General features: G+C 64.0%; 52 protein-coding genes (1 of these 52 running past the window's edge). 36 read left to right on the top strand and 16 right to left on the bottom strand.

The window, feature by feature from the left end:
* Both AQ12_RS02015 and AQ12_RS02010 read left to right on the top strand, forming a co-directional pair.
* Positions 1-1,147, top strand: partial view of an HlyD family type I secretion periplasmic adaptor subunit gene (locus tag AQ12_RS02015; RefSeq protein ID WP_048438188.1) — the 3' portion only. 242 nt of this gene lie to the left of the window's left edge; the window shows 1,147 of its 1,389 coding nt (coding positions 243-1,389); its start codon lies off the left edge, out of view; it ends in the stop codon at positions 1,145-1,147.
* Entirely contained in the window at positions 1,147-2,604 is a 1,458-nt protein-coding gene (locus AQ12_RS02010; RefSeq protein ID WP_161798971.1) for a TolC family outer membrane protein, read from the top strand. Before AQ12_RS02015 ends, AQ12_RS02010 begins: the two co-directional genes overlap by 1 nt.
* Before the next feature lie 190 nt (positions 2,605-2,794).
* Here AQ12_RS02010 and AQ12_RS02005 read toward each other — a convergent pair whose 3' ends face one another.
* From AQ12_RS02005 to rfbB, 5 genes are read right to left on the bottom strand one after another with little or no spacing between them, the layout of a single operon-like run.
* Positions 2,795-4,432 (bottom strand): M10 family metallopeptidase C-terminal domain-containing protein, encoded by a 1,638-nt coding sequence (locus tag AQ12_RS02005; RefSeq protein WP_238587624.1) that lies wholly within the window; start codon positions 4,430-4,432, stop codon positions 2,795-2,797.
* Entirely contained in the window at positions 4,425-4,982 is a 558-nt protein-coding gene (gene rfbC, locus AQ12_RS02000) for a dTDP-4-dehydrorhamnose 3,5-epimerase (protein WP_048438186.1), read from the bottom strand. The genes AQ12_RS02005 and rfbC overlap by 8 nt, the downstream gene beginning before the upstream one ends.
* Positions 4,983-4,990: 8 nt before the next feature.
* The gene (gene rfbA, locus AQ12_RS01995) at positions 4,991-5,887 is read right to left on the bottom strand and encodes a glucose-1-phosphate thymidylyltransferase RfbA (protein WP_048438185.1); all 897 of its coding nucleotides are present in this window, start codon (positions 5,885-5,887) and stop codon (positions 4,991-4,993) included.
* Positions 5,888-5,926: 39 nt separating this feature from the next.
* On the bottom strand, positions 5,927-6,835 hold the full coding sequence (gene rfbD / locus AQ12_RS01990; RefSeq protein ID WP_048438184.1) for a dTDP-4-dehydrorhamnose reductase: 909 nt from the start codon (positions 6,833-6,835) through the stop codon (positions 5,927-5,929).
* On the bottom strand, positions 6,832-7,905 hold the full coding sequence (gene rfbB, locus AQ12_RS01985; RefSeq protein WP_048438183.1) for a dTDP-glucose 4,6-dehydratase: 1,074 nt from the start codon (positions 7,903-7,905) through the stop codon (positions 6,832-6,834). The genes rfbD and rfbB overlap by 4 nt, the downstream gene beginning before the upstream one ends.
* Before the next feature lie 103 nt (positions 7,906-8,008).
* Here rfbB and AQ12_RS01980 point away from each other — a divergent pair, with 103 nt between their 5' ends.
* From AQ12_RS01980 to AQ12_RS01960, 5 genes are all read left to right on the top strand, one after another.
* Positions 8,009-8,716, top strand: a complete 708-nt coding sequence (locus AQ12_RS01980) for a glycosyl transferase (RefSeq protein ID WP_152682636.1) — start codon at positions 8,009-8,011, stop codon at positions 8,714-8,716.
* An 88-nt stretch (positions 8,717-8,804) separates the two neighbouring features.
* Positions 8,805-9,908: a glycosyltransferase family 4 protein gene (locus tag AQ12_RS01975; RefSeq protein WP_048438182.1), complete on the top strand. Its 1,104-nt coding sequence runs from the start codon at positions 8,805-8,807 to the stop codon at positions 9,906-9,908.
* 34 nt (positions 9,909-9,942) lie between these two features.
* Positions 9,943-10,833 carry an acetylglutamate kinase gene (gene argB / locus AQ12_RS01970; RefSeq protein ID WP_048438181.1) on the top strand — a complete coding sequence of 297 codons (891 nt, stop codon included), beginning with the start codon at positions 9,943-9,945 and terminating at the stop codon, positions 10,831-10,833.
* 21 nt (positions 10,834-10,854) lie between these two features.
* Entirely contained in the window at positions 10,855-12,177 is a 1,323-nt protein-coding gene (locus AQ12_RS01965; protein WP_048438180.1) for a UDP-glucose/GDP-mannose dehydrogenase family protein, read from the top strand.
* 13 nt (positions 12,178-12,190) lie between these two features.
* Positions 12,191-13,177 (top strand): NAD-dependent epimerase, encoded by a 987-nt coding sequence (locus tag AQ12_RS01960; protein ID WP_048438179.1) that lies wholly within the window; start codon positions 12,191-12,193, stop codon positions 13,175-13,177.
* A 2-nt stretch (positions 13,178-13,179) separates the two neighbouring features.
* Here AQ12_RS01960 and AQ12_RS01955 read toward each other — a convergent pair whose 3' ends face one another.
* Positions 13,180-14,226: a glycosyltransferase family 2 protein gene (locus AQ12_RS01955; protein WP_082151371.1), complete on the bottom strand. Its 1,047-nt coding sequence runs from the start codon at positions 14,224-14,226 to the stop codon at positions 13,180-13,182.
* A gap of 91 nt (positions 14,227-14,317) precedes the next feature.
* Between AQ12_RS01955 and AQ12_RS01950 the strand changes: the two genes are divergently transcribed.
* The 6 genes from AQ12_RS01950 (at position 14,318) to AQ12_RS01925 (ending at position 18,596) form a co-directional block, all read left to right on the top strand.
* Complete coding sequence (locus tag AQ12_RS01950; protein WP_048438251.1) at positions 14,318-15,022, top strand: response regulator transcription factor; 705 nt, start codon at positions 14,318-14,320, stop codon at positions 15,020-15,022.
* Between the two features lie 71 nt (positions 15,023-15,093).
* On the top strand, positions 15,094-16,467 hold the full coding sequence (locus AQ12_RS01945; protein ID WP_048438250.1) for a sensor histidine kinase: 1,374 nt from the start codon (positions 15,094-15,096) through the stop codon (positions 16,465-16,467).
* 122 nt (positions 16,468-16,589) lie between these two features.
* A complete protein-coding gene (gene slmA / locus AQ12_RS01940; protein ID WP_048438249.1) occupies positions 16,590-17,219 on the top strand; it encodes a nucleoid occlusion factor SlmA in 630 nt (209 codons plus the stop codon).
* A gap of 8 nt (positions 17,220-17,227) precedes the next feature.
* Positions 17,228-17,914 carry a ligase-associated DNA damage response endonuclease PdeM gene (gene pdeM / locus AQ12_RS01935; protein ID WP_048438177.1) on the top strand — a complete coding sequence of 229 codons (687 nt, stop codon included), beginning with the start codon at positions 17,228-17,230 and terminating at the stop codon, positions 17,912-17,914.
* 77 nt (positions 17,915-17,991) lie between these two features.
* Positions 17,992-18,216, top strand: coding sequence for a type II toxin-antitoxin system VapB family antitoxin (locus AQ12_RS01930; RefSeq protein WP_048438176.1), 225 nt, complete (start codon positions 17,992-17,994; stop codon positions 18,214-18,216).
* The gene (locus tag AQ12_RS01925) at positions 18,213-18,596 is read left to right on the top strand and encodes a type II toxin-antitoxin system VapC family toxin (protein WP_048438175.1); all 384 of its coding nucleotides are present in this window, start codon (positions 18,213-18,215) and stop codon (positions 18,594-18,596) included. The genes AQ12_RS01930 and AQ12_RS01925 overlap by 4 nt, the downstream gene beginning before the upstream one ends.
* On the opposite strand, the gene AQ12_RS01920 is transcribed toward AQ12_RS01925, so the two are convergent.
* Genes AQ12_RS01920 through AQ12_RS01895 form a run of 6 tightly spaced genes read right to left on the bottom strand, consistent with a single transcriptional unit; the run spans position 18,593 to position 24,941 of the window.
* Positions 18,593-19,663: a malate/lactate/ureidoglycolate dehydrogenase gene (locus AQ12_RS01920; RefSeq protein WP_048438248.1), complete on the bottom strand. Its 1,071-nt coding sequence runs from the start codon at positions 19,661-19,663 to the stop codon at positions 18,593-18,595. The two genes, AQ12_RS01925 and AQ12_RS01920, sit on opposite strands and share 4 nt — an antisense overlap.
* Positions 19,664-19,674: 11 nt before the next feature.
* Positions 19,675-21,189, bottom strand: coding sequence for a UxaA family hydrolase (locus AQ12_RS01915; RefSeq protein WP_048438174.1), 1,515 nt, complete (start codon positions 21,187-21,189; stop codon positions 19,675-19,677).
* The gene (locus AQ12_RS01910) at positions 21,186-22,583 is read right to left on the bottom strand and encodes a TRAP transporter large permease (protein ID WP_048438173.1); all 1,398 of its coding nucleotides are present in this window, start codon (positions 22,581-22,583) and stop codon (positions 21,186-21,188) included. The genes AQ12_RS01915 and AQ12_RS01910 overlap by 4 nt, the downstream gene beginning before the upstream one ends.
* Before the next feature lie 29 nt (positions 22,584-22,612).
* A complete protein-coding gene (locus tag AQ12_RS01905) occupies positions 22,613-23,164 on the bottom strand; it encodes a TRAP transporter small permease (protein ID WP_048438172.1) in 552 nt (183 codons plus the stop codon).
* Between the two features lie 30 nt (positions 23,165-23,194).
* A complete protein-coding gene (locus AQ12_RS01900) occupies positions 23,195-24,175 on the bottom strand; it encodes a sialic acid TRAP transporter substrate-binding protein SiaP (RefSeq protein ID WP_048438171.1) in 981 nt (326 codons plus the stop codon).
* Positions 24,176-24,224: 49 nt separating this feature from the next.
* Positions 24,225-24,941, bottom strand: a complete 717-nt coding sequence (locus AQ12_RS01895) for a FadR/GntR family transcriptional regulator (RefSeq protein ID WP_048438170.1) — start codon at positions 24,939-24,941, stop codon at positions 24,225-24,227.
* 270 nt (positions 24,942-25,211) lie between these two features.
* Here AQ12_RS01895 and AQ12_RS01890 point away from each other — a divergent pair, with 270 nt between their 5' ends.
* The 16 genes from AQ12_RS01890 to AQ12_RS01815 all read left to right on the top strand — a co-directional run bounded on the left by AQ12_RS01890 (position 25,212) and on the right by AQ12_RS01815 (position 41,536).
* Entirely contained in the window at positions 25,212-25,991 is a 780-nt protein-coding gene (locus tag AQ12_RS01890) for an SDR family oxidoreductase (protein ID WP_048438169.1), read from the top strand.
* Positions 25,992-26,006: 15 nt separating this feature from the next.
* Complete coding sequence (locus tag AQ12_RS01885; protein ID WP_048438168.1) at positions 26,007-26,753, top strand: SDR family NAD(P)-dependent oxidoreductase; 747 nt, start codon at positions 26,007-26,009, stop codon at positions 26,751-26,753.
* 48 nt (positions 26,754-26,801) lie between these two features.
* Positions 26,802-27,650, top strand: a complete 849-nt coding sequence (locus tag AQ12_RS01880; protein WP_048438167.1) for a fumarylacetoacetate hydrolase family protein — start codon at positions 26,802-26,804, stop codon at positions 27,648-27,650.
* Positions 27,651-27,834: 184 nt separating this feature from the next.
* Complete coding sequence (locus AQ12_RS01875) at positions 27,835-28,692, top strand: sterol desaturase family protein (protein WP_048438166.1); 858 nt, start codon at positions 27,835-27,837, stop codon at positions 28,690-28,692.
* Between the two features lie 139 nt (positions 28,693-28,831).
* Positions 28,832-29,530 (top strand): TetR/AcrR family transcriptional regulator, encoded by a 699-nt coding sequence (locus AQ12_RS01870; RefSeq protein ID WP_048438165.1) that lies wholly within the window; start codon positions 28,832-28,834, stop codon positions 29,528-29,530.
* 6 nt (positions 29,531-29,536) lie between these two features.
* Positions 29,537-31,333, top strand: coding sequence for an acyl-CoA dehydrogenase C-terminal domain-containing protein (locus tag AQ12_RS01865; protein WP_048438164.1), 1,797 nt, complete (start codon positions 29,537-29,539; stop codon positions 31,331-31,333).
* A gap of 161 nt (positions 31,334-31,494) precedes the next feature.
* On the top strand, positions 31,495-31,935 hold the full coding sequence (locus AQ12_RS01860) for a DUF2147 domain-containing protein (RefSeq protein WP_048438163.1): 441 nt from the start codon (positions 31,495-31,497) through the stop codon (positions 31,933-31,935).
* Between the two features lie 187 nt (positions 31,936-32,122).
* Positions 32,123-34,522, top strand: coding sequence for a 3-hydroxyacyl-CoA dehydrogenase/enoyl-CoA hydratase family protein (locus AQ12_RS01855; RefSeq protein ID WP_048438162.1), 2,400 nt, complete (start codon positions 32,123-32,125; stop codon positions 34,520-34,522).
* Between the two features lie 149 nt (positions 34,523-34,671).
* The gene (locus tag AQ12_RS01850) at positions 34,672-35,037 is read left to right on the top strand and encodes an endonuclease domain-containing protein (RefSeq protein ID WP_238587623.1); all 366 of its coding nucleotides are present in this window, start codon (positions 34,672-34,674) and stop codon (positions 35,035-35,037) included.
* Positions 35,034-36,239, top strand: coding sequence for an acetyl-CoA C-acyltransferase (locus AQ12_RS01845; protein ID WP_048438161.1), 1,206 nt, complete (start codon positions 35,034-35,036; stop codon positions 36,237-36,239). The genes AQ12_RS01850 and AQ12_RS01845 overlap by 4 nt, the downstream gene beginning before the upstream one ends.
* Before the next feature lie 96 nt (positions 36,240-36,335).
* Complete coding sequence (locus AQ12_RS01840) at positions 36,336-37,145, top strand: acyl-CoA thioesterase II (RefSeq protein WP_048438160.1); 810 nt, start codon at positions 36,336-36,338, stop codon at positions 37,143-37,145.
* Positions 37,146-37,147: 2 nt separating this feature from the next.
* Complete coding sequence (locus AQ12_RS01835) at positions 37,148-37,897, top strand: SDR family oxidoreductase (RefSeq protein WP_048438159.1); 750 nt, start codon at positions 37,148-37,150, stop codon at positions 37,895-37,897.
* Positions 37,897-38,505: a 2-hydroxychromene-2-carboxylate isomerase gene (locus AQ12_RS01830; protein WP_048438158.1), complete on the top strand. Its 609-nt coding sequence runs from the start codon at positions 37,897-37,899 to the stop codon at positions 38,503-38,505. Before AQ12_RS01835 ends, AQ12_RS01830 begins: the two co-directional genes overlap by 1 nt.
* Positions 38,502-39,266, top strand: coding sequence for an enoyl-CoA hydratase (locus AQ12_RS01825; RefSeq protein WP_048438157.1), 765 nt, complete (start codon positions 38,502-38,504; stop codon positions 39,264-39,266). The genes AQ12_RS01830 and AQ12_RS01825 overlap by 4 nt, the downstream gene beginning before the upstream one ends.
* Positions 39,267-39,403: 137 nt before the next feature.
* Positions 39,404-41,275, top strand: coding sequence for a patatin-like phospholipase family protein (locus AQ12_RS01820; RefSeq protein ID WP_048438156.1), 1,872 nt, complete (start codon positions 39,404-39,406; stop codon positions 41,273-41,275).
* 39 nt (positions 41,276-41,314) lie between these two features.
* Positions 41,315-41,536: a hypothetical protein gene (locus AQ12_RS01815; protein ID WP_048438155.1), complete on the top strand. Its 222-nt coding sequence runs from the start codon at positions 41,315-41,317 to the stop codon at positions 41,534-41,536.
* A 63-nt stretch (positions 41,537-41,599) separates the two neighbouring features.
* Here the strand turns inward: AQ12_RS01815 and AQ12_RS01810 are convergent, their stop codons facing one another.
* The 4 genes from AQ12_RS01810 to AQ12_RS01795 all read right to left on the bottom strand — a co-directional run bounded on the left by AQ12_RS01810 (position 41,600) and on the right by AQ12_RS01795 (position 49,072).
* The gene (locus AQ12_RS01810; RefSeq protein ID WP_053076511.1) at positions 41,600-44,332 is read right to left on the bottom strand and encodes a penicillin-binding protein 1A; all 2,733 of its coding nucleotides are present in this window, start codon (positions 44,330-44,332) and stop codon (positions 41,600-41,602) included.
* Positions 44,333-44,573: 241 nt separating this feature from the next.
* On the bottom strand, positions 44,574-46,013 hold the full coding sequence (locus AQ12_RS01805) for an NAD-dependent succinate-semialdehyde dehydrogenase (protein WP_048438154.1): 1,440 nt from the start codon (positions 46,011-46,013) through the stop codon (positions 44,574-44,576).
* A 225-nt stretch (positions 46,014-46,238) separates the two neighbouring features.
* Entirely contained in the window at positions 46,239-48,473 is a 2,235-nt protein-coding gene (locus AQ12_RS01800) for an ATP-binding protein (RefSeq protein ID WP_053076510.1), read from the bottom strand.
* Positions 48,470-49,072, bottom strand: coding sequence for a YfiR family protein (locus AQ12_RS01795; protein ID WP_161798970.1), 603 nt, complete (start codon positions 49,070-49,072; stop codon positions 48,470-48,472). Before AQ12_RS01795 ends, AQ12_RS01800 begins: the two co-directional genes overlap by 4 nt.
* Before the next feature lie 101 nt (positions 49,073-49,173).
* Between AQ12_RS01795 and AQ12_RS01790 the strand changes: the two genes are divergently transcribed.
* The 7 genes from AQ12_RS01790 to AQ12_RS01760 all read left to right on the top strand — a co-directional run bounded on the left by AQ12_RS01790 (position 49,174) and on the right by AQ12_RS01760 (position 57,237).
* On the top strand, positions 49,174-49,830 hold the full coding sequence (locus tag AQ12_RS01790) for a TetR/AcrR family transcriptional regulator (RefSeq protein ID WP_048438152.1): 657 nt from the start codon (positions 49,174-49,176) through the stop codon (positions 49,828-49,830).
* Positions 49,827-50,717 carry an SDR family oxidoreductase gene (locus AQ12_RS01785; RefSeq protein WP_048438151.1) on the top strand — a complete coding sequence of 297 codons (891 nt, stop codon included), beginning with the start codon at positions 49,827-49,829 and terminating at the stop codon, positions 50,715-50,717. Before AQ12_RS01790 ends, AQ12_RS01785 begins: the two co-directional genes overlap by 4 nt.
* A gap of 26 nt (positions 50,718-50,743) precedes the next feature.
* Positions 50,744-52,372, top strand: a complete 1,629-nt coding sequence (locus AQ12_RS01780) for a carboxyl transferase domain-containing protein (protein WP_193387947.1) — start codon at positions 50,744-50,746, stop codon at positions 52,370-52,372.
* Positions 52,373-52,542: 170 nt separating this feature from the next.
* Positions 52,543-53,724: an acyl-CoA dehydrogenase family protein gene (locus AQ12_RS01775; RefSeq protein WP_048438149.1), complete on the top strand. Its 1,182-nt coding sequence runs from the start codon at positions 52,543-52,545 to the stop codon at positions 53,722-53,724.
* Entirely contained in the window at positions 53,721-55,601 is a 1,881-nt protein-coding gene (locus AQ12_RS01770; RefSeq protein ID WP_048438148.1) for a biotin carboxylase N-terminal domain-containing protein, read from the top strand. Before AQ12_RS01775 ends, AQ12_RS01770 begins: the two co-directional genes overlap by 4 nt.
* Positions 55,598-56,752, top strand: a complete 1,155-nt coding sequence (locus AQ12_RS01765) for an acyl-CoA dehydrogenase family protein (RefSeq protein WP_048438147.1) — start codon at positions 55,598-55,600, stop codon at positions 56,750-56,752. Before AQ12_RS01770 ends, AQ12_RS01765 begins: the two co-directional genes overlap by 4 nt.
* Positions 56,749-57,237, top strand: coding sequence for a thioesterase family protein (locus AQ12_RS01760; RefSeq protein ID WP_048438146.1), 489 nt, complete (start codon positions 56,749-56,751; stop codon positions 57,235-57,237). The genes AQ12_RS01765 and AQ12_RS01760 overlap by 4 nt, the downstream gene beginning before the upstream one ends.
* The last annotated feature ends 434 nt before the right edge of the window (positions 57,238-57,671 follow it).

Raw genomic sequence — 57,671 nt, 5'->3', positions numbered from 1 at the left:
GCGCAAGGCGGTGCAGCATCCCAGTGGTGGCATCGTGACGCAGGTGCTGGTGGGCGAAGGCTCCCGGGTGAAAGAAGGCCAGTTGCTGATGAAGCTCGACGAAGCGGCGACCAAAGCCAACTACGAGTCGGTTCGCCAGCACTACCTGTCGTTTCGCGCGTCGCAGGGCCGGCTGATCGCCGAGCAGACCGGCGCCCCGAAGATCGTGTTCCACCCGGACCTGCAGGCAGCATCCACCGATCCGCTGATCCAGTCGCAGATCGTCACGCAGCAGCAGCTGTTCGAATCGCGCAAGGCGGGCCTCAAGGCCGAGCTGCAGGCGGTGCAGGAAAGCATTCAGGGGCAGGAAGCGCTGATTGGCTCTTACAAGGGCGTGCTCGAAAGCCGTCGCCAGTCGCTCAAGCTGGTCAACGAAGAGCTGACCCAGACACGCGAGCTGGTCAAGGAAGGCTACACGCCGCGCAATCGCCAGCTCGAACTCGAGCGCATGGTGTCGGAAGCCAACGGAGCGATCGCCGAACTGCTGGGCAGCATCACCCGCGCGCAGCGATCCATCCTGGAACTCAAGCAGAAGATGATTGCGCGCCAGCAGGAGTACCGCAAGGAAGTCGAAAGCCAGCTGACCGACGTGACGCAGCAGGTGCAGTCCGATGAGCACAAGTTCCGTGCGCTCGGCGACGACCTGGCGCGGGTGGAGATCAAGTCGCCGGCGGCCGGGCAGGTGGTCGGCCTGGCCGTGCAGACCGTGGGCGGTGTGGTCCAGGCCGGCCAGAAGATCATGGACATCGTGCCCGACAACGAAACGCTGTTGATCGAGACCCGTGTTGCGCCCAACCTCATCGACAAGGTGCATGCCGGCTTGCCGGTTGATATCCGGTTCAACTCGTTTGCCAATTCGCCCACGCTGGTGGTCGAGGGCAAGGTTGTTTCAATTTCGGGTGACCTGTTGACCGATCCGGCCAATGGCGTCCAGTACTATCTTTCGCGCGTCTCCGTGACGCCCGATGGTTTCAAGAAACTCGGCAAGCGCCAGCTCCAGCCCGGTATGCCGGTGGAGGTGGTGCTGAAAACCGGTGAGCGCTCGCTGCTTGCCTACATGCTGCACCCGCTGACCAAGCGCCTGGCAGCTGCCATGAAGGAAGAATGATGAATCGATTTCAATCGCACGCGGTTTTGCGCGCGGACCTGTCGCGCGTCGCTGCAGCCTGCATGCTGGCCGCGTCGCCGCTGTGGGGCGCATCGGTGGCAATGGCGCAATCCCAGGTGTCACCGGCAGTGCAGGCTCCAGCCACGGCTGCGATCCCCGTTGCTGCATCCACACAACCCGTCGGCACACCGCTGACCCTGGCGCAGGCCTACCGCCTGGCCATCGAACAGGATTCCGTGATCCGCGTGGCGCGCGCCGCCGCCGATGGTCGCCGTGAGCGTTTGCCCCAGGCGCGCGCGGCACTGCTGCCCAACATTTCCGCCCAGGCCACGCGCAACAAGAACGACCTCACGAGAACGGAGCCCGGCCCCACGGGTGCGCCGGTCACCAACAACATCGAATACGCGAGCAGCAGCCGTTCGCTCGTGCTGCGCCAGTCGATCTTCCGGCCGTTCCAGATAGCCGAATACCGCCAGGCCCAGGCGCAAGTCGCAGATGCGAACGCGATCCTCGATAAAGAGACGATGAACCTGGCCGTTCGCGTGACCAGTGCGTACCTGGAAGCCCTGTATGCGCAGGACCAGGTCAATCTCGTCGCCGCACAGAAAGCGGCCTACACCACGCAGCTCGACGCGGCACGCAAGCGCTTCGCCGGTGGCGCGGGGGTGCGCACCGACATCGACGAAGCGCAGGCCCGGCTCGACATGTCATTGGCAAAAGAACTGGAAGCGCGCCAGCATGTGCAGTACACGCGCCGCCAGTTGCAGGTGATCATCAATGTCCCGGTCACGAGCCTCGCGTCGGTTGACGATGCGAAGCTGCGGCAGGCGCCAGCGCCGGGCACGCTGCAGGACTGGGTCGAGCGCGCCGAGCTGATGAGCCCGGAGCTGCGGTCGCTGCAGGCGCAGCGCGATGCAGCGCGCCACGAATACGCCAAGGCCCGCTCGGGCCACTTGCCGACGCTGGACGCGATCGCGCAGTGGAGCGTGAGTGACAGCGACAACCCGACGCGGATCAGCTCGAAATTCAACAACAAGTCCATCGGCTTGCAGCTGAACGTGCCGATCTTTGCGGGTGGCCTGGTCAACTCGCAAAGCCGCCAGGCGCTGGCTGAAATCGAGCGCACCGAGCAGGCGCTCGAAGCCACGCGCCGCGACCTCGCGTTGCGGGTGGAGAAAGAATATCGCGGCATCACCGAAGGCGTGCTGAGCATCCGTGCGCTGGAGCAGGCCGTGCGGTCGGCCGACGTGATGGTGACGTCGAACCGCCGATCGTTCGAAGGCGGCTCACGTACGCTGGTGGACATCCTGAACGCGGAAGAATCGCGCGTGCAGGCACTGCGCGACCTGTCGAACGCCCGCTACGTGTTCATGATTTCGCACATCCGGCTGAAGGCCCTGGCTGGAATCGCCGACGAGCAGGCGATCGAGCAGGCCAATGGGTGGTTGAAGCCCTGAAGCGAGGGGCTGACACGCGCCTGATCGCAGATGGATTGCGGGTCAAGCCCGCAATGACAGTCAAGGAGGCTGTCATGCCGGACTCGATCCGGCATCCACCGCGCAGCGGCGACGGTGCCTGATCACAGATGGGTTGCGGGTCAAGCCTGCAATGACAGCCTCGTTAACCGTCAGCAGGGCTGGCGACTTCTCACGCCGAACCCGATCCGCCGTCCATGACCCGGTCGTACGCGAGCCCCGTTACCGATTGCCCCGCGAAGTCGATGATCCAGTCGGCGAAAACCGTGTTGGATGCCTCGACGGCGAACTGCGCTTCGGTGTATTCACCACGCGTGATGAAGCCGCTGTAGTAATCGAGCGCCTGCGGCGTGGGCGCCGCGCCTGCGAGGTTGGTGTAGATCGTGGACACCAGTTGCGTCACGGTGTGATTGACACCGAAGTGGAAGTCGATCGCGCCGTCCATCAGTTGTTCATAGGCCAGGCCATTGTCCAGATACGACAGCAGCACGCTGGCATATGCAGGGTTGGGGTTGTCCCCCTGGCCGAAGATCGTGCCGAGAATGCGCGCAGCCTCGCCGGCGTTTCCGGTGAAGTCGAATGCGAGGTTGATGTCGGCAAATGCAAGCCGCTCGACGTTGGTGAAGCTGTCGTTGGTTGCGCTGCCGGTGACCGAAACGGTGACACCTGAAGCGCTGGCCTGATACGCGCCGCGCGCCGATGTGAACACCACGGTATCCAGGCCGCCGCTGCCATTGCCGCTGACGGGCGTATTGCCGACGATGAATGTGTCTGCCTGGCTGGTGCCGATGAAGTTTTCGATGGAGGTGTCGAAGTCGATCGACAGGTTGTCCACTGCGGGATTGCCCCGGAAGTCCAGACCCACCGAACTGAACGTGCCGGGGCGCATGTCGAGCTTTGCACCCGTCGTCACCGCCGACAGGTCAATCGTGTCGACACCCGAGGTGTCATCGATCACCTTGAGGATGTCGCCATCGGCGTTCGTGAATGCGTGGGTCGTGTTGCCTGCATTCCACGAGCCCCGGCCATACAGGGCTTTCAATGCGAGCAGGTCATAGATGCCGTACCAGTCGCGTTCCTGAAAGGCGGCGACGGACTCATACGACATCACGGTGTACGCGTAGTTGTCTTCGGCCGTGCCCAGGTAGTTGCCGGGTTCCTGGCTGGTCGGGTCGCCTGCGTTGTAGTTGCCGGGATGCTTCAGGCCTAGCGCATGCCCGATCTCGTGAAGCAGCGTTGAATATCCGATATTCCCAGGCGCTGGGGACAAATTCGTCAAGAAGGTGAAATCCAGCCAGACGTCGCCAGACTTTTCGCCGTCGTGATTAGGCAGCCACGCATAACCGGCGGTCTGGATCCAGCTCTGGTTGCTGTTGCCTAGCCGGATCTGCCCATAGTCATAGGCCGAATCGCTGGTCTCGATCAGCGTGATGCCAAGCTCCGAACTCAACCGGGCCATGATCTCGCGCGTCGCTGTCTTTTGTGCCTCGCTGAACGGCTGGAAGCCAAAGCCACCGATGTCTTCATTGCCCCCATACACAGGCACATCGCTCATGAAGCTGTAGGAGACCGTGACCTTCGAGCCCATGTCCTGCTGGTAGTTCCAGCGGCGGTCGGCTATCGGTCCGGCGTAAGGATCGTTGTCGTCAAGCAGGACATCGATCCGGTAGTTACCTGTGTATGAAAAGGCGATGACCGTGGGGTAAGTTGTCCCCCACGGACCGCCAGCTGCATACGGCGCATCTGCAACTGGGCTGCTCTCACCCTCGAATGATTCGAAACTGTCGTACTGCATGAAGGTTTCAATCAAAGAATTCGGCTTGTGACCACCGCGGCGCGGCGGCGTCCTTTCCCGAGAGAATCGGTTCGCCGGCGAGCGTGGCTAGCGGCCAGTCGATCGCCACGTCGGGGTCGTTCCACGCGAGCGCGCGCTCGTGCTCGGGCGCGTAGTACTCGGTGGTCTTGTACAGAAAATCAGCATGGTCCGATAGCACCACAAATCCATGCGCGAAACCGGCGGGAACCCAGAGCTGCTTTTTGTTCTCCGCGCTCAACTCGACGCCGGCCCAGCGACCCAGGTTGGGCGAACTCCTGCGCATGTCCACTGCCACATCGAACACACGGCCGCTGGTGACACGAACCAGCTTGCCCTGCGGATTGCGGATCTGGTAGTGCAGGCCGCGCAACACACCCTGCGCAGAGCGCGAATGGTTGTCCTGCACGAAACGCACCTGCGTGCCGGTGGCCTGGTGGAACGCAGCTTCATTCCAGCTTTCCATGAAGAACCCGCGATCGTCACCGAACACGCGCGGTTCGAGCACCAGCACCTCGGGCAGTGCGGTTGGCGTGGCCTTGAGCATGGGCCGGCCTAAAGCGTACCCAACGCGATGTCGCGCAGGTAGGTGCCGTAGGTGCTTTTGACCAGCGGCTCGGCCAGCGCGAGCAGCTGGTCGCGGTCGATCCAGCCATTGCGCCACGCAATTTCTTCCGGGCAGGCGACTTTCAGGCCCTGCCGGCTTTCAAGCGTATGAATGAATTGCGAAGCTTCCAGCATGCTTTCGTGTGTTCCGGTGTCCAGCCAGGCCAGGCCACGGCCCATGGTCTGGACGCTGAGTTGGCCGCGGTCCAGGTAGGCTTGGTTCACCGTGGTGATCTCAAGTTCCCCCCTTGCAGACGGTTTCACTGAAGCGGCAATTTCGCACACCTGCTCGTCGTAGAAGTAGAGACCGGTCACCGCGAAGTGGCTGCGCGGCGACACCGGCTTTTCTTCGATGGATGTGGCCTTGCCCTGGTCGTCGAACGCCACCACGCCATAGCGCTCGGGGTCCTTGACGTGATAGGCGAAGACGGTCGCGCCCGACTGCTGCGCATCGGCTTCCTGCAGGAGCTTGACCAGGTCGTGGCCGTAGAAGATATTGTCGCCCAGCACCAGGGCACTCGGCGCGCCATCCAGGAACTCGCGCCCGATGATGAATGCCTGCGCGAGGCCTTCGGGCCTGGGCTGCACCGCGTACTCGAACTGCATGCCCCAGGCCTTGCCGTCGCCCAGCAACTGCTCGAAGCGCGGGGTGTCCTGCGGCGTGCTGATGACGAGCACTTCCCGGATTCCGGCGAGCATCAATGCTGCCAGCGGGTAATAGATCATGGGCTTGTCGTAGACCGGCAGCAGCTGCTTGGAAATTGCGAGGGTTGCCGGGTGCAGACGCGTGCCGGCGCCTCCGGCGAGGATGATTCCCTTGCGGGGTTTGTTCTGTGCTGCGGCCATCTGTTGGTTCCCTGTCAGTCTCTTCCAGCTGTGTTTGTTCTAGCTGCCTGCCGCTGCAAGCTCTGCCACGACTTGCCGTACGCCGTCCTGCCAGGGCGCAAGCGCCAGAGCGAATGTTGCCCGAAGCCGCGTCGTGTCGAGCCGCGAATTGCTGGGGCGGGGCGCCGCCACAGGATACTGCGCCGCAAGGATGGGCAGCACCGTCGCCGGGGTCGCCTTCAGCGGCATGCCGCACGCCAGCGCGTGCGCAATGGCAAAACTCGCGTATTCGTGCCAGTTTGTCTCGCCTGTGGGGGCGAGGTGATACAGGCCCGCCGGGCCATTCGAAGGTGAAGTCTGGAGCCGGGCAACGATATGCGCCGTGACGTCCGCGATCAGGCCCGCGCGGGTCGGCGCACCCCATTGGTCGCAAACGATGTTCAGGCTGTCCTTGTGCGCAGCGGCGCGCAGGATGGACTTCAGGAAATTCTGGCCCCAGGTGTCGAACACCCAGCTGCAACGAAGCACGATGTGGCGTTCGGTGCCCGTCACGACGGCCTGCTCGCCTGCCAGCTTGCTCGCGCCATAGGTGTTGATCGGCGCGGTTGCGTCGGTCTCTCGCCAGGGCGTGGTGCCGCTGCCGTCAAAAACGTAGTCGGTGGAGTAGTGCACCAGCCATGCGCCGCACGCGCGAGCCTCGCCGGCCAGCACCTCGCACGCGTGGGCATTGATGGCGAAGGCAGCCTCGCGTTCGGTCTCGGCGCGATCGACCGCCGTGTAGGCTGCGGCGTTGACGATCACGTCGGGGCGCACCGCCCGGACTGCATCCACCAGTGTCTGGGGGCGCAACAGATCGATCGCCATGCCGGGGCTCTCGCGGTGCAGCGCAACAACCTCGCCCACGACCGAGAGGCTGCGCCGCAACTGCCAGCCGACCTGGCCCTGCGCGCCGAGCAGCAAAATCTTCATGCAGCGCGCGCCAGGCTCTCGTATTGCCGCTCAACCCACTGACGGTAGCTGCCGCTTGTCACCGACCGGACCCATTCCTGGTTGGAGAGATACCACTCGACGGTGGACCGGATGCCGTGCTGGAATTCGATTTCCGGTTGCCAGCCAAGTTGATGCGCGATCTTGGAGTCGTCGATGGCATAGCGGCGATCGTGGCCGGGCCTGTCCCTGACATGGGTCACCAGGTCAGCGTACCTTGCACCGTCTGTGTTGGGCCTGAGCGTATCGAGCGCCTTGCAGATCGCATCGACCACCGCCAGGTTGGTGCGCTCGGAGCGGCCGCCGATGTTGTAGCACTCGCCGGGCTTGCCCTTGGCCAGAACCGCGCGCAGTGCGGCGCAGTGATCGTCCACATGCAGCCAGTCGCGCACCTGCATGCCATCGCCATACACCGGCAAGGGTTTGCCACCCAGCGCATTGAGGATCATCAGCGGGATGAGCTTTTCCGGGAACTGCCGTGGGCCATAGTTATTGGAGCAGTTCGTGGTGAGCGTGGGCAGGCCGAAGGTGTGGTGCCACGCCCTGACGAAATGGTCCGACGCAGCCTTGGACGCCGAATAGGGGCTGTTGGGCTCATAACGGTGCGTTTCCGTGAATGCCGCCGCATTGGCGTCCAGCGAGCCGAACACTTCGTCGGTCGATACATGCAGGAACCGGAATTCAGCGGCCACACCCGGCGGCAGGGTCCGCCACCAGGCGTGCGTGGTTTCCAGCAGGAGCAAGGTTCCCACCACGTTGGTTTGCGCAAACGCCAGCGGGCCGTCAATCGACCGGTCCACATGGCTCTCGGCTGCGAAATTGATAATGGCGCGCGGCTTGTGCTCTTCCAGGAGCCTGGCGACCAGCGCGGAGTCGGCGATATCGCCCTTTACAAAAATATGCCGCGGATCGCCGGAGAGGGCCTGGAGGTTGCCCGGATGCCCTGCGTAGGTGAGAAGGTCCAGGTTCACAACCGGCTCATCCGTGTTGCGAAACCAACTCAGCAGGAAAGCGGAACCAATGAAGCCGCACCCGCCAGTCACTAGAATCATGGTTTGTCCCGAATTTAGCCGAAGCCTTGAATTGACCGCCTCCATTGTAAGTGCCCCAAATTCAGTACACGCCTCATCAAGAGGCCGTGTCGCTGTGTCGATCGTGAGCCATCGCCACACCGACATGGTGCAGGGCCTGCTCGCGGAGTTGTGCGACGGGCACGGCGGCTGGATCGAGCACGTGATCGTGACGCACAACGTGGGTGAGCCTCCGCTGCAGGCTCCGCCCGGCGGCTGGCCCTTTCGTTTCACCGAGCTTTACAACGATCGCCCTGCCGGCTTTGGGGCCAACCACAACCGCGCCTTCGCCCATTGCTATTCAGAGTTCTTCTGCGTGCTCAATCCCGACGTCGAACTGCCCGGCCCCGAGCTGTGGCGCTCGCTGGTGGCGCAGGCCTGTGAAGCCGGGGCGGGTCTGGCCTATCCGGTGCTGCTCAATCCCGACGGCAGCCTGCAGGACAACGAGCGAGAGGCCGTGACGCCCACCGCATTGCTGCGCCGCCGGTTGCTCAAGCAGCCGCAGCGCGACGTCGACTGGGTCAGCGCGGCATTCTGGCTGGTGCCCGCGTCGATCTACCGCCGTCTCGGCGGCTTCGACGAACGCTTTTTCATGTACTGCGAAGACACCGACTTTTGCCTTCGCCTGCGGCTGGCAGGGCTTACGCTGCGTCGGGTCGAGGTGCCTGTGGTGCACCAGGCCATGCGCGGAAGCGGCCGCGAAGTCAGGCACCTGGTCTGGCATCTTCAGAGCCTGTGGAGGCTGTGGACGGGCCCGGTGTTGCGCCGCTACCTCGCCGCAATCGCGACTTAGTGCCACTTCGTGCGACTTAGTACCGCCCGGGGTCGTCAGCCCTCGTTAGGGCCTCGCCATGCGTAACAAAACGCGACAATAGCGCCGCATGCTTTTTTTGCTGATTCTTTGCGGTGCTGCCGCCTTCCTGACCACGGCCGTCCTGTTGCGATTTGCGAAGGGCAGGCCCCAGACCTACGGCGCCGAAATGGTGCAGCGGTTTCACGCCGGCCACGTTCCGCGCGTCGGCGGCCTGGGCATGCTGGCCGCCTGCACGGTTGGCTGGGGCTGGATGGTCATCTCCGGCAAGCTGAACATTCCCAACAACATCCGGATCGACCTTGTCACCGCCGTTTACCTCTGGCTGGTCGCGGTGCTCACCGTCGCCGCAGGCGCGGTCGAAGACCTCACGCAGCGGCTATCGGCGTTCTACCGGCTGCTGCTCACGGTGTCCGCCGCAATACTTGCCGTCGGCCTGCTCGACCTGTCGGTGCCTCGGCTGGGGCTGCCTGTCATCGATACGGTGATGCTGCACTATCCGTGGCTGGGGGTTGGCCTTGCAGTTTTCGCGATCAGCGGCCTGCCGCACGCATTCAACCTCATCGACGGCTACAACGGACTGGCGGGAACCGTGGCCCTGGTGGTTTGCTGCGCGCTGGCCTACGTCGCGCTCCAGGCCGGCGACCGCCAGCTGGCGGGCATCGTGCTTGCGCTGGCCGGGGGCACCGCGGGCTTTCTGGTCTGGAACTACCCGCGAGGGCTGATCTTTGCGGGGGACTGTGGCGCCTACCTCTGGGGCATCGTCATTGCCATCGCGTGCGTCATGCTGGTCAAACGCCACCCCGAGGTTTCGCCCTGGTTTCCGCTGCTGCTGCTGATCTATCCGGTCTGGGAGACGATGTTCTCGATCTGGCGCAAGGCCATGCGGGGACAGTCGCCCGGTGTGGCTGACGCCTTGCACTTTCACCAGCTCATCTACCGGCGCATCGTGCGTCGTGTGTTCGATGATGACGAGGCGCGCCGCATGCTGATGCGCAACAACCGCACCTCGCCTTATCTGTGGGGGTTCACCATCCTCACGGTGCTGCCCGCCGTGCTGTTCTGGCACAACACGCCCGTGCTGATGCTTTTTTCGGCGCTGTTCGCGATCTCCTATATCTGGGCCTACACATCGATCATCCGGTTCAAGGTGCCCCGCTGGATACGCAGATGACGCGCGCTGCTGCAGCGATGGCACAATTTGCGCAATGACCGACCTCCTCAACATCGCTCCCCGTGACAAGGCCGAAATTCTGGCGCAGGCACTGCCCTACATCAGGCGATTCCACGGCAAGACCCTCGTGATCAAGTACGGCGGCAACGCCATGACAGACCCCGAGCTGCAGGCCGACTTTGCCGAAGACGTGGTGCTGCTCAAACTGGTTGGCATGAACCCGGTGGTGGTGCATGGCGGCGGTCCGCAGATCGAGTCGGCGCTCAGCCGCCTGGGCAAGAAGGGTGAATTCATCCAGGGCATGCGTGTGACCGACGATGAAACGATGGAAGTCGTGGAGTGGGTGCTGGCAGGCCAGGTGCAGCAGGACATCGTGGGCCTGATCAACCAGGCCGGCGGCAAGGCGGTGGGCCTCACAGGGCGCGACGGCGGCCTGATCCGTGCACAGAAACTCAAGATGCTCGACAGCGCCGATCCGTCCAAGGAACACGACGTGGGCCAGGTCGGCGACATCGTGTCCATCGACCCGAGCGTGGTGAAGGCGTTGCAGGACGACCAGTTCATTCCCGTGATTTCGCCGATCGGTTTTGGCGCCAACAACGAGAGCTACAACATCAATGCCGACGTTGTCGCCAGCAAGCTCGCCACCGTGCTCAAGGCCGAAAAGCTCATGCTGCTGACGAACACTTCCGGTGTGCTCGACAAGTCCGGCAAGCTGCTGACCAACCTGTCTGCGCGCGAGATCGACGAGCTGTTCGCCGACGGCACCATCTCCGGCGGCATGCTGCCCAAGATCGCTGGCGCACTCGACGCGGCCAAGAGCGGTGTGAATTCGGTACACATCATCGATGGACGCGTGCCCCACGCCATGCTGCTTGAAATCCTCACCGATCAGGCCTACGGCACCATGATTCGTTCGCACTAGCCTCGGCCCCGAAAACACCCCATGAAAATCACGGTCATCGGCACAGGCTACGTCGGCCTGGTCAGCGGCGCCTGCCTGGCCGATGTGGGCAACGATGTGTTGTGCTTCGATACCGACGAGCGCAAGGTCGCCATGCTGCGCAGCGGCCAGATCCACATCTTCGAGCCGGGGCTCGAAGCGATCGTGCAGCGCAATGTGAAGGCCGGTCGCCTGTCGTTCACCACCGATGCAAAGGAAGCGGCTGATTTCGGCCTGCTGCAGTTCATCGCCGTGGGCACCCCGCCGGGCGAAGACGGCTCGGCCGACCTGCAATATGTCCTGGCAGCGGCGCGCTCGATCGGGCGCCACATGAGCGACTACCGCGTGGTGGTCAACAAGAGCACCGTACCCGTGGGCACGGCCGACAAGGTTCGGGCTGCCATTGCCGATGAACTCGGGCATCGCGGCGCGCCGATTGCATTCAGCGTCGTCTCCAATCCGGAATTCCTTAAGGAAGGCGCGGCCGTTGAGGATTTCATGCGGCCCGACCGCATCATCGTGGGCTCAGACGACGACCATGCGATCAGCGTCATGCGCGAGCTGTATGCCCCCTTCCAGCGCAACCACGACCGGTTTGTGTTGATGGATGCACGCAGCGCCGAACTGACCAAGTACGCGGCCAATGCCATGCTCGCGACCCGCATCAGTTTCATGAACGAGCTGGCCAACCTGGCCGAGCGGATGGGCGCCGACATCGAGTCGGTGCGCAAGGGCATCGGCTCCGATCCACGCATCGGCTATGACTTTCTCTATGCCGGTTGCGGCTACGGCGGCTCATGCTTTCCCAAGGATGTGCAGGCGCTCTTGCGCACCGCGCGTGACGACGCAGACATGGACCTGAAGGTGCTGGCTGCCGTCGAGATGGCGAATCACCACCAAAAGCGCGTGCTGCCGGCCAAGATTCGCGCGCGCTTCGGTGACCGCCTCACCGGGCGCCGATTTGCGGTGTGGGGCCTCGCATTCAAGGCCAATACCGACGACATGCGCGAGGCGCCCAGCGCCGCCATCATCGAGTCGCTGCTGGGAGCTGGCGCGCAGGTCAGGGCGTACGATCCCGCCGCGATGGAGTCGGCGCAGCGGGCCTTCGGTCCCTTGCACGGCCTGGGCTACACCAGCGATGCCATGTCCGCCGTGCAGGATGCGGATGCGCTGGTGATCGTGACCGAGTGGAAGGAATTTCGCAGTCCCGACTTCGACGCGATTGCCGCCGCGCTGCGCACGCCCGTCATATTCGACGGGCGCAACCTCTACGACCCGGTGATGCTGCGCGCCCGCGGCTTCGAATACCACGCCATCGGGCGCTGAAGGCGCAAGGGCCATGCGCGTACTCGTCACAGGCGCGGCCGGCTTCATCGGCATGCACACCTGCGCGGCCCTGCTGGCGCGCGGCGACCAGGTGACGGGACTGGACAACCTCAACGACTACTACGACCCGACGCTCAAGCAGGCGCGTATCGAAATACTCGCCGGTCACGCCAGGCACGCCAACTTCCATTTCGAAGCCGCCGACATCGTGGACCGCGAACCCATGCGCGCGCTGTTCGCAAGCGGCCGCTTCGACCGGGTCGTGCATCTGGCGGCCCAGGCCGGCGTGCGGTATTCGCTGGTCAATCCGCAGGCCTACATCGACAGCAACATCGTGGGCTTCGCCAACATCCTGGAAGGTTGCAGGCAGGCGCGCATCGAGCACCTGGTGTACGCCAGCAGTTCCAGCGTCTATGGCGGCAACACCAAGCTGCCCTTTTCAGAATCCGATCCGGTCGATCACCCGGTGAGCCTTTACGCTGCGACCAAGAAGTCCAACGAACTGATGGCGCACACGTACAGCCATCTCTATGCGTTGCCGACGACGGGTTTGCGCTTTTTCACGGTCTACGGTCCCTGGGGCCGCCCCGACATGGCAACCCAGCTATTCGCGCAGGCCATCGTCGAAGGCCGCGCCATCGACGTGTACAACCACGGCGCCATGTCGCGCGACTTCACCTACATCGACGATGTCGTGGAGGGGGTGCTGCGGGTGCTCGACAAGCCGCCGGTTGCGGCAGGTGAAGCACCCGCGCCAGCGCGCATCTTCAATATCGGCAACCACGCGCCAGTGCCCTTGCTCGAATTCATCGCCACGCTGGAAGATGCGCTAGGGGGCACGGCGCAAAAGCGCCTGTTGCCCATGCAGCCGGGTGATGTGGTTGCGACCTATGCCGACACCAGCGCGTTGCAGGCCTGGGTCGGGTTCAGCCCGTCAACGCCGCTGAAGGACGGGCTCGCGCAATTTGCCCGCTGGTTCAGGTCTTACTACCGGAAATAGGGTCAGGCGCCGGTGTCCGCGCCAGCGTTGGCATCGGCGTCGCGCTTGGACCGCCACTCGGCGTCGTCGATAGCGCCCAATAGCGGGCCCACCGGCACGCGTGGCACGTTCGATACATCGAACTGCACGAAGGTCAGCAGCATCTGGATGCCCAGGATCAACGGCAGTGCGGCCAGCATGACGGTGCCGGCCGACGCAATCGTGCCAACCGAGGTCAGGTGAGCCCACTTGAGACTGCCAAACACCAGGCCGAACGTCGTCAGGCCCAGGCCCAGCGGCAACAGCACCGAGCCCAGCGAAAAGTCGCGCAGGTAGTACATGTAAACGATGCGCTTGAAGAAGTTGCGGATGTTGCCCACCAGGAACGGTCCGATCACGCGCTTGATCGACAGCGACGAGTCCTCGTGCGGATACTCGGCCTTCATCGGCACGTCCAGCACCACGGCACGCAACGTGCCCAACCGGAACAGCAGGTCCGACTCGAAGAAATAGCGGTTGGCGATCTTGTCCATGCGAAGCCGCGCCACCAGTCGCGCATCAATCGCGGTGAAGCCGTTGGTCGGATCGACGACATGCCAGTAGCCGCTGGAAATCTTGGTCAGGAACGACAGCATCAGGTTGCCGAACAAGCGCAGACCCGGCATTTCCGCGAGGCTTTCGGGATCGAAGAAACGGTTGCCCTTGGTGTAGTCGGCCAGTCCCTGCTGGATGGGTGTCACGAACTGGACGATGCGCGACGGCGGCATCTGGCCGTCGCCATCGATCTTGACCATGATGCCCGCGCCGGCTCCGAGCGCAGCGCGGTAGCCGGCCATCACCGCAGCGCCCACACCGCCGTTTTTTGCCTGACGCACGATCTTGACGCGCGGGTCGCGGCAGTGCGCCTCGACGTGATCGGCCGTGCCCTCGGGGCAAGCGTCGTCGACAACCCAGATCTGGGCGACGGTAGGCGGGATGAGTTCGATCACGCCCAGGATGTGGCGCTTGACCTTGTAGCAGGGGATGACGACTGCAATGGGCCGGTCGGTCGATGGGTAGGGCGAGGACATGGACCGCGAATTGTAGGGTGGGCCACGCATGCCCCGTGCCGATCGGGCGCGCCCTCAAGCAAAATACGCCCTGGAAACGGGAGACAAGCCCATGCGGCTGTTATTGGTGGAAGACGACGTCATGGTCGCCAGCGGCATCAAGCTGGGCCTGACCGACGCGGGATACGCGGTGGATTGGGTCGGCAACGGCGAGCGGGCCGAGGACGTGCTGCGCGCTGAAGTATTCGACGCCGCGATCATCGACATCGGACTGCCGCAGATGGACGGGCTTGAACTCACGCGCCGCCTGCGCCGCCCCGAAATGGCCAACCCTGCCATGCCGGTGCTGATCCTGACCGCCCGCGACGCGTTGCACGACCGCGTGCAGGGCCTGGACCTGGGCGCCGACGACTACATGATCAAGCCCTACGAACTGCCGGAACTGCTGGCGCGCCTGCGTGCCTTGCTGCGCCGTTCGCAGGCGGCCACGACGGCTGTCCTGAGCTTCGGCCCGATCGAGCTGGACACAGCCAACCGCCGCGCCGTCGCGCGGCCCGCGCTCGGGGTGCCTGTGCCGATCGAGCTCGGCCCGCGTGAGTGGACGGTGCTGGAATACCTGCTGATCAATGCCCCCAAGCCCGCCAGCAAGGAAAAGCTGCTGCAGGCGCTCACCGGCTGGGACAAGGAAATTACACCGAACGCGGTCGAGGTGTACATCTCGCGGTTGCGCGGCAAGCTGGAGCCGCATGGGGTGGCGCTGCGCTCGATACGCGGCTTTGGTTACCGGCTTGAAATGGCGGCACCGGGCACGCCGTGAAGCCCGGGCCCTCGGGAATCCGGCGCGCGTGGCAGCGCGTCCTTGGCCCCGGCGCAGGTGCTGCCCTGGGCATGGCGTCGGGCCTGCGCAGGCGCCTGCTGGTGATGTTGATCGCGCCGCTGGTCCTGCTGGCCCTGCTCAATTCATGGCTGGATTACCGCTCTGCCGACAACGTCGCCATCCAGCAGGACCAGCGGCTGCTCAGCCTGGTTCCGTTGCTGGCCGATTCGATCATCACCCGAGGCGACAGCAAGACCGACAAGCCGGTGCTGCTGCTCGCCCCTGCGGTACAGGAATTCCTGGAGAACCCGCAAACGGCCGCCTACGCCATCGTCGATCCCGACGGCACGGTGCTGGCCGGCGAAACCTGGCTGGGCGCATTGCCGCCCACCACGGCCGAGCCCGAGATCCACAGTGAAGAAAATGGCGGCGTCACCTGGCGCATCGTCCGCCAGCGCCAGCAATCGGTGCTGGGCGAGGTGATCGTCACCCTGGCGGACGGCTCCGATCCGCGCCAGCAATGGGCGCGCTCCATCCTGCTCAAGGTGTTGCTTCCCAATCTGCTGCTGGTGGCGCTGGCCGCGTTCGCAGTGGGATGGGCCGTGGAGCGGGCCCTGCGCCCCCTGACCGAATTGCGCGATGCGGTGGAGCGGCGCTCGCCCAAGGACCTCACGGCGATCGACGAGGCGGCTTCGCCCGAAGAAGTGCGGCCGTTGGTCAACTCGCTCAATCGCCTGTTCGGCCTGGTCAATGCGCAGGCCGAGAGCCAGCGCCGTTTCATTGCCGACGCGGCGCACCAGTTGCGCACGCCACTGGCCGGATTGCAGGCGCAGGTGGAAGCGTGGGCGCAGGCAGCGAAAGCCGACCCTTCGCAGGCAACCGTGCAGCTTCGGGCCGACCAGGTTATGAAGCTGCAGGGCGCGACGCGGCGCACCTCGCAGTTGGCCAACCAGTTGCTGGCCCTGTCCCGTGCCGACGTTCACACGCTGCAGTCACAGCCGATGGAACGGGTCGATCTGAAGCAGGTGTGCGAAGCCATGCTCGAGTCGCATCTGGATGCGGCGACCGCCAGGCAGATCGACCTGGGCCTGGACGCGCAACCGGTGCATGTACTGGCGCACGAATGGCTGCTGCGCGAGCTGCTCGGCAATCTGGTGGACAACGCGGTGAAGTACACCCACGACGGCGGCACCGTGACGATCCGATGCGGCCATCGGGCGGGAAATGCATTTCTTGAAGTCGAGGACGACGGCCCCGGCATTGCGCCGGCCGAACGCAATCGCGTGCTTGAACGGTTCTACCGGGTGCGCGGAACGCAAGGCGAAGGCAATGGCCTGGGACTGGCGATCGCCGATGAAATCGCGCATGTGCATCACGGCCACCTGGAGCTCAACCCAGGCGCGCAAGATCAAGGCCTCAGGGTAACAATGACCTTCGCGGGGTAAGTACGCACTTGGCTTGCAGGCCGCTAGAAACGTAACGCCAGTGGCGAAAACCCCTAGGATGAGCTGTGCGAGAATTTGTCGACACACACAATTGAACACCCATGGCCGAAGCGCAAATCAGTATGCCAGACGAAGCCCCCGGCTCAGCCGCTGAACAGCCGCAGGCCCCTGCCCGCAAGCGCCCCAAGCCCGGTGAGCGCCGCGTGCAGATCCTGCAGGCGCTCGCCGCCATGTTGGAGCAACCCGGCGCAGAGCGCATCACCACTGCGGCACTCGCTGCAAAGCTCGACGTGAGCGAAGCCGCGCTGTACCGCCACTTCGCCAGCAAGGCGCAGATGTTCGAGGGCCTGATCGAGTTCATCGAGCAGACCGTCTTCACCCTGGTCAACCAGATCGCCGAGCGCGAACAGGCCGGCACGGCGCAGGCCGCACGGACGGTCGGCATGCTGCTGCAGTTCGCAGAAAAAAATCCCGGCATGACGCGCGTCATGGTCGGCGATGCGCTGGTGTTCGAAAACGAACGCCTGCAGCAACGCATGAACCAGTTCTTCGACAAGATCGAATCGTCGCTCAAGCAAAGCCTGCGCACTGCCGCCGACGGCGATGGCTCGGCCACGCCCAGCCTCGATGCGCAGGTCCGCGCTTCCATGCTCACCGCATTCGTTGTCGGACGGCTGCAGCGGTTTGCGCGCTCGGGTTTTCGCCGCGCGCCATCGGAACACCTCGAAGCCAGCCTCGCACGGATGCTTTAGGGGCCCGGTTGCTACGAGTCAAGGTTGCCGGCACCGACCTGGTCCTTCATCCCAGCGGCGCGGCTTACATCCCTTCGGAACACACCTTGCTGATTGCCGATGCGCACTTCGGCAAGGCGGTGAGTTTTCGCAAGCTGGGCGTGCCGGTGCCCAGCGGCACGACGACGGCGAACCTCGAAGTGCTGTCGCGCGCGATTGCGGATACCGGGGCGACCCGCGTGGTGTTCCTGGGCGACTTCCTGCACTCGGTGCGGTCGCATGCCAGGGGCACGCTGGATGTGATTGCCGGTTGGCGAGCCAACAACGCAGCACTCGAACTCACCCTGGTGCGCGGCAACCACGATGACCGCGCGGGCGACCCGCCGTCATCGCTTGCGATCCATGTGGTTGATGAGCCGCTTCGGCTCGGGCCCTATGCCTTGTGCCATCACCCGCGACCGGTTGAAGGCGCCTATGTGCTGTGCGGCCACTGGCATCCGTGCATCAGCGTGAAGGGCCGCGCTTTCGAGCGCCTGCGCCTGCCGTGCTTCTGGTTCGGCGACGACAGCGGAACGCTGAACGAGAACGCAGTCGGTGTGCTGCCCGCGTTTGGCAGTTTCACCGGCATGCACCGCATCGAGCCGAGGGCGGGGGACAGGATATTTCCGGTGACAGGGGATGTGGTGCGGGCGCTTGCGGCCTTGCCGCTGGGTTGAGTTCGCAGCAATCGGATGCTATATCTGATGCGATATATGATGACATAGTGCATCAAAAATTGACTCAGGAGTACCCCTTGCGAACCACCGTCACCATCGAAGACTCGCTCTATGCGAAGGCCATCGAACTGGCCGATCCAAACATGGACAAGGCGGACCTCTTTCGCGAAGCCATCCAGACGTTTGTCAGGGTTCAGGCGGCCAAGCGGCTCGCCGCACTCGGCGGGCGGGCGCCCGCAATGAAAGACGTGCCTCGCCGGCGCGAAGGGCGTGCAGCCCGTGGTGCCTCCAGCGCGCAATGAGCGTGCTCGTTGACACCTCGGTGTGGGTCGACCACTTTCGGCGCCGCAACGAAAATCTGATGAATTTGATGAGCCTCGACATGGCCTTGATTCACCCCATGGTCCTGCTCGAACTGGCGTGTGGCACCCCACCTGAACCCCGGGCGCAGACCTTGGGAGACCTGGCGCTGCTCAAGACTGCGGAACAGGCAACGCTTGAGGAGGTCACGCAGTTCGCGGAGCGCGAGAAGCTCTACGGCCTGGGATGCGGCCTCGTCGATCTGGCGCTCCTCGCCTCGACACTCGTGACGCCCGGAGCAAGCTTGTGGTCATTCGATCGAAGGCTTGTCGAAGTTGCGCAGCGCTTCGGCGTGGCACACCGGCCGGATCTGAAACACTAAGCCGGCACCAGGTGCCCCACCTTGCGCCCCGCCTCCACGATCTCGCCCCAGGTCGTGCCGTCGATCTCGATGCCTGCCGCCTCGCGCCGTGCACGCGCTTCACGCTCGGGCTCACCCGCAATGCGCACCTTGTCGGCGCCGGGTGCTGGCGGACTCTGACGCAGCCAATCGACAAACGCCAGCGCCTCCGATTCGAATGACGCGCGCGTCCCCAGCTTCGATGGGTCGATCAGGATCGTCAGCATTCCGTTGATGACCGAACGCGCGGAATCGGCAGGCCGGTGCCATGTGCCACTGCCCGTCAGGGCGCCACCCAGCAACTCGCACGCGACCGCCATGCCGTAACCCTTGTGCTCGCCAAAGGCCATCAGCGCGCCGAACAAACCATTGGCCTGCGGAACAACGACAACGCCCGGGTCGGTTGTCGGGCGGCCCTGTTCGTCGATGAGATAACCCGCTTCGACCTGCCGTCCCTCGTTGTGCGCGACGCGCATCTTGCCCTGCGCAACACGGCTGGTTGCAAAGTCGAGCACGAACGGATCGCGGCCTGCCAGCGGCACGCCGATGCAGCACGGATTGGTCCCGTAGCGCCCGTCGCCTCCTGCGAATGGAGCCACCACCGGACGCGACTGCACATTGACGAAGTGAATCGACACCAGCCCGCGCGCAACCGCCATCTCGGCAAAGTGACCAATGCGCCCCAGGTGATGCGCGTTGGCCAGCGCGAGGATGCAGCTGCCGGTGTCCTTGGCGCGGTCCATGCCCAGCTGCATCGCTTCCTCGCCGACGATCTGGCCGTAGCCGCGCTGGCCGTCCAGCGAGATCATGCTGCCTGCGTCGAGCAATACCTTGGCGCTGGCATTCGGGTTGAGGCCGCCTTCCAGCACGGCGTCGATGTAGCGCGGCACCATGCCCACGCCATGCGAATCGTGGCCGCTCAAATTTGCGTACACGAGGTTGTCGGCGACGCGCACGGCTTCGGTGGCGGTGCTGCCAGCCGCTGTCAGCAGCGCGGCTACCTTGGCGCGCAGGTCTGCCGCCTGCAGGGTCTTCGAGGGCTTGGTCATCGGTTGTTCGCTCACATCGTTGCGCCGACTTGCCACGGCACGAATTCGTTCTGGCCGTAGCCATGCTTCTCGCTCTTGGTCGCATCACCCGATGCCGTGGCCAGCACCAGCTCAAAGATGCGCTGACCCATTTCCTGCACCGACATCTTGCCGTCGATGACCTCGCCGCAATTGATGTCCATGTCTTCTTCCTGCCGCTGCCACAGCGCCGAATTGGTCGCGAGCTTGAGCGATGGCGTCGGCGCGCAGCCGTAGGCAGAACCACGGCCGGTGGTAAAGCAGATCACGTTCGCTCCGCCTGCGACTTGCCCCGTTGCGCTCACCGGGTCGTAGCCGGGCGTGTCCATGTACACAAAGCCGTGTTCGGTGACGGGCTCTGCGTATTCGTACACGGCCTGCAGGTTGGTCGTTCCGCCCTTGGCGACTGCACCCAATGACTTTTCAAGGATGGTTGTCAGGCCGCCCGCCTTGTTGCCCGGCGACGGATTGTTGTTCATCTCGCCTTCATTGATCTCGGTGTAGTGCTCCCACCACTTCACCCGGCTCACGAGTTTTTCGCCGACTTCGCGCTTGACGGCGCGGCGCGTGAGCAGATGCTCCGCACCATAAATCTCTGGCGTCTCAGACAGGATGGCCGTGCCGCCGTGCGCCACGAGCAGGTCCACTGCAGCACCCAGCGCAGGGTTCGCGCTGATGCCCGAATAGCCGTCGGAGCCGCCGCACTGCAAACCGATGGTGATGTGCGATGCGCTGCAGGGTTCGCGCTTCACATCGTTGGCCTTGGGCAGCATTTCCTTGACCAGCGCAATGCCGCGCTCCACCGTCTTGCGTGTGCCGCCCGTGTCCTGGATGTTGAACACCTTGAGCGTCTCGCCTTCGCGCAGGCTGGAATGCGCGAGCCAGGCATTGATCTGGTTCGACTCGCACCCCAGGCCCACGACAACGACGCCCCAGAAATTGGCGTGCGTTGCATAGCCCGCGAGCGTTCGCTCCAGGATCTGCATGCCCAGGCCCACGGTGTCCATGCCGCAACCGGTGCCGTGCGTGAGGGCCACGACACCGTCGATTTTCGGAAATGCCGCGAGCACCTCCGGATGGTTCTGCCGCGAGAAGTGATCGGCAATCGCGCGCGCCGCTGTTGCCGAGCAATTCACGCTCGACAGGATGCCGATGTAGTTGCGCGTGGCGACGCGTCCATCGGCGCGCTTGATGCCCATGAAGCTCGCTTCACGCCGCGGCGCATCGGGCTTCACGTCTGCCCCGAAAGCGTAGTCGCGCTCGAAGTTGCCCATCTCCAGGTTGTGCGTGTGCACATGCTCACCGGCAGCAATCGGCTTGCTTGCGAACCCGATGATCTGGTTGTAGCGCCGCACCGGTTCGCCAGCGGCGATGGCGCGCGTCGCGACCTTGTGGCCGGGCGGAATCAATCCCTTGACGACGACGCCCTCTGCGGTTGCGCCGCCCACGAGTTGTGAGCGCGCGATGAGAACGTCGTCGGCGGGATGCAGTCGGATGAAAGGTGTCATGTCATGAAGGTCCGTGGCAGCCACAGAACCAGCCGTGGAAAGTACGTGATGATGATGAGCGATCCGAGCAGCGGCACCAGCCACGGCAGGATGGCGATGGTCGTTCGTTCGACAGATAGTTTGGCGACCCGCGCCAGCACGAACAGCACCAGCCCCATCGGCGGATGCAAGAGGCCGATCATCAGGTTGAGCACCATCACCAGTCCGAAGTGAACCAGGTCAATGCCCAGCTGCTGGCAGATCGGCACGAGGATGGGAACCAGGATGGTGATGGCGGCGGTGGGCTCCAGGAAGCAACCGACAAACAGCATCAGCAGGTTCGCCAGGATCAGGAACACCCAGGCCTCCTTGGTGAAGCCGAGCACCCACGAAGAGATGGCGGCTGTCACGCCAGTCGCCGTGAGCATCCAGCCGAAGATGCTGGCGGCCGCGACGATGAAGAGCACGGTGGCGGTCGTCTCGACGGTGTCCAGGCACACCTTGACGAACATCTTCCAGTTCAGGGTCTTGTACCAGACGAAGCCCAGGATGATGGCCCACAGGCATGCAGCAATTGCGCCTTCGGTCGGCGTGAAGATGCCTGTGGTCATGCCACCAATCAGCAGCACCGGCGTCATGATCGGCAGCACCGCCTGGAACTTGAAGATGCGGTCGGCCACGAACAGGGACGCAATGCCCAGCAGCACCGTGGTGCGCGGGGGAAACTGCAGCTTGGTGATGAGCAGCCACAACACGACAGGCCACCCGATGACGACGGCGGTCTCGAAGATCGCCTTGATGACGCGCGGCCACTCGAACTTCACATCGCCGCCCCAGCCGTTCTTGTGCGCGAAGTACCCGACGGTGAGCATCATCAATCCGGCCATCAGCACGCCCGGCAGGATGCCTGCAAGAAACAGCGCGCCCACGCTCACGTTGGCCATCATCCCGTAGATCACGAACGGCAGGCTAGGCGGAATGATCGGGCCCAGCGTGGCGGATGCTGCGGTTACTCCGACCGCAAATTCCTTGTCGTAACCGTGATCGGTCATCGCCTTGATTTCAATCGTGCCCAGGCCGGCCGCATCGGCAATCGCGGTGCCGCTCATGCCCGCAAACACAACCGAGCCGACGACGTTGACGTGACCCAGACCACCCTTCATCCAGCCCACCAGCGCGAGCGCGTAGTTGTAGATGCGGTTGGTGATGCCGGCGTTGTTCATCAGGTTGCCGGCCAGGATGAAAAAGGGCACGGCCAGCAGCGGAAAGCTGTCGATGCCGCTCACCATGCGGTGGATCACGACAAAGGGCGGCAGGTTGCCCGTGAACAGGATGTAGATGAGCGACGACCCGGCCATGGCAATCGCCACGGGGATGCCGCCGCTCATCAGGAGCAGGAAGATGATCTTGAGCATGCGTATGGACTGGTGTCGTTGACGGGACCTTATCGGTCTTCCATCGTTGTTTCGGGACGCTCCAGCACGCTGTAGCCGCGCCGGTAATGGGTGATGGCGACTTGCACCGAGCGAAACGCCATCGCTGCAAAGCCGAGCAGGCAAACGCCGTACACCCAGTTCATCGGCAGGTCCACCATCGTCATGCGCGAGTTGCTGCCCAGCTTGAGCATCATCATCACGGTGAGCACAGTGGCTGCGACGAAGAACGCGATGCGCATCCCATCGATCAGCGTGGACATGGCACGCGACATGGCCTTGGGCATGAAGCGATAGAAGAAATCCACCTGGATGTGGTTGTTCTTGATGACACCGATGGTCGCGCCGGTGAACACCACGGCGATCAGCAGGTAGCGCGCGATCTCTTCGGTCCACGCGGCGGAATCGTTCATCACATAGCGCGTGAAGAACTGGTAGAAGACCGTCGCGCCCAGGAGCCAGAAGAAGCCGAGCGCGACCCAGGCTTCAAGGGGCGTGCCGGAAAGATCCACCGCTTCATCCTGCGCGTGGAACTCCCCGTCCGCCCCCATCACCTGGGGCATGTCGTCGATAGACGTCGTCACGTGCCGCGCTTATTTGATGGAGATGATGCGGTCCCAGTCCTTCTTGTCCAGTTTCATGGATTCGAAGGTGATGGCCTTGAGCACGCGTTGCTGGAAGTCGGCGCGGTCCACGGTGACCACATTCACGCCCTTCTTCTTGAACTCATCGACCAGCTCGCCTTCGCGCTTGCGGATGTCGTTGGTGGCGTTGACCGCGGCTTCCTGTGTGACGTCCGACAGGATCTTCTGCTCGGCAGGCGTCATCTTGGCCAGCGTGGTCGGCGAGATCACGGTGAGCAGTGCATCGGAGATGTGACCCGTCAGGATGATGTTCTTCTGCACTTCATAGAACTTCTTGGCTTCGATGGTGGGCAGCGGATTTTCCTGCGCATCGACGGTGCCGTTTTGCAGCGCGAGGTACACCTCGGCAAACGCGATCGGCGTCGGGTTGGCACCGCAGGCGCGCGGCAAGGCGGTGTAGGCCGGCGAATCAGGCACCCGCATCTTGATGCCCTTCATCTGGTCGCAGTTGGTGAACAGCTTGTTGCTGGTGGCGTGACGCGCGCCGTAGTAGGTGAGCGCCGTGACGGTGTTGCCGGTGGCCTTCTTGTAGCCTTCGGTCAGTTCCTTGAACACATCGCTCTTGCCGTACTTGATCACGTGATCCGCATCGCGGAAGGTGAACGGGTAGTAGCTCACGGCCAGGCGCGGATACGAGTTGGAGGCAAACGATGCGCCGGTCAGGATGATGTCCACCGTGCCCAGCTGCAGGCCCTGGTTGATGTCGCTTTCCTTGCCCAGGCTGGAGGCCGGGAACACCTGGATTTCGAACTTGCCGTTGGTGCGCTTCTTGAACTCTTCACCGGCCCATACCGACCACTTGTGGTAGGGCTCCGAGGTCTCATAGACGTGCGCCCATTTGAGCTTGGTCTGCGCCTGCGCGAGGCCGAACGGCGCAAGTGCTGCTGCGGCGAATGCGCAGGCTGTGAGCGTGAGTTTGAAAGTCTTCATGTCGTCTCCTGGTTGAATGGTTGTGGCTGGTGGGTGGGGGCTGTGGAAATCAGGAACTGTTGGCGCGTCGCCAGCTGGCGTTGAAGCGGCCGTGGGATTTGTCCATGTGCTGCTGCATCGCGGCGCGGGCGCCGTCGGCGTCGTGCGCCCGGATGGATTCGAGAACGGATTCATGTTCGGTGATGGCCTTGCGCCATGACGGCACCGATTCGAAGTAATCGCCCAGGCGTTCGAACAGCGGGCCGTTGCGCGCATCCCAGAAGGTCTGCACGGTTTCCAGCAACACGACGTTGCCGCAGGCCTGCGCGATGGCGGTGTGGAACGCGCGGTCACCGGCCAGCGGCGCGACACCCTGGTCGGCGTCTTCGGTCATCTGGTCGATGGCGGCGCGAATCGCCTGCACGTCCTTGCGTTTGGCCTGCTGCGCCGCGAGCGAAGCGATCTCGCCTTCGACCACGCGCCGCGCGCGAATCAGCTCCAGCGGCCCCCATTCGGATGCGGGAATTTTTCGGTCGCTTGCATGGGTGCGTCCGCTGCGCTTGAGCACATAGACGCCGGACCCGGTTCGAACCTCGACCCAGCCTTCGACTTCAAGCGCAATCAGCGCCTCGCGCACCGACGGACGACTCACGCCCAGTTGTTTGGCCAGGTCCCTTTCCGCAGGCAAGCGCGAGCCCGGCTCGAACTCGCCGGACTTCATCAGCGCACGCAGCTGCTCGGCGATCTGCCGGTAGAGGCGCTGCGGTTCGACGGTTTGCAGGGGCATGACTGAAATCAGGATCAGGGTCAGGTGTCAGGTGTCAGGTATTTGGCTGTCATTGCGGACTCGATCCGCAATCCATCTTCGATCAGGCGCAGTCGCCGCTTCGCGGTGGATGCCGGATCGAGTCCGGCATGACAGCCCCGGTGGAGAAACTAGGGTTTCCAGTAATTGGTTAAGTGGTCAGACCAATTAATATGCGGTCTGGCCCGGTTCGCCGCATCCGGCAAAACCCCATCCCCACTCCGTCCTTCATTCATCCCCTCCCGCCCGCTCATGACATCTTCCCCCGCACCGCAAGAATTCCAGCCTCCCACCGGCACGCGCCTGCAGGGCAAGACCGTGCTTGTGACCGCCGCCGGGCAGGGCATCGGCCGCGCGTGTGCGCTGGCCATGGCTGCGCAGGGCGCGCAGGTGTGGGCTACCGATGTCAATGAATCGCTGCTCGGTGCCTATCAAGGCGTGGTCGGCGTGAAGGCGCTGCGCCTGGACGTGCTCGACAAGGCCGCCATCACCGCGCTGGTCGCGCAGATGCCGGCCGTCAACGCGGTCTTCAACTGCGCGGGCTACGTGCACAGCGGCACCATCCTGCAGGCCACCGATGACGACTGGAACTTCGCGCTCAACCTCAATGCGCGCTCGCAGTTCTGGACCATACAGGCGGTCTTGCCCCGCATGATCGCAGCGGGCGGCGGCAGCATCATCAACATGGCAAGCGTCTGCAGCAGCATCCGGGGCCTGCCCAACCGCTTCATCTACGGCATGTCCAAGGCGGCTGTGATCGGCCTGACCAAGAGTGTGGCCGCGGACTTCATCGGCCAGGGCATACGGTGCAACGCGATCGCACCGGGCACGGTCGATACGCCATCGCTGCACGACCGCATCAACGCCAACCCCGACCCGGTTGCAGCGCGCGCAGCTTTTGTCGCACGCCAGCCGATGGGCCGTCTTGCGCAGGCGCACGAGATGGCGCCGCTTGTCGTCTTTCTTGCCAGCGATGAATCGGTTTTCGTGACCGGGCAGACCTACGCCGCCGATGGCGGCATGACCATCTAGGGACCAACCAACTCCATGAACCAGCTTGATTTCAACGGTCGCCATGCCGTCATCACCGGCGGTGCCACCGGCCTGGGCTACGCGATTGCGCAGCGGCTGATTGCGTCGGGCGGCAGCGTCACTTTGTGGGATCGCGATGAAGCGGGCGCCGCCAAGGCCGCGTCTGCATTGGGTGCGAAGGCATCATCCGTCGCGGTCAACGTCGCCAGCCACGAGTCGGTGCAGGCAGCCGTCAAGGCCACGCTCGCGCACAGCCCGCGCATCGATGCGCTGGTCAACAGCGCCGGTATCACCGGCCCGAACACCAAGGTGTGGGAATACCCGGTCGATGAATGGCGCCAGGTGATGGAAGTGAACCTCACCGGCTTGTTCCTGTGCTGCCGCGAAGTGGTGCCGGTCATGCGCGAAGCCGGCTATGGCCGCATCGTCAACATCGCCTCGGTCGCAGGCAAGGACGGCAACCCGAACGCCAGCGCGTACAGCGCGAGCAAGGCTGCAGTGATGGCGTTGACCAAATCACTCGGCAAGGAACTGGCCGACACCGGCGTGCGGGTGAACTGCGTGACCCCGGCGGCGGTGAAGACCGCGATCTTCGACCAGATGAGCGAGCAGCACATTGCGTTCATGCTGTCCAAGATTCCGATGGGCCGATTCGGCACACCGGAAGAAGTCGCCTCGCTGGTCGGCTGGCTCTGCACCGAAGAATGCTCGTTCTCAACCGGTGCGGTGTTCGACCTGTCGGGCGGGCGCTCCACTTACTGACCTTACTGACATCATCGAAGCTTTCCCAGAACAACGAAAGGCAATGCAATGAAACTCGTACGTTACGGCAACCCCGGCAAGGAAAAGCCCGGCCTCATCGACGCAGACGGCAAGCTGCGCGACCTCTCGGGTGTCGTGCCCGACATCGGCCCCGCGCAACTCGGCGGCACTGGCATGGCGCGCATCCGCAAGGCCAACCCGGCCAAGCTGCCGCTGGTTCGCGGAACACCGCGCTTTGGCTGCCCCGTTACGGGCGTGGGCAAGTTCGTCGCCATCGGCCTGAACTTCGCAGACCACGCCGAAGAATCCGGCGTGCCTATCCCCAAGGAGCCCGTGGTCTTCATGAAGGCCACCAGCTGCATCCAGGGCCCGAACGACAACGTGATGCTGCCGCGCGGCTCGGTCAAGTCCGATTGGGAAGTGGAGCTCGGCGTGGTCATCGGCACCCGTGCGCGCTACGTCACCAAGAAGGATGCACTGGCCCACGTCGCCGGCTACTGCGTCATCAACGACGTGAGCGAGCGCGAATACCAGCTCGAGCGCGGTCCGCAGTGGGACAAGGGCAAGGGTTGCGACACTTTCGGCCCTATCGGCCCCTGGCTCGTGACGCCCGACGAAATCGACAACGTGCAGCGCCTGGACATGTGGCTGGACCTCAACGGCAAACGCGTGCAGACCGGCAACACCCGCACCATGATTTTTGGCGTCGCCACGCTCGTGAGCTATGTCAGCCAGTTCATGACGCTGATGCCCGGCGACATCATCACCACCGGCACGCCACCGGGCGTGGGCCTGGGCATGAAGCCGCCTTCGTACCTCAAGAAGGGCGACGTGATGACCCTGGGCATCCAGGGGCTGGGCGAACAGCGGCAACTGGTGGTGCCGTTCAAGCTCTGAGGCCGCTTCCGCTTCGCGGTGGATGCCGGGTCAAGCCCGGCATGACAGCCTCTTGGCTGTCATTGCGGACTTGATCCGCAATCCATCGTTGATCAAGCGCCGCGCCCGCTGCCGGGCCATGCCCGCCGCGACAACCGGAAATAGACCCCGGCTTTTATAATCGCGCCTCAACAGGGAAACCGCGATGCAAGACTGGGTCTGGTACCTCGACAAATGGAACATGTTCGGCTGGCTGGTGCTGGTCATCGTGCTCGAACGCCTGTTCCCCGCCCGGCCGGGCAAGATGCTCAATCGCGGCTGGGGTTACGACCTGATCCACATGTACGACCCGTGGATCCGCTCGTTCATCATCGGCGCGGCAGCACTGCTGCTCACCCCCTACCTCAAGGCGCTCCCGTTTGCAGGCGTCATGGCCAGCAAGAGCATCTGGTTCAACTTCCTGGTGCTCATCGTCGTCAGCGAATCGACCTTCTACGCGGTGCACCGCGCCACGCACAAGTACCCGCTCCTGTGGGAATTCCACCGCGTCCACCACAGCTCCAGCACCTACTACTCGCTCATGACCTCGCGCTTTCACGTGCTGGATGCGTGCCTGTTCGCAATTCCCTACGTGCTGGTCGCCGCCTACCTGGGTGTGCGCGGCGAGGCGCTGATGGCCATGTCGGTGTTCCAGGGTTTCTCGGACCGGTACGTCCACGGCAACATCAAGCCGCCACGCTTTACGGGTTACATCTTCTCCAACCCGACCTTCCATTCGTGGCACCACTCCAACCATCCGGAAGCGCGCAACAAGAATTTCTCGCGCGACTTCTCGTTCATGGACTGGCTGTTCGGCACCGCGTACTACCCCGAAGGCAAGATCCCCACCGTGTTCGGCGAGCCGTCGTACCCGGTGAATTACTTCGTGCAACAGGGCCTGCCGTTCTACAACATCTACAAGCGGTTCAAGGGCAAGCCCAAGGCGGCGCCCAAGCATCTGTCGGCGCCGGTTTCCGCGCGCGCAACGCCCGAACTCATCCAGTCGCCGGTAGCTGAGCGGTAGCGTCGAAGGGGCGGGTTAACCCGCAGTTTCCCTAGGAATCACCCTCTAAAACAGGCGCCTCTGGTACGCCTGCGTTCCACGGTTTCATGCAAAATAGAACGACCGTTCGTTTTATTCCTTTGCATCAGGCCCACCACCCATGTCCGTCTCCGATTTGCCCCTCAAGCCCGGCCGCGGCCCCACGCCCGGCCGAGCCCTGCACAAGGGCCAGCAGACCAAGGCGGCCATCGTCGATGCAGCGCTGGGCCTGGCCACCCAGATCGGCCTGGAAGGGCTTTCGATAGGCGCGCTGGCCGAAGTCACGCAGATGAGCAAGTCGGGCGTCTTTGCCCACTTCGGCTCGCGCGAAGAACTGCAGATCTCGGTGGTGCGCGAATACCACGCACGCTTTGAAGAAGAAGTTTTCTATCCGGCCATGCAGGAAGCGCGCGGCCTGCCACGCTTGCGCGCCCTGTTTGCCAACTGGATGAAGCGCACCTCCATCGAAATCGACTCGGGCTGCATCTACATCAGCGGCGCGGTCGAGTTCGACGACCGGACCGGGCCGGTGCGCGACGCGCTGGTCGGCTCGGTCAAGACCTGGCTCGCGGCCATGCACCGGGCCGTCATCTCCGCAAAGGAAGAAGGGCACCTGCGTCCCGATGTCGATGCGGACCAGATGCTGTTCGAAATCCACGGCCTGATCCTCGGGCTTCATTACGAAGCGCGCTTTCTGAAAAACCCCGGCTCGCTCGACAGGGCGAACGCCGGGTTCGACAACATCCTGAGGCTGTACGGCGCGCAAGACTCGCTGCCGGCAAGCCATCCCACACCGTTGAAATCAAGAATCAAGGAGTAACCCCCCATGCCTACCTACACCCCACCGCTGCGCGACATGCAATTCGTGATGCACGAAGTCCTGAACGTCAGCGCCGACTTCCAGGCCATCCCGAAGTACGCCGAAGCCGATGCCGAAACCATCGACGCCGTGCTCGAAGAAGCCGGCAAGTTCGCCAGCGAAGTGACCTTCCCGCTCAACATGTCGGGCGATGAAGAAGGCTGCACATTGAACAAGGAAACCCATGAGGTCACCACGCCCCGGGGTTTCAAGGAGGCGTATCACAAGTACGTCGAGGGTGGATGGCCTGCATTGAGCTGTGATCCAGCCTATGGCGGCCAGGGCCTCCCACTGGTGGTCAACCAGTGCTTCTACGAAATGCTCAACAGCGCCAACCAGGCCTGGACGATGTACCCCGGCCTCACGCACGGCGCGTATGCGGCGCTCAGCACCCACGGCACCGACGAGCAGAAGCAGACTTACCTGCCAAAGATGACGAGCGGCGAATGGACCGGCACGATGTGCCTGACCGAAGCGCATTGCGGCACCGACCTGGGCCTCATGCGCACCAAGGCCGAACCGCAAGCCGACGGCAGCTACCTGATTACCGGCAACAAGATTTTCATCAGCGCGGGTGAACACGACATGACGTCGAACATCATTCACCTGGTGCTTGCGCGACTGGTCGACGCGCCTCCCGGCATCAAGGGCGTGAGCCTGTTCATCGTGCCCAAGTTCATCGTCGAAAAAGACGGCACGCTCGGCGCGCGCAACGCGATCCATTGCGGCGGCCTCGAACACAAGATGGGCATTCACGGCAACGCCACCGCGCAGATCGTGATCGACGGCGCGCGCGGCTACATGGTCGGCCAGCCCAACAAGGGCATGCAGGCGATGTTCGTGATGATGAATGCGGCGCGCCTGGGCGTTGGCAACCAGTCCCTGGGCCTGACCGAAGTCGCGTATCAAAACGCGTTGGCCTACGCCAAGGACCGCATCCAGATGCGATCGCTCTCCGGTGTCAAAGCCAAGGACAAGCCGGCCGATCCGATCATCGTGCACCCTGACGTGCGCAAGATGCTGCTCACGGCCAAGGCCTATGCAGAAGGCGGCCGCGCGCTGGCGATTTATTGCGCAGTGCTGCTGGACAAGGCGCACTACCACCCTGACGAGAAGGTGCGCAAGGACAGCGACGAAATGCTGTCACTGCTCACGCCCATCGTGAAGGCCTTCAGCACCGACAACGGCCACATCGCGACCAACGCGTGCATGCAGGTGTTCGGCGGCCACGGCTTCATCAAGGAATGGGGCATGGAGCAGTTCGTGCGCGACAACCGCATCAACATGATCTATGAAGGCACCAACACGATCCAGTCGCTGGACCTGCTGGGCCGCAAGGTCCTGGGCAACAACGGCGCGACGCTTAAAAAGTTCGGCAAGCTGGTGGGGCAACTGGTCGAAGAAGAGGGCGTGAACGAGAAGATGGCCGAGTTCATCAACCCGATCGCGATGCTGGGCGACCAGATGACCAAGTTCACTACCGAGCTCGGCTTCAAGGGCTTCCAGAATCCGGATGAGGTTGGCGCTGCCGCTGTGGATTACTTGCGGGTTGCGGGGCATCTGGTGCACGGCTACTTCTGGGCCCGCATGGCGCAGGTTGCGCTGCGCGAAATCGCAGCGGGCAACACCGATCCGTTCTATCAGGCGAAGCTGCAGACAGCTCGCTTCTACTTTGCCAAGCTGTTCCCGGAAACCGCGACGCTGATGCGCACGGCCCGTTCGGGCAGCAAGGTGTTGATGGATACGGATCTCGCGCTGGCATGAGCGTCGCAAGCTGTCACATCGGATCTGATGCGTCGATTAATTGGAATCCGATTAATTGGAATCTGACCCCAATTAGTGGATGTCATGCCGGACTTGATCCGGCATCCACCGCGAAGCGGAGACTGCGCTTGATCGAACATGGATTGCGGGTCAAGCCCGCAATGACAGCCGTTCGCTATGCAATGACAACCGCTGTGTTAATGGCGGTGACGAGCGCATTCGCGCAGGTCTCCCCCGTGGGCCTGTGGCGCAACATCGATGACAAGACGGGTGAAGCGAAAGCCGAGCTGCGCATCGTCGAAGACGCCGGTGTCATCAGCGGAAAGATCGTGCGGCGCCTGTCCAAAGACGCGAAGCCTGGCGCCACCTGCACCGAGTGCAAGGACGATCGAAAGGAGCAACCGATCGACGGTCTTGAAATCATTCGCGGTGCCAAGAAGGCCGAGGGAAAGGACGTGTGGGAAGACGGCAAGATCCTCGACCCCGAGAACGGCCGCGAATACAGGCTGCGCCTCACACCGATCGAAGGCGGCAAGCGGCTGGAAGTTCGCGGCTCGATCGGGCCGTTTGGGCGGACGCAGACGTGGGTGCGCGTGAATTGATGACTGACTCCCTCTCCCGCGGGCGGGAGAGGGCGGGGGTGAGGGTGCGTTGAAACGGCCCACGCCCTCACCCTAACCCTCTCCCGCAGGCGGGAGAGGGGATAAGACAAGAGGACAGAGAATGTACAAAGACCACCAGGACCGGGCTCACGCAGAGCCGGTCTCGACCAGTGAAAGGCAACCGACCATGTCACGCTTCCAGGTAAAAAAAGTCGCCGTGCTCGGCGCAGGTGTGATGGGTGCGCAGATCGCCGCGCATCTCGTCAACGTCAAGGTGCCCGTAGTTCTGTTCGACCTTCCAGCCAAAGAGGGCCCGAAAAACGGCATCGTCACCAAAGCCGTAGAAAGCCTGAAGAAACTCAAGCCCTCACCGCTGGGCGTTGCCGAAGACGCAGCGCTCATCATGCAGGCCAACTACGAAGAGCACATGGAGCAGCTGCGCGACTGCGACCTCATCATCGAGGCCATCGCCGAGCGCATGGACTGGAAGCTCGATCTCTACAAAAAGATTGCCCCCTTCATCGCGCCGCACGCCATCGTCGCGTCGAACACCTCGGGGCTGTCGATCACGAAGCTGTCCGAAGCGCTGCCCGAAGAAATCAAGCCGCGCTTTTGCGGCATTCACTTCTTCAATCCGCCCCGGTACATGTACCTGGTCGAACTGATCAACACACCGACGACCAATCCGCAGATCCTGGACGACCTGGAAACTTTCGTCACGAGTGGCCTGGGCAAGGGCGTGGTTCGTGCGAAAGATTCCCCCAACTTCATCGCCAACCGGATCGGCATCGCGGGCATGTTGGCCACGATGAAGGAAGTCGAAAAATTCGGCCTGACCTACGACGTGGTCGATGACCTCACCGGCAAGAAGCTGGGTCGCGCATCGAGCGGCACCTTCCGCACGGCCGACGTGGTGGGCCTGGACACGATGGCGCACGTCGTGAAGACCCTGCAGGACAACCTCGACGAAAAGAGCGATCCTTTCTATCCGAGCTTTGCGACGCCGGAAGTTCTCAAGACGCTGCTGGAGATGGGCAATCTCGGCCAAAAGAGCAAGGCCGGTTTCTACAAGAAGGTCGGGCGCGATGTGATGCGTTTCGACCTGGAGTCCAGGGAGTACGTGGCAGGCGGCGAGAAGGCCGACGAGGTCTATGGCCGCATGCTCAAAAAGCCCGCGGGCGAAAGGCTCAGGCTGCTGCGCAACGCCGAAGGCGCGCAGGGCCAATTCCTCTGGGCGATCCTGCGCAACAGCTTTCATTACGCAGCCGTGCACCTCGCGTCCATCGCCGAGACCGCACGCGATGTGGACTTTGCGATGCGATGGGGCTTCGGCATGAGCCAGGGGCCCTTCGAGCTTTGGCAAGACGCCGGCTGGTTGCAGGTCGCCCAGTGGATCAACGAAGACATCGCAGCGGGCAAGACGCTGTCGAATGCGCCGCTGCCCGAGTGGGTATTCAAGGGTCCGGTCGCAGAGGCAGGTGGTGTGCACACGCCACAAGGCTCGTGGAACCCGACGACGGGTCAGTTCGAGCCGCGCCGTGTGCTGCCGGTGTATTCGCGCCAGCACTTTCCCGAGGCAGTTCTGGGAAGCAACGCACCGAGCTACACAAGCGCAGGCAAGACGCTGCATGAAGATGATGCGATCCGCTTGTGGACGCTCGATGACGAGGTGTTGATCGCCAGCATCAAGACCAAGATGCACGCCATCAGCCCCGAAGTGGCCGAGGGGCTGCAGATGGCGGTCGAGATGGCCGAGAAGGATTACCAGGGCATCGTCATCTGGTCGGGCGACGAGCCGTTCTCGGTGGGCGCGGACCTGCAGGCGATGCTGCCCGCGTTCGTGGCCGTCGGTATCAGCGCGATCGATGAGGCCGAAGGACACCTGCAACACACGATGCTGCGCTTGCGTTATGCGAACGTGCCGGTCATCGCAGCGATTCGCGGCATGGCGCTGGGCGGCGGCTGCGAAATCGCGGTGCATTGCTCGCGCCGTGTGGCGGCGATGGAAAGCTATATCGGGCTGGTTGAAGTCGGCGTGGGTCTGGTGCCTGGCGCGGGTGGTCTTACCTACATCGCCCGCCGCGCGGCCGAGATGCAGGCGCTTTCCACCCACAAGGACCTGCTGCCGTTCCTGACCGAAGGCTTCACCGCAGCTGCGATGGCCAAGGTCGGCACCAGCGCGATCGAGTCGCGCGAGCTGGGCTACCTGTTGGACAGCGACATCATCGTGCCCAACAAGGACGAGTTGCTGTTCGTGGCGATCAATGAGGCCAAGGCGATGTTTGCGGGCGGCTATCGCGCGCCGCTCAAGCGCCAGTTCCCGGTGGCCGGGCGCAGCGGCAAGGCGACGATACAGGGCCAGCTGGTGAACATGCGCGATGGTGGTTTCATCAGCGCGCACGATTTCCATATCGCTTCGCTGATTGCAAATGTGGTCACCGGCGGTGATGTGGATACCGGCACGTTGGTGACCGAGGAATACCTCATGACGCTGGAGCGCCAGGCGTTCTGCGCGCTGCTCGTCAGCGAGAAGACGCAGGAGCGGATCATGGGGATGCTGTCGACGGGCAAGCCGGTGCGCAATTGAGGCCGGTGATGCAAGATCAGACCCTCACCCCAACCCTCTCCCGCATGCGGGAGAGGGGGCAGGACGTGGCAGCGACATCTGCCCGAACATCTGGGGATTCAAGTCCCCTCTCCCGCGAGCGGGAGAGGGCTAGGGTGAGGGCAAGGGCCTTGCGACAGGAGCAAACCGATGCAGAAGCCCTTCTCTGGTCGAAGCTGCGCAACCGCCAATTGCTCGACCTCAAATTCCGCCGCCAGCGCCCGGTCGGCAAGTTCTTCGCCGACTTCGCATGCATCGAGATCGGACTGATCGTCGAACTCGATGGTGGCCAACACGCCCACGGCGACGCACCAACCTATGACGCGGACCGTACCGCCCAACTGACCGCCTCTGGCTTCCAGGTGCTTCGCTTCTGGAATCACGAGGTACTGACTGAAACCGAATCGGTGATGGAGAAGATCTGGCAGATCGCCAGCACCCTCACCCCAACCCTCTCCCGCCTGCGGGAGAGGGAGCAAGACAGGAGCCACGCATGAAACAAATCCAGGACGCCTACATCGTCGCCGCCACCCGCACGCCCATTGGGCGTTCCCATCGCGGGTTCTTTCGCAACACGCGGCCCGACGACCTGCTCGCCACGACCTTGCGCGCAGCGCTGGCGCAAGTACCGGGGCTCGATCCTGCGGCCATTGAAGACGTGATCTGCGGCTGCGCGATCACCGAGGCGCAGCAGGGCCTGAACGTCGCGCGCATAGGCGCGGTGCTGGCGGGTCTGCCCAAGAGTGTGGGCGGCATCACCGTCAATCGCTTTTGCGCATCGGGCCTGTCAGCGGTGCAGATGGCTGCCGACCGCATCCGCGTGGGCGAAGCCGACGTGATGATCGCTGCGGGCACCGAGAGCATGAGCATGGTGCCGATGATGGGCAACTCGCCGTCGCTGTCACCCGCCATCTTTTCCAACCCCGACGACATCGAAAGCTACGGCATTGCGTACGGCATGGGCCTCACTGCAGAGAAGGTGGCGCAGCAGTGGAAGGTCAGCCGCGATGCGCAGGACGAGTTCGCCTACCACTCGCACATGAAGGCGATCGCTGCGATGAAGGCAGGCGAGTTCACCAGCGAGATCACGCCGGTGGAAGTGACCGATCGCAGCGTCGACCTCGACTCCGCAGAGGTCACGCTGGCCACGCGCATGGTGAACCTCGATGAAGGCGCGCGCCCCGACACCACCGTTGAAGGCCTCGCCAAACTCAGGACCGTGTTTGCCGCGCGTGGATCGGTGACCGCAGGCAACAGCTCGCAGACCTCGGACGGCGCAGGTGCATTGATCCTGGCGAGCGAGTCGGCGGTCAAGCGATTCGGCCTGAAGCCGCTCGCCCGATTCGTGAGCTACGCCAGCCGCGGTGTGCCGCCGCACATCATGGGCATAGGGCCCATCGAGGCGATTCCTGCTGCGCTGCGTTACGCCGGCTTGAAGCAGGAGGACATGGACTGGATCGAACTGAACGAAGCGTTCGCCGCGCAGTCGCTGGCCGTGATAAACACGCTGGGCCTGGACGCCAGCAAGGTCAACCCGATGGGCGGCGCGATCGCGCTGGGCCATCCGCTGGGTGCCACCGGCGCTATCCGCTCCGCGACAGTGATTCACGCGCTGCAACGCAAGAATCTGAAGTACGGCATGGTGACGATGTGCGTGGGGATGGGGCAGGGCGCGGCCGGGATTTTCGAGCGGGTTTGATGAATTGCCCCTCACCCTCACCCTAACCCTCTCCCGCTCGCGGGAGAGGGAACAAAAAGAAGGAGAGATCAACGTGCAAGCTGAGACACTGATCGCATGAGCGACCACCCGCTAGACGCCGCCATCGCGCTTTCGCCGCAGGGCGAACACACGTCGCGCGGCCGCACCAGCGCGGCCTACGCCAACATGATCGGACCGTTTGGCGGCATCACCGCTGCGCAGGCGCTCAACGCAGTCCTGCAGCATCCTGAACTGCTAGGCGAACCCATCGCACTCACAGTCAACTTCGCCGCCGCACTGGCCGACGGCGAGTTTGAAGTCACGGCGCGACCGGCACGCACGAACAGGTCCACGCAGCACTGGATCATCGAGATGCGGCAAGGCGGCGCAACGGTGCTCACAGCCACCGCAGTGACGGCGGTCCGTCGCGAGACATGGAGCCCGCCCGATCCGCCCATGCCCGAGGTCGCGCGTCCGCACGACGTCCCCTTGCCCTTGAGCAGGAGCGGCGTGGAGTGGGTCAACCGTTACGAGACGCGCTTCCTGGAAGGCGGTCTTCCATCGACCTGGGACGGCTCGGACCTCGGCCACAGCCGCACGCGCGTGTGGATGCGCGACAGTCCGCCGCGCGTCCTGGACTTTGCGTCGCTCACTGGCATCGCGGACGTGTTTTTTCCGCGCATCTGGCTGCGACGATCGTTGTTTGTCCCCGTCGGCACCGTCTCGATGACGGTGTACTTCCATGCGAGCGCCGCAGAGCTGCAAGCCATCGGTGAAGGCTTCCTGTTCGGCCAGGCCGAGGGCCAGGGATTCCACAACGGCTACCTCGACCAGAAGGCGCAACTGTGGAGCGAGGCGGGCCAGCTCGTCGCAACCTCCCACCAGATCATGTACTTCAAGGAGTAGCCATGGACACCTCGCCCGGCAGCTCAGGCAGGAATCCGGTCGCGCTCATCGTGGGCGCGGGTGATGCAACCGGCGGTGCCATCGCGCGCCGCTTCGCCAAGGGCGGCTACACCGTGTGCGCGACGCGCCGCAACCTCGACAAGCTGCAGCCGGTCCTCGCGCGGATCGAGGCGGAGGGCGGCAAGGCGCACGGCTTTTCTTCGGATGCGCGCAAGGAAGAAGAGGTGGTGCAACTCGTCGACGAGATTGAAGCGACCATCGGCCCGATCGAAGTGATGGTGTTCAACATCGGTGCCAATGTGCCCTGCAGCATCCTCGATGAAACGGCGCGCAAGTATTTCAAGATCTGGGAAATGGCGTGCCTGGGGGGCTTTCTCAACGGGCGCGAAGTTGCCCGGCGGATGGTTGCGCGCGAGCACGGCACCATCATCTTCACCGGCGCGACCGCATCCTTGCGCGGCGCCGCCAACTTCGCCGCTTTCGCGGGTGCCAAGCACGCGCTGCGCGCACTCGCGCAGAGCATGGCCAGGGAGCTCGGTCCGCGCGGCATCCACGTTGCGCACACCATCATCGATGGCGCGATCGATACCGAGTTCATCCGCGAGAATTTTCCGCAGCGCTATGCATTGAAGGGCGAGGATGGCATCGTCAACCCGGATCACATCGCCGACCTGTACTGGATGCTCCACACGCAGCCGCGCGATGCGTGGACGCACGAGCTGGACCTCAGACCCTGGATGGAGAAATTCTGATGACTGCAGCGAACAAGACCGTCGAATTCTTCTTCGATGTGGGCAGCCCCGCCGCCTACATTGCGTGGACTCAGCTGCCCCACATCTGCAGCCAGGCCGCAGGGCAGATCGATTTCAAGCCGATGCTGCTGGGCGGGGTGTTCCAGGCCACGGGTAACCACTCGCCCACCACCGTGCCTGCCAAGGGCGCGTACATGATGGACGACCTCGCGCGCTACGCAAAGCGATACGGCGTGGGCTTCCGGCACAACCCGCACTTCCCGATCAACACACTCACCTTGATGCGCGCCATCACCGGCGTGCAACAGCACGAGAGCGCGCGCTTTGCCGAACTCACCGATGCGATCTACAAGGCGATCTGGGTCGATGGCAAGGACATGAACGATCCGGCTGTTGTCGGCGCGGTGCTGCAAGACGCCGGCTTCGATCCGCAGGCGCTGCTTGCGCTGGCGTCGGACCCGCAGGTGAAAGAGCGCCTGAAGACCGTCACGCAGGAAGCTGTCTCGCGCGGCGTGTTCGGCGCACCCACATTCTTCGTCGATGGCCGCATGTACTGGGGCCAGGACCGTCTCGATTTCGTCAAGGAACAACTGGAAGGCCATTCATGAGCGACATCCTCACCCACGCCGAAGCCGGCGTGATGACCATCACCCTCAACCGCCTGGAGCGCAAGAACTCGATCACCGCCGACATGTACGGCGCGATGGCCGATGCGCTGGCGACAGCGCAGGACGATGCGGCGATTCGCGTCGTCGTGTTCCAGGGGCACGAGACGGTGTTCAGCGCAGGCAACGACATCGGCGACTTCCTGGACAAACCCCCGGCCGGCATGAACTCGCCCGTCTTCCGGTTCCTGCACGGCATCGCGACATTCACCAAGCCGCTTGTGGCTGCAGTGTGCGGTCCGGCCGTCGGTGTGGGCACGACCATGTTGTTTCACTGCGACCTGGTTTATGCCGGTGACAACGCAGCGTTCTCGATGCCGTTCGTGAACCTGGGCCTGTGCCCCGAAGCCGCTTCCAGCCTGCTCGTGCCGCAGATGCTCGGCTATCACCGCGCTGCAGAGGCGTTGCTGCTGGGCGAGCCGTTCATGGCCGAGGCCGCGCTCGAAGTCGGCCTCGTCAATCGCGTGGTGCCGCCCACCGAGGCGAACTCGGTTGCGCAAGGCGTGGCCCGCAAGCTGGCTGCCAAGCCCCTGAGCTCGCTGGTGGAAACCAAGCGCCTGATGAAGAAGGGCCAGCAGCAACTGGTGCTGCAGCAGATGGCCGATGAAGGCCAGAGCTTCGGTCGCATGCTCGGCGAGCCCGCGGCGAAGGAAGCGTTCGGCGCCTTCATGGAAAAGCGAAAGCCCGATTTCTCAAGAGTCTGAGTCGGCTTGTCAATAGCCAAAGTGCCGCAGGTCAAACTACGGCTGAGTACAGCACAATAGCCGCTCCCCAAAGGTACGAAGCAGTTCCCGCCGAAGTGCCAAGAACAAACGAGGAGCAGACGTTGCCGCAGCACGAAATGTTGATTTCCCACCGCGAACTGCTGGTGGAAGGCCTCAGGAAAATCTTCGGAGACTTCAACCAGGAGATGCTCGATCGAGTGTTGCCGCGGTTCGAGTGGATCGAGCTGTCGGGCGGGCAGGTGCTGTTCCGGCAAGGCGAGCGGGACGAGAGCCTGTATTTCGTGATCAGCGGGCGCTTGCGTGCGGTTCAAGCTGGCGAAGAGGGCGAGCGCACCGTGCTGGGCGAGATAGCCAAGGGCGAGACGGTGGGCGAACTGGCCTTCTTCACCGGGGAGCCCCGCATCGCAACGATCGTGGCCGTGCGCGAGACCCTGCTGGCGCGCGTGAGCAGCGATGTTTTCAGGGAGCTGCTGCTCGCTTACCCGCTGGTCTCGCTGAACCTCACGCGGCTGGTGATCGACCGCATGAAGCGCAGCGGGGTCCACAAGAGCGGCCCCAAGCCGGTGACGCTCGGCCTCATTGCGGCGACGCCGGACATCGACGTGCGCGAAGCCGCCGACCGCCTTGCGCAGTGCCTGGGCGAGACCGGCGCGACGCAGATCGTCACGTCGACGCAGCTGGACCAGTGGCTGGGACAGCCCGGGGCGTCACAGACGCCGCGCGACGACATCGACGGCTCGGCGCGCCTGGTGCAGAAACTGGAACAGGTGGAGATCGATAACAAGTACGTGCTCTTCGTGGCCGATGACGGCCCGACGGAGTGGACGCGGCGGTGCCTGCGGCATTGCGACAAGGTGCTGCTGCTGGCGGACGCGACGCGCGACCCGGCGCCAGGCGCGATCGAAACCGAGTGCCTGTCCAGCGTATCGCCCGACCAGCAGCCGGCCTGCGTGCTGGTGCTGTTTCACCCGCCGGGCACGCGCGCGCCCAGCGGCACTGCGCGCTGGCTCGCGCCGCGCAAGGCAACCAGTCATTTCCACCTGCGCAGGGACCAGCCCAGGGACTGGGCGCGGCTGGCGCGCGTCGTGAGCGGCACTTCCACAGGCCTGGTGCTGTCCGGCGGGGGCGCGCGCGGGTTCGCCCATCTGGGCGTGATGAAGGCGCTGGACGAGGCCGGCATCGGCTACGACCTGGCCGGAGGGACCAGCATCGGTTCGGCGATGGCCGTCTTCGGCGCGATGGACGTGCCCATCGACGAGGCGATCGAGCGCGCCAGAGCGGTCTTTCGCACCAATCCAACGGGGGACTACAACGTGCTTCCCGTGGTGTCGCTGATCGGGGGCAAGCGCCTGCGCCGTGCGATCGATGATGGCGTGCACTCCATCATGGGCGAGGGCTGCGGCATCGAGGACCTCTGGAAGGGCTACTTCTGCGTCAGCAGCAACTATTCGGCGGCGCGCGAGGCGGTGCTGACACGCGGCCCCCTGGCCAAGAGCATCCGCGCGTCGGTGGCGATCCCCGGCGCACTGCCGCCGGTGATTCTGGACGGCGAGCTCCACATCGATGGCGGCACCTTCAACAATTTCCCGACCGATGTCATGGCCCGGATGGGGGCTGCCCGCATCATCGGCGTGAACCTGCTGCGCGACGCCGGGCGAAAGTACAGCATGGACGAACTGCCCGGTGGCTGGCAACTCGCGGTGGACAAGCTTCGCGGCAAGCGCCACCGCCTGCCCGGCCTGATCCCCCTGCTGCTCAACGCCAGCATCATGAACAGCTATGCCCGCCAGGCTGAATCGCGGCGCCTGGTTGACCTGTACTTCTCGCCGGGCGTGTACGGGTTCGGCATGCTCGACTGGAGCAAGTTCGACCGCATCGTCAAGGCGGGGTACGCCTATGCGCGCGGCCAGCTCGATGGGGACAAGCTGGGCGAGATCACCGGTGCGCAATCCGGCCCGGTTCTCGGCGGAGCACCCGCCACTGCCTAGCTTGCGAGCACAATGGGTTTTCATTCCAGGAGCCCATCCATGTCCAGCACCAAGCTGATCGCGATCATCCTCATCGCAGCGGGCGCGCTCGCACTTGTCTACGGCGGGTTCAGCTACACCAAGGAAACCACCGCCGTGAAGCTCGGACCGATCGAGCTTTCCGTCAAGGAAAAAGAGACCGTCAACATTCCCTTGTGGGCGGGCATCGTCTCCATCGTCGCGGGTGCGGCGCTGCTGGTGCTGGGCACGAAGAAGGGCTGAGCTGTTCCCGGCTGTCATTGCGGACTTGATCCGCAATCCATGTCTTCAACGAGTCAGATCGGGCTAGCGCGGCGCGACCGGGCCGTCCGGCTCGGCAATGATGCGCTGGCTGTCTCGCGATGCGGGGACCACCTGCGTCAAGCCGGAAGAGGGCGACGGAATCGTCTGGATGGGCTGCGGCGATGAGTAGCTCGGTGGAACCGGCCTCTCAACCGGGCGCGTCTCTGCCGGGCGTGTGTCGATGGGCTGCGACGGCTGCAGCGGCGGCACGACAACCACCTGTGCAGGTCGCTCGACACGGGCCGTGCCGTCAGGCGGGGTGAAGCGACGGTAGTCGCCGGAAGGCGGTGCATCGCCCGGACGCGGAAAGCTGCGCTGGTCCCTCGGGTCGCGCTGGATCTCGCGCTGCTGGTACTCACCTCGCGGCTGGTACTCACCGCGCTGCGGATAGTCGCGAGCTTCGCGCGGCGCGTTGCTGTACTCGCGGATCACATATTCGCGCGGCTCCGCGACAGGCACGCGCTGCGACGGCTGGATCAGCTCACCTTGCCCCTGCGACAGCGGCGGCACCACGACGACCGTCGATTCGCCAGACTCTCTCGCGGGTTGCTGAACCGGCACCGAATCAACCGTGATGGTCGGCTGCTCCACCGGTGCCTGGAACACGCTGTTCAGCCAGTCGTTCATCCGGTCCAGCACGTTGGTTTCCTTGGGTGCTGCGAACACCGCCTTCGTGTCCACGATCTTCGCCTTCATCGACTGCTGCACAAAATCACCCACGATATTGAGCGCGTTGCGCGAGCCCTGTCCCCATTCGTCGCCCATCGTGATGCGGTTGTCGTTGAACCCGACCCATGCGCCCGACACAATGTTCGGGTGCATCAGGATGAACCAGCCGTCGGTGTTGTCCTGGGTGGTGCCGGTCTTGCCCGCCACGTCCCCCTGTATGCCGAAGCGCGCGCGGATACCGATGCCCGTGCCCTTGTCGATGGCGCTGCGCAAGACATCCAGCAGCGTCTGCGCCGCGGCGGTCGCCAGGCCCTGTTGCGCCCCCTTGGGGTTGAAGGCTTCGATGACGTTGTTGTCGCGATCGCCGACGCTCACCACCAGGAACGGTTCCACATACTGGCCGTTGTTGGCGATCGTGCTGTAGGCGCTGACCATTTCCTTGAGCGTCACGGGGCTGGTGCCCAGCGCCAGCGATGGAACCACATCGAGCTTGCTCTCGCGCACACCCATGTCGTAGGCCACCTTGGCGACCCGGGACGGCCCGACCTGTTGCATGACCTGGGCGGTGATGGTGTTCTTGGACTGCGCCAGGCCGTCGCGAACGGTCATCGGCGCGTTGGTCGAGCCGTGCATGTCGGTGGGCTTCCAGACCGTGCGCGCGTCGATGCGTATTTCGACCGGGCCATCCATGAATGTCTGCTGCGAGCTCATGCCCTGCTCGAATGCCGCGCCGTACACGAACGGCTTGAAGGTGGAGCCGGGCTGGCGCCGGGCCTGCTGGACATGGTCGAACTGGTCCTTGCGAAAGTCGCGGCTGCCGACCCATGCGCGGATCTGGCCGCTGCTGGGGTCCATCGCCAGGAAGGCGGATTGCAGGGTGGTCTTGGACGTCCAGAGTGCCTTCATCACCTCGGCATCGCCCTGCACGCGCTTGAGTGCTTCGGCATCGGCGAGCCCCGCTTCGCGGGCTTCACGGTACTGCGCGCTTTCGCGTGTGAAGGTGTCGAGCAACTGCTTGTTCGCGCCCATGCGCTTGCCCCAGGCGTTGTCCGCAAAAACCTGCAGCTTGTCCGACTGGCGTGTGACGGCCTCGGTGGCCAGTTGCTGCAAGCGTGAGTCGATGGTCGTGCGCACGACCAGCCCGTCGGCGTAGATGTTGTAGCCCTTCTCGTCAGCCCATGAGATCAGCCAGCGGCGCAGCTGCTGCGTGAGGTGAGGCGCCAGGCCCAGGTCCTCGTTCTGGCGCTCGAAGTTCAGGCCCAGCGGTCGCGCCTTGAGCGTGTCGAACTCGGCCTGCTTGATCTTGTCGAACTTCACGAGCTGCTGCATCACCGTGTTGCGGCGTGCGACCGCGCGCTCGGGGTTGAGCACCGGGTTGTAGTAGCTCGTGCCCTTGAGCATGCCGATCAGCGTCGCGCCTTCCAGCACGTCGAGCTGCCTGGCCGGCTTGTCGAAATACGTCTGCGCCGCCATCTCGATGCCATACGCGTTGTAGAGGAAGGGCACCGTGTTCAGGTACATCTCCAGGATCTCGTCCTTGGAGTAGATGCGTTCGATCTTCAGCGCTGTGATCGCTTCCTTGACCTTGCGGGTCACGGTCTGGGAGCGGCCAATGTCCTCGGGAAACATGTTGCGCGCGAGCTGCTGCGTGATGGTCGAGCCGCCCTGCACCGAGCCGGTCATGGTCTGGTAGACAGCCGATGCGGTGCGGCGCAGGTCAAGTCCGCCATGCTTGTAGAAGCGATGGTCTTCGGTGGCCAGCAGTGCGTTGACGACGGTTGGCGAAATGGCATCGAGCTTGACCCATTCGCGGTTGATGCGCTTGAACTGCGCGAGCTCCTTGCCGTCGGCGCTCAGCACGACGGTGGGCTTGTCGGCGCGAACCTTCTTGATGTCGGCGATGCTGGGCGTGAACGGGATCAGCACCAGGATGTAGGCCGCGACCGCTGTGGCGAAGAATGCCGGCACGATGACCAGCAGCCATGCGGGGCGGCGCCGGAGCTTGCCGTAGAGCGCCAGTACAAGCGCTTGAAGTCGCGCCCAGACGTTGAGGAAAAATGTTTTCATGGTGCGCCTGACAATTTAGGCGGCGCACCGGTTCAGGGGTGTAGGACGCGAGCGCGACAGTAACGGGTGGATTGCCCGCAAATCGGGGGGCTTGTCATGCCGGGCTCGATCCGGCATCCACCGCGAAGCGGCGACCGCGCCAGATCACAGATGGATTGCGGATCAAGTCCGCAATGACAGTCAAAGGGCTGTCATGCCGGGCTCGACCCGGCATCCACCGCGAAGCGGATACTGCGCTCGATCAGACGTTGTTGATCGACACAGCCCGCGCGTTCAGGTAAGCGTCCATGGCTTCCGGTCCGCCTTCGGAGCCGTAGCCCGAATCCTTCACGCCGCCGAACGGCATTTCGGCCGATGGCAGGGCGGGCATGTTGATCCAGAGCATGCCGACTTCCATGCGGCGGGCCAGCAGGTCCGAGTTCTTCAGCGAGCGCGTGAACGCATAACCGGCCAGGCCAAACGGCAGGCGATTGGCTTCGGCAATCGCGTCTTCCAGCACGTTGAAGCTGCGAATCGCGGCCATCGGGCCGAACGGCTCGTCGTTGAACACCTTGGCGTGCAGCGGCACGTCGGTCAGGATCGTGGGCTGCCAGAAGTTGCCTTCGCTGCCGATGCGTTCGCCGCCGTGGGCCACCGTGGCGCCGTGCTTGACGGCATCGGCGGTGAACTCGGCCATCGCGGTCACGCGGCGCGGATTGGCCAGCGGGCCCATCGTGGTGCCTTCGGCAGCGCCGTCGCCTACCTTCAGGCCCTGCGTGTACTTGATGAGCGCCGCAGCGAAATCGTTCTTGATGCTTTCATGCACCAGGAATCGAGTGGGCGAAATGCAGACCTGGCCGGCATTGCGGAACTTGGCCGCGCCTGCAGACTTGACCGCCAGTGCGACATCGGCGTCTTCTGCAACGATCACGGGGGCGTGGCCGCCGAGCTCCATCGTCACGCGCTTCATGTGCTTGCCGGCCAGCGCGGCCAGCTGCTTGCCCACGGGCGTGGAGCCGGTGAAGGTGATCTTGCGGATGATCGGGTGCGGGATGAGGTAGTTGGAGATATCAGCCGGGTTGCCGTAGACCAGGCCCAGCACGCCATCGGGCAGGCCTGCATCTGCAAATGCGCGTATGAGTTCTGCGGGGGCTGCCGGGGTTTCTTCCGGGGCCTTGACGATCATCGAACAGCCGGTGGCGAGCGCTGCGGCCATCTTGCGAACGACCTGGTTGATCGGGAAGTTCCACGGCGTGAAAGCAGCCACGGGGCCGACCGGGTCCTTGAGCACCATCTGGCGCGTCGTGAGGTTGAAGCGCCCCGGCACGATGCGGCCGTAGACACGCAGGCCTTCGTCGGCGAACCATTCGATGATGTCGGCGGCAGCCATGGCTTCGCCCTTGGCCTCGACCAGTGGCTTGCCCTGTTCCTGGGTGAGCAGCAGACCGATCGCGCCGGCGCGTTCACGCATCAGCGCAGCGGCCTTGCGCATGATCTTGTTGCGCTCGATCGGGGGCATGTCGCGCCACTTCTCGAAGCCCTTTTGCGCAGCTGCCAGTGCGCGGTCCAGGTCGGCGATTTCGGCGTGCGCGACGCGACCGATTTCAGCGCCGGTGGCCGGGTTGAACACGGCGAGCGATTTGCCGCCGGCAGCGTCCTGCCACTTGCCGTCGATGAAGAGTTGTGTGTTGGGGTAGGTCATGGGAAGAGTCCTCGGGGAGCGGGCGAAAGAAGCTATTTTGAGGCAATCGGGGATGGGGTGCTGCGGGGTGGGAATTGCGGCGGCTGTCGGTGAATGGCTGTCATTGCGCATTTGATCCGCAGTCCATGTCTTCGAGGGCCGTTGCCGCTGCGCGGTGGATGCCGGGTCAAGCCCGGCATGACAGCCGGATTTCAGGCGCCGCATCGCGCTGGCAACGCGAGCCACTCACTTCACCGCATCCGCCAGCCTCGCCAGCAAAGGCTCGATCGCCGACAGGTCCACCGGCTTCGTCAGGTGTTCGTCGAACCCCGCCTCGCGCGACTTGCGGCGGTCTTCCTCGCCGCCCCAGCCGGTCAGGGCCACCAGCAACGTGCGGCTGAACCTCGGGTCGGCGCGCAGCAACTTTGCCACTTCATAGCCGGTCAGCCCCGGCAGGCCGATATCGAGCAGGATCACATCGGGTTCGAACGCACGCGCGGCGTCGAGCACTGCACGTCCATCGAACACGGCGCGCGTGCGGCGGCCCGTCATTTCGAGCACGGTGGCCAGGGTCTCGGCGGCATCGACGTTGTCGTCCACCACCAGCACCTTCAAGCCGGAGTTCACCGGCGTCTCGGGCTCCGTCATGCGCGGCGCAGCCTGCGGCGCCGGCTGAAGCAGACACGGAATGCGAACCGTGAACGTGCTCCCCTTGCCAGGTCCATCGCTCGCGGCGGTCACCGTGCCGCCGTGCATCTCCACCAGGCTGCGCACCAGGTACAGACCAATCCCCAGGCCGCCTTGCGAGCGATCGAGCGTGCGCCCCACCTGCGTGAAAAGTGCGAACACCTTCTCCTGCATCTGCGCAGGAATGCCCACGCCGTTGTCCGAGACCTCGATGACGGCCAGGTTGGCTTCCTGGTGCGCCGCCACGCGGATATGGCCGCCGGACGGCGTGTACTTGGCCGCGTTGTTCAGCAGGTTTCCCAGAGCCTGTGCCAGGCGCGTGGCGTCGGCCATCAGCTCGATCGGCGACGGCGACAGTTCCACCGTGAGCGCATGGCCGCGCGCCTCGATGGCGGGCCGGCTGATCTCCACCGCGCTTTCCACCGCCGTGGCCAGACTCATGCGCGAAGTCTCCAGCCGGATCTTGCCGCTGTTGATGCGCGAGATATCGAGCAGGTCGTCGATGAGCCGGATCATGTGAACCAGCTGCCGCTCCATCGTCTCCCGGGCGCGTGCCGACGCAGGGCCGTTGGCCTTGTCCTTCTTCAGGATCTCCAGGCCGGTGCGGATGGGGGCGAGCGGATTGCGCAGTTCGTGCGCGAGCGTTGCAATGAATTCATCCTTGGCGCGATTGGCCTCTTGCAGGACCTGCTCGGCCCGCTTGCGCTCGCTCACGTCGATGACCGAGCCTGCCATTCGAAACGCCTGTCCGAGCGCGTTCTTTTGCGCCATGCCGTTGATGAGAAACCAGCGCCACTCGCCCGACTTCAGGCGCAGGCGGCACTCGACCTGGTAGGGCTGCTCGTCGCTCAGGTGCAGCCGCAGCGCCTCGCGCGCGATCTCCAGGTCTTGCTCGTTCATGACATTCGCGAGCGAAGACGGCAGGTCTGGAAATTCCAGCGCGGTGTAGCCAAGCAACTGCCGCAGACGCGGCGAGTAGAACATCGTATGGGCCAGCATGTCCCAGTCCCAGAGACCCGCGCTCGACCCACGCACGGCAAGCTGGTAGCGCTCGTCGCTGGCACGCAGTGCGGCCACGGCTGCTTCCAGCGTTTGCGCACGCCGCCCGAGCTCGTCGAGCATGGAATTGAACACGTTCACCAGGTCGCCGATCTCGTCTTCGCTGGTGCGCTCCGCACGCAGGTCGAAGTTGGGTCCCCGCTGGATGCGGCGCGCCACGTCGCTGATCTGCAGGATGGGCTCGGTCACCATGCGCTGCATGCGGTTGGACCAGACCAGCGCTCCTGCCAGGGCCATGGTCAATATCAAGGTGAGAACACCCAGATATTCCAGCGCGCGGTCCAGCAGGTCATGGCGCGCCTGCAGGTAGACCATGCCCACCTGCTCGCGATTGGAAAGCACCGGGCGCCACACATGGACCCAGGTCCGGTCGAAGGCCAGGCCAATCGGTTGCGCCTGGGCGGGCAGGGCGCTGCCCACGGCTTCGGGGGCCTGGTAGGCGGCGAACACATCGCCCCTGGCGCCAAACAGCACGGCCGCCGTGACATTGGGTTTCGCGCGCAGCACGCGCAGGTTTTCCGAAGCCACTTTCGAGTCGTCGAAGGCGAGCGCGGGCCCGCTGACCAGTCCCATGATGTCGGCCTGCGTGATCAGGTCGGTTTCCATCGCAATCATCTGGCTGCGGGTGTCGAAGACCACCAGCGCGATGCCGGCAATCATCAGCGCGAGCATCGTGGTCGATGTGAGGATCAGGTTGAGCTTTTGCCGTATCGAACGGATGGCGGGGAATTTCAACGCAGCCCCCCATCGATGAATTGCGCCACGGCAAGCAGGCGCGCACTGAGCCGCAGCTGGTGCCTTTCGGCTGCTGCGAGCGATGCCGAAAAACGCACCCTGCCGCCCTCCGACGAAAAGTTGATGACGCTGCCGGCCTGCAAGCCCTGCGCCTGGCTGGTCACGATCAGCACCGGACCCCTGATGCTCTGGATGAGTTCGCGCAGGCGCGAATCGCGGCGCGGGCCCAGGTAGAGCACATGCACCCCTGCCGGGACTGCGCCTTCGGCGATCTTGCGCACGACCACGGGCCGCTCGTCCACGGTTCGTCCGGTGACCAGTTGCTCCAGGTCGGCCTGAAATTCATCGTCGTCCGACACGCCGATCACCAGCGGCTGGCCGGGGCGCGCGAATGCGCTGGCGGGCCATTCGACAAAGCTTGCGAACTTGACCAGGAAGGCCGCCTTGATGCTGCTTTCGCGCGGCGATGCTGTCGCCTGCGACCACGACTCCTGCGCGGCCACGACAAAGGCAAGCAGGACAATCGCCGCCATGCGAAGCAGCGCGGCCGCAGGCCAAGGATGAGCAGGTCGCGCGGCAGTCAAGGGTGTGGTGTTCAAGTGCGCCCCAGTATAAAAGGCGCTGGGCGCGCGTGGGGGCGATGGTAATTTTACCAAGCGCATGCTTGCTAAAAATAAAGGCCTCTGCTAACGTCTTTCGTATGCAAGCCGCCATCACCGAACCTGCTGCGCTGCCCAAGCGCCCTCGGGGCCGGCCGCGCAAGACACCGGAAGAGCAAGGTGACGGCAACCGGCGCGGTGAGCTGCTGCGAACAGCAGCGCGCCTGTTTCGCCGAAAAGGATTCGACGCCACCAGCACCCGCGACATCGCCGCGGCCGCCGGCATGCGCAGCGGCTCGCCGTTCTATCACTTCAAGAGCAAGGGCGCGCTGCTGTTCGCGGTGATGGATGAGGGCATGCGCTCGGCCATTGCGCGGCAGGGCAAGGCAATCGAACTTGCTGCCGCGCTGCAACCCGACAGCGCGCAGCTGCTGCGCCTGCTCATCCGCAATCACTTCGACGTGTTGCTCGGCCCAGGCAGCGATTTCATTCCGGTCCTGCTGTACGAGGCGAGGTCCATCACGCCGCGCCAGCGCACGACCATTGCCGCGTTGCAGGGCCAATACGAAGCGCCGTGGATGCCGGTGCTCCAGGCGCTGCACGACAGTGGCCGGCTGCGCGCCGAGGTCAAGCTCGCGCGCCTTCTGATGTTCGGTGCCCTGAACTGGTCGGCGCAGTGGTACGACAGGCGCAAAGGGGCCACACTCGACGAGCTGGCCGACAGCGCGGTCAAACTCTTTATTGGAGATGAATCATGAGCGAGCACTACCGCTCGGTTTTTGCGCCGGGAATCTTCCACAGCAAGATCGTCATGGTCACCGGCGGCGGCTCGGGCATAGGCCGCTGCATTGCGCACGAGCTGGCATCCCTGGGCGCACATGTGGTGCTGGTGGGCCGCAAGCTGGAGAAATTGCATGACGTGGCCAGTGAGATCGTGGCCGACGGCGGCCGCGCCAGTTTCCATGCGTGCGACATTCGCGATGAGGCGGCCGTCAGGACAACAGTGACGGCCGCTCTCGCCGTGCACGGAAAGATCGACGGCCTCGTCAACAACGCAGGCGGCCAGTACATCACGCCCCTGGAAAAAATCAGCGCCAAGGGCTGGGACGCGGTGATCGCAACCAACCTCACCGGCGGCTTCCTGATGGCGCGTGAGTGCTACCTGCAGTCCATGCAGGCGCAGGGCGGCAGCATCGTGAACATCGTTGCCGACATCTGGGGTTCGATGCCCAGCATGGGCCACAGCGGGGCTGCACGCGCCGGCATGGTGAGCCTGACGGAGACAGCTGCCGCCGAATGGGCGCACAGCGGCGTGCGGGTGAACGCAGTGGCACCCGGCTACATCGCATCGAGCGGCATGGATCACTACCCCGAGGACGCCGGGCCCATGCTGCGCGAGATGAGCAAGACGGTGCCGCTGGGCCGGTTCGGCACCGAGGCCGAGACGTCGGCGATGGTGGTGTTCCTGCTCAGTCCGGCTGCATCGTTCATCAGCGGCGCGACCATGCGTGTCGACGGCGCGAGGCCGCAGGTTCGCCAGGGCTGGCCGATGCAGATGCCCGATGACAGCGCGATGCAGCGCGAGGCCATCCGCCCGTTCAATGGATTTCATCGCGCGACAGTGCCAAAGGTGTTCCAGAAGTGACCGCATACGAATCAAGCTGGAATGCGATGGGCGCTGTCGCACAGGAGCGGCGCGCGGCGATGCTTGCGCGCGTGGACCGCTTGCGCAAACTGGAGGAGCGCTCGGCGCAGGCTTCGGCGCGATCGAAGCCGGTCTTCGACAAGCGCGGGCAGTTGTTGCCGCGTGAACGCGTGGCGCTGGTGCTCGATGCAGGCGCGCCGTGGATACCCCTGTGCACCATGGCGGGGTACATGCATGACATCAAGGACCAGGCGATCTCGGTGCCCGGCGGCGGCATCGTCGCGGGCATCGGTTTCGTGAGCGGCGTTCGATGCATGGTGGTCGCCAGCGATTCTGGAATTGACGCGGGTGCGATACAGCCGATGGGGCTGGAAAAGATCTTGCGCGTGCAGGAGATCGCACTGGAAAACAAGCTGCCCTTCGTGCACCTGGTGGAAAGCGCGGGCGCCAACCTGATGCGCTATCGCGTCGAAGGTTTTGTGCAGGGCGGCGCGCTGTTTCGCAACCTCGCGCGGCTGTCTGCTGCGGGCATTCCCGTCATCACCGTGCAGCATGGGTCGGGTACTGCAGGCGGTGCGTACATGCCGGGGCTGTCGGACGTGGTGGTGATGGTTCGCAATCGCTCGCGTGCGTTTCTTGCGGGGCCGCCGCTGCTGATGGCAGCGACAGGGGAGGCTGCAACCGAGGAGGAGCTGGGCGGCGCCGAGATGCACACCTCGGTGTCGGGGCTGGGGGAGTATCTGGCCGAGGATGACCGTGAGGCACTCGGTATTGCGCGTGAAATCGTGGCGCAGCTAGCCCCCACCCTGGCCCTCCCCCAGCGGGGGATGGGACCTGACTTTCTCTCTCCCCCGCTGGGGGAGGGTTGGTGTGGGGGCATGCCCCTGTTCGACAAGGAAGAACTCCTCACCCTCATGCCCGTCAACCTGCGCGAACCCATCGACATGCGTGAAGTCATCGCGCGCATCGTTGACGGATCGCAGCTGCTCGAATTCAAGCCGCTCTACGGCGCGGCCACCGTCTGCGTGCAGGCGCGTATCGAAGGCCGCGGCGTCGGCATCATCACCAACAACGGCCCCATCGATGTCGCTGGCGCCAACAAGGCAGCGCACTTCATCCAGTGGATGTGCCAGCTGGGCCACCCGATCATCTACCTGCAGAACACGACCGGCTACATGGTCGGCAAGGAAAGCGAGCAGGGCGGGATGATCAAGCATGGCAGCAAGATGATCCAGGCCGTGACCAACGCGAATGTGCCCCAGATCACGATCCAGTGTGGCGCGTCGTTCGGCGCAGGCAACTACGGGATGTGCGGACGCGGCTATGCGCCGAGATTTCTCTTTAGCTGGCCGGGCGCGAAGACGGCGGTGATGGGCGGCGAACAGGCGGCGCGCACCATGCAGATCGTCACCGAGGCCGCGCTCGTTCGCAAAGGGATTGAACCGGACCCGGAAAAATCGAAAGCGCAGTTCGACCAGATCGTGGCGATCTTCGAGTCGCAGTCCGATGCGTTCCATACGTCCGCGCTGCTGCTGGACGACGGCGTGATCGATCCACGCGATACGCGGGACGTGCTGGCGCAGTGTCTGGCGATGTGTGCCGAAGCGCAAGTGAAGAAGTTGCGGCCGATGCAGTTTGGGGTGGCGCGGATGTGAGGCTGGCAAGCGTCGCACGTCAAGCGTGCCTCGTTTAGGGTTGTCATGCCGGACTCGATCCGGCATCCACCGCGAAGCGGACGCGGCGCCCGAGCAGAGATGGATTGCGGATCAAGTCCGCAATGACAGCCGGGGTAGGACAGCCAACGAAAGAACAACGGAGACCTGGAATGAAATTCACGCACGAGCATCACGAGATCCAGAAAACCCTCAAGCGGTTTATCGACGAGGAAATCAATCCGCATGTCGATGAATGGGAAGCAGCCGAAATCTTCCCCGCGCACCAGGTCTTCAAGCGCCTGGGAGACCTGGGCCTGCTGGGTCTGACCAAGCCCGAGGCCTATGGCGGCGCGGGCCTGGATTATTCCTATGCGATGGCGATGGCCGAATCGCTTGGGCACATCGAATGCGGGGGCGTGCCGATGGCGATTGGCGTGCAGACCGACATGGCAACGCCAGCGCTTGCGCGCTTCGGCAGCGACGAACTGCGCAAGGAGTTTCTCGCGCCTGCGATTGCGGGTGACATGGTTGCATGCATCGGCGTGAGCGAGCCGGGCGCGGGAAGCGATGTCGCGGGCATCAAGAGCCGCGCGGTCAAGGACGGCGATGACTACCTCATCACCGGGCAAAAGATGTGGATCACCAACAGCTTGCAGGCCGACTGGATGTGCATGCTGGTCAACACCGGCGAGGGCCCGGTGCACAAGAACAAATCGCTTGTGATCGTGCCCATGCGCGATGGACCCAACGGCAAGCTCACCAAGGGCATATCGGTCGCGCAGAAGATCCGCAAGATCGGCATGAACTCGTCGGACACCGGCCTCATCTACTTCGACGAAGTGCGCGTGCCGCAGCGCAACCTCATCGGCACCGAAGGCCAGGGCTTCATCTACCAGATGCAGCAGTTCCAGGAAGAGCGCCTGTGGGCCGCGGCGAGTTGCCTGCAGTCGCTCACCAACTGCATCCAGTGGACGATCGAATGGGCGCAAGAGCGCAAGCTGTTTGGAGCGACCCTGGCCGACCAGCAGTGGGTGCAGTTCAAGCTGGCCGAGATGAAGACCGAAGTGGAGAGCCTTCGCGCGCTCACCTATCGTGCGGGCGAGTTGTACGTGGCGGGTGAGGATGTGCTGGAACTCGCCTCGATGGCCAAGCTGAAAGCGGGGCGGCTCAATCGCATCGTGCCCGACGGTTGCCTGCAGTTTTGGGGCGGCATGGGCTACACATGGGAAAACAAGGTTTCCCGCATGTTCCGCGACGGACGCCTGGGCTCCATCGGAGGCGGCGCGGATGAAGTGATGCTGGGCATCCTCGCGCGAATCATGGGCGTCGCCAAGAAGCCGCGTCCCCAGTGAAATTCAACAAACTGCTCATCGCCAATCGCGGCGAAATCGCGCGGCGCATCATTCGCACTGCGCATCGTCTGGGCCTGCAGACCGTCGCGGTGTACTCCGATGCAGACGCTCATGCCTTGCATGTGCGCGAAGCCACGCAGTCGATTGCGCTGGGGGGCAACGCATCGGCCGATTCGTACTTGCGCATCGACAGGATCATCGATGCGGCAAAGGCGAGCGGCGCCGATGCCGTGCATCCCGGTTATGGCTTTTTGAGCGAGAACGCGGACTTCGCGCAAGCCGTGATCGACGCAGGCCTGGTCTGGGTGGGACCGCCGCCGGCGGCGATTCGCGCGCTGGGCAGCAAGTCGTCAGCCAAGCAGCTCGCGCAGACAAGGGGCGTGCCCTGCCTGCCCGGCTACTTCGGGCAAGACCAGTCCGATGAACGTCTTGAAGCGGAAGCGACGGCTATCGGCTATCCGTTGATGGTGAAAGCCGCTGCAGGCGGAGGCGGTCGCGGCATGCGGCTGGTGACGCAGCCTTCGCAGTTGCTGGCGGCCATTCAAAGCGCGCGTTCCGAAGCGCAGGCCGCATTCGGCTCCGGCGAATTGCTGCTGGAGCGCGCATTGCTGCGGCCGCGTCATGTGGAGTTGCAGGTGTTTGCCGATACGCACGGCAACTGCATCACGCTGGGCGAGCGCGATTGTTCGGTGCAGCGCAGGCACCAGAAATTGATCGAGGAATCGCCCAGTCCCGCAGTCGATGCGCCCATGCGCGAACGCATGAGCCGCAGTGCCGCAGAGCTTGCACAGTCGGCAGGCTATGTGGGCGCGGGCACGGTGGAGTTTCTGGTGGAGACGTCGGCAGAAACCGGTGCGTCCGAATTTTTCCTGATGGAAATGAATACGCGCCTGCAGGTTGAACACCCGGTGACCGAAGCGGTGACGGGCCTCGATCTGGTCGAGTGGCAACTGCGCGTCGCGCAGGGTGAGCCGCTGCCGCTCAAGCACTACCAGGTGAAGCTGCAGGGCCATGCGATTGAAGTGCGCATCTGCGCCGAAGACGAAAACTTTGTCCCTCGCACCGGCACGGTCTCGCATTTTCTCCCTCCTCCCTTGGGGGAGGGCTGGGGTGGAGGCACGCGCTTCGATCACGCCATCTTCAAAGGCATGGAGATCACCCCTCACTACGACTCCATGCTCGGCAAACTCATCGCCCATGCACCGACGCGCGAAGGCGCCATCGACCAACTTGCCAACGCGCTCGACCGTCTCGAAATCCTGGGCGTGCCCACGAACCGGCGCCTGCTTGCTGCGTGCCTGCGTCATGAAGTCTTTCGCTCCGGTCACGCATTGATTCCGTTTCTCGAAGAACACGCCAGCGAACTGCGCGAGCAACTGGCCGCCCAGGAGCGCGCGGTGGTGGCCGAGGCATTTCGTGCGGCGCAGTTCGCGGGTTCGGCGTCTTCGCTCGCGTGTCCTTTCCCGCGTCCTGTGCGATTTCGTCATCGTGGTGAAGTGGCCGAACTGCCACCGGCGCAGCATGGCGAGCGGCCCATGCGCGTGTCGGCGGTTGCGCTGGCCGGGGGTGGCTGGCACGTGCAGGCCGGTGCGGTCGATCTGGTGGTGGAAGACGCCTCGTTCGAGCCTTCCAATCGCGGGGGTCGCAGGGCGGCCGCGCTCGAATTGCGCGCGCCCTTCAACGGCAAGGTTGTGGCGGTGAAGGCGCAGGCGGGCATGAGCGTTTCGCGCGGCGACACCTTGGTCATTGTGGAGTCGATGAAGCTGGAGCATGCGCTGGCGGCTTCCAGGGATTGCGTCGTCAAGGCTGTGCATGTGGAGCCCGGCCAGCAGGCGGGCACGTCGCAGTTGCTGGTGAGTTTCGAGGCCGCGTCGTGACCAGCGAGGAAGCCAGCGACCTTGAAGCGCTGACCGATTCGGTGCGCCGATTCACGCTCGACCGCATCGCGCCACACATTTCGAAATGGGACGAGGCGGGCGAATTTCCGCGCGAGTTGTACCGTGAAGCGGCGGCGATGGGCTTGCTGGGCATGGGTTATCCAGAGGCGCTGGGTGGTACGCCAGCGCCCTATGCCTTGCGCAATGCGGTCTCCGAAACCATGGCCCGGTACAGCGGCAGCGGCGGACTGCTCGCAAGCCTGTTCTCGCTCAACATCGGCCTGCCGCCGGTGCTGCGCTACGGTTGCGACGCGTTGCAGCAGGAGGTGATTGGGCCGGTTCTGGCAGGCGACAGGATCGCTGCGCTCGCCATCACCGAGCCGGGTGCCGGCTCCGATGTGGCGAGCTTGCGCACGACAGCGCGACGGGACGGCGACGAGTGGGTCATTCACGGCGAGAAGGTGTTCATCACCTCGGGCATGCGGGCCGACTGGATCACGATGGCGGTGCGAACCGGCGAAAGCAAGGGCGCCAGCGGCCTCTCGCTCATCGTCGTGCCGGGCGACGCAGCGGGGCTTTCGCGCACGCGCCTGGACAAGATGGGCTGGTGGTGTTCGGACACTGCGCACCTGCGCATGGACGGTGTGCGCGTGCCGTCTCGCAACCTGCTGGGCGAAGCGGGCAGCGGCTTTCGGATCATCATGACCAACTTCAATGGCGAGCGGCTGGGCATGTCGGCGATGGCGCTGGGCTTTGCGCAGGCCTGCTACGACGAGGCGCTGGACTGGGCCCGCCAGCGGCAGACCTTTGGCAACGCGCTGGTCGAGAAACAGGTGATCCGCCACGCGCTCGTGGACATGCAGATGCGCATTGCTTCGACCCGTGCGTGGCTGCGCGAGGTGACGCAGATGGCCGACGACGGCAAGCTCGAATCCGACGCTGATTGCGTGGCGCAGGTGTGCATGCTCAAGAATCATTCCACGCAAACCATGCAGTTCTGCGCCGACCAGGCCGTGCAGATCCTGGGCGGCATGGGATTCATGCGCGGCACGAAGAGCGAGCGCATCTACCGCGAAGTCAAGGTGATGATGATCGGCGGCGGCGCGCAGGAAGTGATGAAGGACCTCGCAGCGCGACAATTTGGCCTATGAAGAGCAAACCCAGCACCAACAAGCCGATCGAGTTCGAACCTGAGTTCATTGATGGGTTGAAGGACATTTTCGAGAACAAGATCGTGTTCAACCGCGTCCTGGGCTTGAAGATCACCAGCCTGAAACCCGAGCAGGTGATTGGCCGCATCGTGATGAAGCCCGAACTGGTCGGTCACTTTTCGCATGCGCGGTTGCATGGTGGGGTGATCAGCGCTGCGCTGGACGCATTGGGTGGTCTCGCGGTGCTGGCCGCCGTCGGCGCGCGGCACATGGACGAAACGCCGGAGCAACGCCTGCATCGATTCGGCAAGCTCGGGACCATCGACCTGCGCATCGATTACCTGCGGCCCGCGCTGGGCGAAAGTTTTGAATTGCGGGCCGAAGTGATGCGCGTGGGCTCGCGTGTGGCATCGACTCGCATGGAGTTCTATGGGGCTGACGGGACGCTGATGTCGACCGGGGCAGGGGCGTACATCGTTTCCTGAATGGATGTCACGCTGGACTGAAATTGGCTGTCATTGCAGATTCCAAACCGGCTGTCATTGCGGACCCAAACCGGCTGTCATTGCGGACTTGATCCGCAATCCATGCCTGATCAGGCGCAGTCTCTGCTTCGTGGTGGATGCCGGATCAAGTCCGGCATGACAGCGAGTTCTTTCTGTCATTGCGGGCTCGACCCGCAATCCATGCCTGATCAGGCGCAGTCTCCGCTTCGCGGTGGATGCCGGATCGAGTCCGGCATGACAGCCATTCACGGTCCGCAATGACTGCGCTCCCTGTCAGGGCTGGGGCGGACGCCGCCTTCTGCGCCTGGGTGCGCGGGGCGCGTCTGAGACTGGGTCTTGCGGTGAACTCGCGGCTCGCTCGGAAACAGGCGTGCCTCGCTCGCGAACAGGCGTGCCTCGCTCGCGAACAGGCG

Origin of the sequence: Caenimonas sp. SL110, from assembly GCF_001044395.1 — a bacterium.
In the GTDB taxonomy this organism is placed as follows: Bacteria; Pseudomonadota; Gammaproteobacteria; order Burkholderiales; family Burkholderiaceae_C; genus Ramlibacter.
The sequence above is the reverse complement of the archived record's forward strand: the minus strand, read 5'-3'. Positions and strand labels throughout refer to the sequence as shown.

Coding starts and splice junctions, on each gene's coding strand:
- AQ12_RS01945 (WP_048438250.1), top strand. CDS start 15,094: ATGGCGTCGGGCCTGCGCAGGCGCCTGCTGGTGATGTTGATCGCGCCG.
- AQ12_RS01890 (WP_048438169.1), top strand. CDS start 25,212: ATGACATCTTCCCCCGCACCGCAAGAATTCCAGCCTCCCACCGGCACG.
- AQ12_RS01780 (WP_193387947.1), top strand. CDS start 50,744: ATGGGCGCTGTCGCACAGGAGCGGCGCGCGGCGATGCTTGCGCGCGTG.
- AQ12_RS01865 (WP_048438164.1), top strand. CDS start 29,537: ATGCCTACCTACACCCCACCGCTGCGCGACATGCAATTCGTGATGCAC.
- AQ12_RS01825 (WP_048438157.1), top strand. CDS start 38,502: ATGAGCGACATCCTCACCCACGCCGAAGCCGGCGTGATGACCATCACC.
- AQ12_RS01830 (WP_048438158.1), top strand. CDS start 37,897: ATGACTGCAGCGAACAAGACCGTCGAATTCTTCTTCGATGTGGGCAGC.
- AQ12_RS01955 (WP_082151371.1), bottom strand. CDS start 14,226: ATGTCCTCGCCCTACCCATCGACCGACCGGCCCATTGCAGTCGTCATC.
- AQ12_RS01815 (WP_048438155.1), top strand. CDS start 41,315: ATGTCCAGCACCAAGCTGATCGCGATCATCCTCATCGCAGCGGGCGCG.
- AQ12_RS01820 (WP_048438156.1), top strand. CDS start 39,404: ATGTTGATTTCCCACCGCGAACTGCTGGTGGAAGGCCTCAGGAAAATC.
- AQ12_RS01965 (WP_048438180.1), top strand. CDS start 10,855: ATGAAAATCACGGTCATCGGCACAGGCTACGTCGGCCTGGTCAGCGGC.
- AQ12_RS01775 (WP_048438149.1), top strand. CDS start 52,543: ATGAAATTCACGCACGAGCATCACGAGATCCAGAAAACCCTCAAGCGG.
- AQ12_RS01950 (WP_048438251.1), top strand. CDS start 14,318: ATGCGGCTGTTATTGGTGGAAGACGACGTCATGGTCGCCAGCGGCATC.
- AQ12_RS01900 (WP_048438171.1), bottom strand. CDS start 24,175: ATGAAGACTTTCAAACTCACGCTCACAGCCTGCGCATTCGCCGCAGCA.
- AQ12_RS02010 (WP_161798971.1), top strand. CDS start 1,147: ATGAATCGATTTCAATCGCACGCGGTTTTGCGCGCGGACCTGTCGCGC.
- AQ12_RS01810 (WP_053076511.1), bottom strand. CDS start 44,332: ATGAAAACATTTTTCCTCAACGTCTGGGCGCGACTTCAAGCGCTTGTA.
- AQ12_RS01845 (WP_048438161.1), top strand. CDS start 35,034: ATGAAACAAATCCAGGACGCCTACATCGTCGCCGCCACCCGCACGCCC.
- AQ12_RS01915 (WP_048438174.1), bottom strand. CDS start 21,189: ATGACACCTTTCATCCGACTGCATCCCGCCGACGACGTTCTCATCGCG.
- rfbC (WP_048438186.1), bottom strand. CDS start 4,982: ATGCTCAAGGCCACGCCAACCGCACTGCCCGAGGTGCTGGTGCTCGAA.
- AQ12_RS01925 (WP_048438175.1), top strand. CDS start 18,213: ATGAGCGTGCTCGTTGACACCTCGGTGTGGGTCGACCACTTTCGGCGC.
- AQ12_RS01790 (WP_048438152.1), top strand. CDS start 49,174: ATGCAAGCCGCCATCACCGAACCTGCTGCGCTGCCCAAGCGCCCTCGG.
- AQ12_RS01895 (WP_048438170.1), bottom strand. CDS start 24,941: ATGCCCCTGCAAACCGTCGAACCGCAGCGCCTCTACCGGCAGATCGCC.
- AQ12_RS01960 (WP_048438179.1), top strand. CDS start 12,191: ATGCGCGTACTCGTCACAGGCGCGGCCGGCTTCATCGGCATGCACACC.
- rfbB (WP_048438183.1), bottom strand. CDS start 7,905: ATGATTCTAGTGACTGGCGGGTGCGGCTTCATTGGTTCCGCTTTCCTG.
- AQ12_RS01905 (WP_048438172.1), bottom strand. CDS start 23,164: ATGCCCCAGGTGATGGGGGCGGACGGGGAGTTCCACGCGCAGGATGAA.
- AQ12_RS01885 (WP_048438168.1), top strand. CDS start 26,007: ATGAACCAGCTTGATTTCAACGGTCGCCATGCCGTCATCACCGGCGGT.
- AQ12_RS01785 (WP_048438151.1), top strand. CDS start 49,827: ATGAGCGAGCACTACCGCTCGGTTTTTGCGCCGGGAATCTTCCACAGC.
- AQ12_RS01835 (WP_048438159.1), top strand. CDS start 37,148: ATGGACACCTCGCCCGGCAGCTCAGGCAGGAATCCGGTCGCGCTCATC.
- rfbA (WP_048438185.1), bottom strand. CDS start 5,887: ATGGCCGCAGCACAGAACAAACCCCGCAAGGGAATCATCCTCGCCGGA.
- argB (WP_048438181.1), top strand. CDS start 9,943: ATGACCGACCTCCTCAACATCGCTCCCCGTGACAAGGCCGAAATTCTG.
- AQ12_RS01875 (WP_048438166.1), top strand. CDS start 27,835: ATGCAAGACTGGGTCTGGTACCTCGACAAATGGAACATGTTCGGCTGG.
- AQ12_RS01805 (WP_048438154.1), bottom strand. CDS start 46,013: ATGACCTACCCCAACACACAACTCTTCATCGACGGCAAGTGGCAGGAC.
- AQ12_RS01870 (WP_048438165.1), top strand. CDS start 28,832: ATGTCCGTCTCCGATTTGCCCCTCAAGCCCGGCCGCGGCCCCACGCCC.
- AQ12_RS01880 (WP_048438167.1), top strand. CDS start 26,802: ATGAAACTCGTACGTTACGGCAACCCCGGCAAGGAAAAGCCCGGCCTC.
- AQ12_RS01920 (WP_048438248.1), bottom strand. CDS start 19,663: ATGACCAAGCCCTCGAAGACCCTGCAGGCGGCAGACCTGCGCGCCAAG.
- AQ12_RS01840 (WP_048438160.1), top strand. CDS start 36,336: ATGAGCGACCACCCGCTAGACGCCGCCATCGCGCTTTCGCCGCAGGGC.
- AQ12_RS01855 (WP_048438162.1), top strand. CDS start 32,123: ATGTCACGCTTCCAGGTAAAAAAAGTCGCCGTGCTCGGCGCAGGTGTG.
- AQ12_RS01975 (WP_048438182.1), top strand. CDS start 8,805: ATGCTTTTTTTGCTGATTCTTTGCGGTGCTGCCGCCTTCCTGACCACG.
- AQ12_RS01860 (WP_048438163.1), top strand. CDS start 31,495: ATGACAGCCGTTCGCTATGCAATGACAACCGCTGTGTTAATGGCGGTG.
- rfbD (WP_048438184.1), bottom strand. CDS start 6,835: ATGAAGATTTTGCTGCTCGGCGCGCAGGGCCAGGTCGGCTGGCAGTTG.
- slmA (WP_048438249.1), top strand. CDS start 16,590: ATGCCAGACGAAGCCCCCGGCTCAGCCGCTGAACAGCCGCAGGCCCCT.
- AQ12_RS01760 (WP_048438146.1), top strand. CDS start 56,749: ATGAAGAGCAAACCCAGCACCAACAAGCCGATCGAGTTCGAACCTGAG.
- AQ12_RS01910 (WP_048438173.1), bottom strand. CDS start 22,583: ATGCTCAAGATCATCTTCCTGCTCCTGATGAGCGGCGGCATCCCCGTG.